This is a genomic window from Vreelandella halophila (assembly GCF_019903425.1).
Lineage (GTDB): Bacteria > Pseudomonadota > Gammaproteobacteria > Pseudomonadales > Oleiphilaceae > Halospina > Halospina halophila.
Genome location: NZ_JACHUZ010000013.1, coordinates 282,410 through 337,015, shown reverse-complemented (window position 1 = coordinate 337,015; position 54,606 = coordinate 282,410). Strand labels below are relative to the sequence as shown.

Genomic DNA, 54,606 nt, shown 5'->3' with positions numbered 1-54,606 from the left:
GAAGCTGCTGGAAAACGTAGCCGGCAGCAACACGGCCAATGACGTCAAGGCCACTGTCATGGGCCTGGCCAAGCGCATCGGCAAGGTCGGCGTGCTGGTCGGCAACTGCTACGGCTTCGTGGGCAACCGGATGCTCCACCGGCGTGGCGCGGAAGCCACGGCCCTGGTCAACGAGGGCGCTTCCCCGCAGCAGGTGGACCGGGTCCTGACGGACTTCGGCTTCCCCATGGGCCAGTTCGCCATGTCGGATCTCGCCGGCATTGATGTGGGCTACCGCATCCGCGAGGAACGCCGCAAGGCCGGCGAGGACATCCCGCCGAACTGGACGGACAAGCTGGTTGAACAGGGCCGCCTCGGCCAGAAGACCCAGGCTGGCATCTATAAGTATGAAGAGGGGAATCGTCAGCCGATCCCCGACCCGGAGGTTGACCGGCTGATCGAGCAGTTCCGCGAGGAACAGGGCATCCAGGCGCGGGAGGTTCCGGACCAGGAGATCCTCGAGCGCTGCATGTACGTGATGATCAACGAGGGGGCGAAGATTCTGGAGGAAGGCATTGCCGCCCGCTCTCTGGATGTGGACGTGACCTGGATCTACGGCTACGGCTTCCCGTCCCACAAGGGCGGGCCCATGTTCTGGGCGGACCAGGTCGGGGTCGACACGATCCGCGACACCGTCAGGCGCTTCCACGACACCCTTGGCGGCGACCAGTGGCAACCCGCCGCCCTGCTGGAACGACTGGCTGATGAAGGCAGCACCTTCGCCAGCCTCAATGCCAACACCGCTTCCTGAGGAAATTCCATGTCTGATGCAGTCATTGTCTCAACCGCGCGCACCGGCCTGGGCAAGTCCTACCGGGGCGCGCTGAACGATACCCACAGCCTGGACCTGGCCGGCCACGTGATCCGCCACGCCGTCGAGCGGGCCGGGCTTGATCCCCGGGTGGTCGAGGACGTGATCCTCGGCGCCACCTTCCACGAGGGCGCCCAGGGCAAGAACATGGCCCGCCTGGCAGCGGTCCGCGCCGGGCTGCCGGTCACCACCGCCGGGGTCTCCATCAACCGCTTCTGCAGCTCCGGGCTGCAGGCGATTGCCATGGCCTCCCAGCGGGTCGTCTCCGAGAAGGTGCCGGCCATGGTTGCCGGCGGCGTGGAGTCGATCAGCATGGTCCAGAACGAGCACATCAACCAGTTCCGCGCCACCAATGAGTGGCTGATGGCGAACAAGCCGGAACTGTACCTCTCCATGATCGAGACGGCGGACATTGTCGCCAAGCGCTACGGCATCTCCCGCGAGGCCCAGGACGAGTATGCCCTGGCCAGCCAGCAGCGCACGGCGGCGGCCCAGGAGGCCGGCTACTTCAATGATGAGATCGTGCCCTTCGAGACCACGATGAAGGTCAAGGACAAGGAGACGGGCGAGGTCAGCGAGAAGGACGTGACCCTGACCACGGACGAGTGCAACCGTCCGGGCACCACCCTTGAGGGCCTGGCCGGTCTCGATCCTGTGCGGGGCGAGGACCAGTTCGTGACCGCCGGCAATGCCAGCCAGCTCTCCGACGGCGCCTCGGTCTGCACGGTTATGAACAGCACCTACGCGGAAAAGAACAACATTGAGCCCATGGGTATTTTCCGGGGCTTCTCGGTGGCGGCCTGCGAGCCCGACGAGATGGGCATCGGTCCGGTCTATGCTATTCCGCGCCTGCTTGAGCGCACCGGCCTGAGCATGGACGACATCGATCTGTGGGAGCTCAACGAGGCCTTCGCCTCCCAGGTGATCTACTGCCGCGATCAGCTCGGCATTCCCATGGAGCGGCTCAACGTCAACGGCGGCTCGATTTCCATCGGCCACCCCTATGGCGTCACCGGTTCACGCCTGACCGGCCATGCCCTGATCGAGGGCAAGCGCCGTGGCGCCAAGTACGTGGTGGTGACCATGTGCGTCGGGGGTGGCCAGGGCGCCGCCGGTCTGTTCGAGGTCGTCTGAACCGGGGGTACCATGGACCAGCACATCATCAACCCCGAGGACCTGGCGTTCCAGCTGTTTGAGCTCCATCGCACGGAGGAGCTTCTGGCCTATGAACGCTACGCTGATCACAGTCCGGAGACTCTCCAGGCGGCCCTGGACCTGGCACTGCGCGTGGCGACGGAAGAGTTCGCTCCGCACGCCCGGCTTGTGGATGAAGAGGAGCCGACCTTCGAGGATGGCCGGGTGGTGATGCGCCCGGAAGTCGGGAAGGCCCTCGGCGTCCTCAGCGAGACCGGGCTGATGGCGGCCGGGCAGGACTATGAGCGGGGCGGCATGCAGCTGCCTGCCACCGTGTCCCAGATGTGCGTCGGGCTGCTGAAGGGCGCCAACGTGGGAACCCAGGGGTACGCCGGGCTGACCATGGCCGCCGCCAACCTGATCCTGGCCCATGGCTCGGAGGCCCAGAAGGCCCGCTACGCGGAACCCATGATCGCGGGCCGGTTCTTCGGGACCATGTGCCTGACCGAACCCCAGGCCGGTTCGTCGCTTGGTGACCTGCGTACCCGTGCCACGCCGCAGGACGATGGCAGTTACCGCCTCAAGGGGAACAAGATCTACATCTCCGGCGGCGATCACGAACTCAGTGAGAACATCGTGCACATGGTGCTGGCACGCCTGCCGGACGCACCGCCCGGTGTTAAGGGGATCTCGCTGTTCATCGTCCCGAAGTACCTGGTCAATGAGGACGGCACCACCGGCGAGCGCAACGATGTGGCCCTGGCCGGACTGATCCACAAGATGGGCTATCGTGGCACCACCTCCACCATGCTCAACTTCGGTGAGAACGAGGGTGCCGTGGGCTATCTCGTGGGTGAGCCCAACAAGGGCCTGGCGGCGATGTTCCACATGATGAACGAGGCGCGGATCGGGGTGGGTCTCGGTTCGGTCATGCTTGGCTACACTGGTTACCTGCACTCGCTGGACTACGCCCGGGAACGCCGCCAGGGCCGCCCCGTGGGCAACAAGGACCCCGAGTCGGATCAGGTGCCACTGATCCGGCACGCGGATATCCGCCGCATGCTGCTGGCCCAGAAAGCCTATGTGGAAGGCGGGCTGGCCCTGTGCCTGGAAGGGGCTCGACTGGTGGATGACCAGCGCCACTCCGGGGATGACACCCAGCGGGACGAGGCCGCGGGGCTTCTGGACCTGCTGACGCCGCTGATGAAGTCATGGCCGTCGCAGTTCTGTCTGGAGGCCAACAGCCTGGCCATCCAGGTCCTCGGGGGCTACGGCTACACCCGGGACTACCCGGTGGAACAGTTCTACCGGGACAACCGGCTGAATCCCATCCATGAGGGCACCCACGGGATCCAGGGCCTGGACCTGCTCGGGCGCAAGGTGATCATGGCCGAAGGGCGCTATTACCGGGCCCTGATGGACCGGATTGACCGCACCATCAGTGACGCGCGCGGGGAACGCGAGCTGGCGGACAACGCCGAGCGCCTGGAGGCGGCGGTCGACCGGCTCAATAGCGCCACGGACGCGATCAACAAGGTGCGGGCAGCCGGGGATACCGAAAGGGCCCTGGCGAACGCCTCGCTCTACCTGGAGGCCATGGGCCACGTCGTGGTCGGCTGGTTGTGGCTGCGCCAGGCCCGCCTGGCCCTGACCGGTATTGCCGAGGGTGGCCCGCAGACCGAGGCGTTCTATCGCGGCAAGCTCAAGGCCTGTGACTACTTCGCCCGCTACGAATTGCCACGGGTGACATCGCTGTCCGGCCTGCTGGCCGAGGTTGACGACACAGCCCTGACCATGGCGGAAGACAGTTTCTAGAGCCGGGCCGGGTAAGAATCAAAAAGGAGATCGGACAATGGTACGGGAAGCAAAAGCAGCGGTCTGCCGGGCGTGGGGAGAACCCATAACCGTGGAGACCATCCAGGTTGCACCGCCCAAGCGCAATGAGATCACGATCAAGGTGGCGGCCTGCGGGGTCTGCCACAGTGACCTGTCCGCCGCCACCGGCAAGATCCAGTACCCGCCGCCCCTGGTTCTGGGCCACGAAGCCGCCGGTGTCGTGATCGAGGTCGGGGAGGGGGTGACCGACCTCAAGGAAGGCGACCATATCGCCAGCACCTTCGTTTCAATGTGCGGCAAGTGCCGCCAGTGCGTGCGCGGCCGCCCCGTTCTCTGCGAGAAGGCACAAAAGGCCATGTTCACGCTGCCGGACGGCACGGTCCGGACGACCGACTCAGAGGGCAATGACCTGAATGTCTTCGGTGCCTGCGGCGTGATGGCGGAGTACGCCACCCTGCACGTGGACAACGCCGTCCGGATCGAGGAGGGCGTTCCGCTCCAGAATGCCGCACTGGTCGGGTGTGCCGTGATGACCGGGGTCGGGGCGGTGTTCAACACGGCCCGGCTGGAGCCGGGCTCCCGCGCCGCGGTTTTCGGCATCGGCGGCGTCGGGCTCAACGCCGTCCAGGGCTGTGATACCGCGGGCGCGGAGATGATCGTCGCGGTGGATAACAGCGAGTCGAAGCTGGAGCGGGCCAGGGCTTTTGGCGCAACCCATACCGTGAACATCAACGACGTCGAGGATGCCGGCAAGGCGGTGAAGAAGCTGACGGGCGGCGTGGACTACGCCTTCGAGTGTGTCGGCTCTGGGGCGGTGGTTTCCCAGGCGTATCGCTGCCTTGCCCGTGGCGGAACGGCGGTCGTGGTAGGCGTGGCCGACCCCAGCGACAGAACCGAGATTGGAACGCTGTCACTGCCCGCCGACGAGCGTACGCTCAAGGGCAGCTGGCTGGGGTCCGCCCGGCCGCAGTATGACTTCCCGCGGATCCTGGCGCTGTACGAAGCGGGCAAGCTCAAGCTGGACGAACTCATTACCCAGACCTACACCATTGAACAGGCACCAGAGGCGTTCGACGATATGGTCTCGGGCAAGAATGCACGCGGCGTGATTGTCTTTGAATAACGCCCAGGAGGACGCGGTCATGAAGAACCTGAACAAGCTCTACATCAACGGTGAATGGGAGGACTGGCGCGGCCAGACCCTCAAGGTTCACGAGGCCGCCACCGGCGAGGTGATGGCGGAAGTGCCGGCGGCCGGCCGGGCCGAGATGGAACGGGCCGTCGACTCGGCCCACCAGGCCTTTGAGAGCTGGTCCCGGACCAGCCGCGACGAGCGCCTGGCCATCCTGAAGCAACTGCTGGAGGGGTTGAATACCCGGGCCCCGGAGATCGCGGAAACCGTCTCCCGCGAGGTGGGCATGCCGGCGAAACTGGCCGGCCAGATCCAGGCCGGAATGCCCATTGCCACCACCCAGTCCTACGTTGAGCTGTTGCCGGAGTATGAATTCACGGAACAGGTGGGGAACTCCGAGGTCCAGTATGCGCCGGTCGGGGTAGTCGGGTGCATCACCCCCTGGAACTACCCCCTGCACCAGGTCATGCTGAAGGTGGTTCCGGCCCTGGCGGCGGGCTGCACCGTCGTGCTCAAGCCCAGTGAGATCGCCCCCGGCAGCGCCTTCATCCTGGCCGAGATCCTTGAGGGTACGGACCTGCCGAAAGGGGTCTTCAACATGGTCTGCGGCCTCGGGGAAGAGGCGGGCGATACCCTGATCCGGCACCCGCGGGTCAATATGCTGTCCTTCACCGGCTCCCCCCGCACCGGCCACCTTGTGGCCCACGCGGCCGCGGACGACTTCAAGCGCTATGCCCTGGAGATGGGCGGCAAGTCGGCCTCGGTGATCCTGCCCGATGCGGACCTGAAGGCGGCCGTTAAGGGGACCGTCAACAACTGCCTGCTCAACTCGGGCCAGACCTGCACGGCCCTGACCCGCATGCTGGTGCCATCGGAGCTGCACGACCAGGCCTGTGAGCTGGCGGCGGAGGCCGTTGGCAAGATGACCCCGGGCAATCCGCTGGACGAGGGCACGCGGCTTGGCCCACTGGCCTCCGCCGAGCAGCGCGACAAGGTGTTCGAGTACATCCGGCTGGGCATCGAGGAAAGCGCCACGCTCGTCACCGGTGGCGCCGAGGCGCCGGAAGGGCTGGAGCAGGGCTACTTCGTCCGGCCCACGGTCTTTGGCAACGTCGACCCCGAGAGCCGGATCGCCCAGGAGGAAATCTTCGGGCCCGTGCTCTGCGTGATTCCCTATTCCGACGAGCAGGAGGCGATCCGGATCGCCAACGGCACGCCCTATGGCCTGTCCGGCGCCGTCTGGTCCGGGGATGCCGACAGGGCGAAGCGGATTGCCGGGGAACTGCGCACCGGCCAGGTGTTCGTCAACGGTGGCGCCTTTAACCCCAAGGCCCCCTTCGGTGGCTTCGGCCACTCGGGCATCGGGCGTGAATTCGGCAAGTGGGGGCTCGAGGAGTTCCTTGAAGTGCGGGCCCTTCAGCTGTAGCAGAGGAGACTATCGTGGAACGCGAATCGATGGAGTTTGACGTCCTGATCGTGGGGGCGGGCCCGGCGGGCCTTTCAGCGGCCTGCCGCATCCAGCAGCTGGCCAACGAGGCGGAGCAGGAACTGACCGTTTGCGTCGTGGAAAAGGGCTCGGAGGTCGGCGCCCACATCATCGCCGGCACGGTGTTCGAGCCCACGAGCCTCAATGAGCTGTTCCCGGACTGGAAGGAGCGCGGTGCGCCGCTGAACACCCCGGTCACCCGGGACGACATCTACTTCCTGCGCGGCCCCGAAGGCGCCCGCAAGGCCCCCAACGCCTTCGTGCCGAAGAACATGCACAACCACGGCAACTACATCATCAGCCTGGCCAACCTGTGCCGCTGGCTGGGTGAGCAGGCCGAGCAGCTGGGCGTGGAGATCTACCCCGGCTTCCCGGCCGCCGAGGTGCTGTATGAGGACGGCGTGGTCAAGGGCATCCTCACCGGTGAGTTCGGCCTCGACAGCGAGGGCAACCCCAAGGACGGCTACATGCCGCCGATGGAGCTGCGTGCCCGCTACACGCTGTTCAGCGAGGGCTGCCGCGGCCACCTGGGCAAGGAGCTGCTGCAGCAGTTCAACCTGGACGAGGGCAAGGACCCGCAGCATTACGGCCTGGGCATCAAGGAGCTGTGGGACATCGACCCGGCGAAGCACGAGCCGGGGCTGGTGGTGCACACCGCCGGCTGGCCGCTGTCCGAGAGCGGCTCCACCGGGGGTGGCTTCCTCTACCACCTGGAAAACGGCCAGGTCTATGTGGGGCTGATCACCGACCTGTCCTACTCCAATCCCTATGTCTCGCCGTTCGAGGAATTCCAGCGGATGAAGACCCATCCGACGATCAAGCAGCACCTGGAAGGCGGCAAGCGCGTGGCCTACGGCGCGCGGGCCATCACCAAGGGCGGCTACAACAGCCTGCCGAAAATGAGCTTCCCGGGCGGGCTGCTACTCGGCTGCGATGCCGGCACGCTGAACTCGTCCAAGATCAAGGGCTCGCACACCGCCATGAAGTCCGGCATGCTCGGTGCCGAGACGGTGTTCGAGGCGATCCAGAAAGGCTCCGAGGGCGGGGATGACCTCACCCGCTTTACCGAAAAATTCGAGAACAGCTGGCTCTTCAAGGAGCTGTTCGCCGAGCGCAACTTCAGCCCGGCCATGCACAAGTTCGGCACCGTGATCGGTGGCGGCATCGCCTTCCTGGAGCAGAACATCCTGCGCCGGCCCCTGCCGATCACCTTCCACGACACCACGCCGGACTATGCCGCGCTCAAGCCGGCGGCCGAGTGTAAGAAGATTGATTACCCGAAACCGGACAACGGCCTGACCTTCGACCGGCTGTCCTCGGCGTTCATGTCGAACACCAACCACGAAGAGGACCAGCCCTGCCACCTCAAGCTCAAGGACCCGGCGATCCCGATCCGGGACAACCTGCCCACCTACGACGAGCCGGCGCAGCGCTACTGCCCGGTGGGCGTGTACGAGGTGGTCGATGCCGAGGACGGCAGCGGTAAGAAGTTCCAGATCAACGCGCAGAACTGCATCCACTGCAAGACCTGCGACATCAAGGACCCGGCCCAGAACATCCAGTGGGTGGTCCCGGAAGGGGGCGGTGGCCCCAACTACCCGAACATGTAGAGCTGTAAAGGACTCCCCGATGAAGACACGCATCACGACGCTGTTCGGGATCGAGCGGCCCATTATCCAGGGCGGCATGCACCATGTGGGCTTCGCGCAACTGGCCGCCGCGGTTTCCAATGCCGGCGGCCTGGGCATCATCACTGCGCTGACCCAGCCGACCCCCGAGGACCTGGCCCGGGAGATCGACAAGTGCCGGACCCTGACCGACAAGCCCTTCGGCGTGAACCTGACCTTCCTGCCGAGCTTCAAGGAACCGCCCTACGAGGAATACATCCAGGCGATCATCGACGGCGGTGTGACCGTGGTGGAAACCGCGGGGCGCAGCCCGGAGCGCTACATGGCGCGGCTTCAGGAAGCCGGCATCAAGGTCATCCACAAATGCACCTCCGTGCGCCACGCCCTGAAGGCCCAGGCGATTGGTTGTGACGCGGTCAGCGTGGATGGTTTCGAGTGCGGCGGGCATCCCGGTGAGGACGACATCCCGAACTTTATCCTGCTTCCCCGCGCCGCCGAGGAACTGACGATTCCCTTCGTGGCCTCGGGTGGCATGGCGGACGGGCGCAGCCTGGTGGCGGCCATGGCACTGGGCGCCGAGGGCATGAACATGGGCACGCGCTTTATCGCCACCACCGACGCGCCGGTCCATGAGAACGTCAAGCAGGCCCTGCTTGAGGCGGATGAGCGCCAGACCCGGTTGATCATGCGCAACCTGCGCAATACCGAGCGGGTGATGAACAATGCGGCCGTCGAATCCATCCAGGCCATCGAAGCGGACAAGGGGGCCAACATCGCCATCGATGACATCCGCCACCTGGTCACCGGCGCCCAGGGACGCAAGGTACTGCAGGAGGGCGAAATGGATGCGGCGGCCTGGAGCTGCGGCATGGTGGCCGGGCTCATCCACGACATCCCGGACTGCGCCACCCTGATGGACCGGATCATGAGTGAGGCCGAAGCGATTATTGATCAGCGGCTGAGGGGATTCATGGCCGCGTCGGGCTAGGGGACCCCACGAAAAAAAGGCCCGGACGAACCGGGCCAAGGGGTTGGGGAGCTCTTGCCGTCCCGAAGATCAGTGATGGGTGTGGTGATGGTGGCCTTCCCCGGCCATCGCCTTCTGGTAGGCTTCCTCGGCTTCTTCCGCCAGTTCGTTCAGGTGCGCGATGTGGTGGCTGTTGTTCTGCTGCCAGGGGTGGAAGCTGTACTTGAAGTATTCCAGCCATTCCGGAATCTGGCGGCGCAGTACCCCCGGCTTGCCAAGCAGGGTATTGAGCACGGTCAGGTGGCCACGCCAGCCTTCCTTTCGGCAGGCCTCGCTGTTGCTCACCATCTGGAAGTAGAAGCCCACAACCAGTGGCCAGAAGATGGCGGTGGCGGCGGTCATGCCGAAGGCGCGCTTGAGATAGGCGCTCGGGCCACGGCCGATGCACTTTTCCCAGACGTCGTAGCAAACGGCCTTGTGTTCCACTTCCTCCATGGCGTGCCACTGCCACATCCGCTGATAATCCTCCTGGGAGCCCTCCATCACCTCCGGGTGATCCAGCAGGAAGCCGCCCATGAGCGCGGTGAAGTGCTCCAGCGCGATGGTGGCGTTGAGCGGCATGCTCTTGGGGGTGCGCTCCTTGAGGAAGTCCAGCAGTGACCAGACGAAGGCGTCCAGCTTATCCGCCGGAAGCCCTTCCTCCTGCATCAGCTTGTTGTACTCAATGTGTTCACGGCTGTGCATGGCTTCCTGGCCGATGAAGGCGGTGGCGGCCTTCTTCAGGTCCGGATCCGGGATCTGGTCACGGTAGGAGCGCAGGGCGTCAATGAACAGCCGCTCGCCGGCCGGGAAGAACAGGGAGAGGGCGTTCATGAACTGCGTCATGTGCGGCCCCTGGGCATGCCAGTCGTGGATGCGTTCCTTCGGCGGCAGAAAATGCAGGTCCCGGCGCTCGGGCATTACCATGCCGTCGTCGCCCGGGCCCTGGATGCTCTCGTCGGTTGCGTGTTCTTTGGCTGCGGTTGCGGCTGTCATGGCTGCCCTCCCCTTGATGGTTGTCAGCTCATCAACATGACATTGATGAAAGTCACAATGCTCAATGTAACAGTATTCAAGAGGGCGACAAGGCTGGTGTGACGGAGCCTGGCGTCACAGGAGCCAATCGCGGGATCAACAGGGGGTGGCTCAGCCTGAGTTGTGCTGGGATTCCGGCAGGTTGAGGTGGTCCAGGATGTACGCCAGCCGGTCGCCCAGGTGGCGGTCCGCGGCCTTCTGCATGGCCCGGGCCACCTCCGGCAGCACGGCCATTTCCACCAGTGGCCGCAGGCGCCATATGAGCTGCGAGAGCTCCTCGGATTCGTCGGGCGGTGGCATATGCTGGCCGTAACGGCTGAAGATGTGGCGTTCGACCAGCTTGACCATCTCTTCCGCCGCCTGCTCGACGTTGTGGCGCAGGTAGGCCACCACATCCAGCATGTCTTCAAGCGGGATGCCGGTTTTGGCCAGTTCCGAGCCGGCATGCAGGATGCGCGGGCTGGGAATGCGGTAGCGCCGACCCTCGGGGATGATCAACTCCAGTTCCTCGGCGCGTTTGAGGGCAGGGCCCATGAAGATGCTGCCAAAGCGCTGCACGAGCTCGCGTTTGGTCAGGAACTCGGGCAGCTCATCCGACCAGGGGCTGACCACGGCCTTCTCGAGTCCCAGGATGTGCTCAATGCCATTGCCGCTTTCCCAGCTTTCCACCAGCTCGGCAATGTTGTTGAGCGTGTAGCCGCGCTCCAGCAGCCGACCGATGATGCGCAGCCGCGACAGGTGGGTCTCGCTGTAGATGCCCTTGCGGCCGCGACGTTCGGGCGGCGGGATGAGACCGCGCTCCTGGTACACCCGGATATTGCGCACCGTCATGCCGCTGGCACGCGCCAGCTGGTCGATGGAGAACTCGCCGGATTCCTGGTTGCCGCTCTGCGCCATGGGCGGTCTCTGGCCGTTTCATGAGTGAAAACGGCATTTTAGCGTGGAAGCCCGGGAATGAATAGCGCCATCTGACCATTGGGTGATGGCGCTGTGGTCACCCTCACGCTTTTCGCCGCCGTCGGAGGTAGCGGATCGAGAGCCAGGTGCCGGTGAGACAGAGGCCGGTGCCGCCACTCATCAGCGCGATAACCAGCCCATACCAGAACCAGCTGCCCGGGTTGAGTAACGGGAAGTCCAGGCTGTGCAGGCCGTTGTAAAGCCAGCGGTTGAGCTGGCTGAGTGGTGTCGAGTGCTGGAGCACACTGCCCGTGTCGGGGTCGATGTAGAGCCGGATCCCGCTGTCGTAATCCGCCCGGTAGACCGGCAGGGGCGGCCCGTCGCGGCCGATGCGCCCGGAACGGCCGGCGTAGTAGTAGCTGTCGTACGCCGTCTGTTCGCGGAAGGCGGTCAGGGTACCTGCCTCTGCGCGTTCCAGGGCCGTCCGCACTGCCTCCGCCGGCAGGGGTCCGTCCGCTGCCGGCGAGTCGTGGCCAGGGCGGGCCGCGTGGAGCCGTTCGGTCCCGTCATCGGCCATGGACCGGTAGTAGGTCCGGCCATTGAACCGGTGGAGCTGCAGCTCATGTGGCCCGTGCTCCGCCGGTGTGTCTATCGCCGACGGGGAGGACGCTTGATGGGCACCCGGGCTGTTGCGCCCGAGATGCTCGGTAAGCGCGGGCTCGCGGTCGGCGGAGTTCCAGTGGAAGGGCCCCATCGAGAGCAGGCCGCTGAACACCCAGGTGGTGGCCAGGGCCCCGAAGACCAGCCCCAGGTAATGATGCCACCGGAACCAGCCCCGGAACGGGCTCACACCGCCCCGACGTTTATTGCGACGCATCAGCATGAGCCCCAGCACTACGCCACTGAGACAGGCCAGGGTGCCGATGCCGGCAAGCCAGAGCACCACCTGACGCCAGATGCCGGTCAGTTCCCGCAACTGGGTAGGGTAGATCCAGTGGATCACGGGCCCGGCGTAGCCCCAGACCCGCTCATGGGAAGTGGTACTGTGAACGACTTCGCCGGTGGGGCGTGAGAGGTAGAGCTGGGTGCCGGCCTCATCCGCCAGTGCTACCCGCCACAGCGGGGCCGGGGCTTTGACGTGGCTGTTGACCGTCCACTGGTCCGGGCCTTCCAGCAACGTGACCGAGGCCACCTCGGTGCCGGACAGCACCTCGGCCCGCTCCGTGGCCTGGGCACGGTTCAGCGGTGGCGCGGGCTCGCCAGTATCGGCAAAGGCGCTGTGCCATTGGCCGTCACTATCCATGGCATGGAGGCGCGGGCGCTCCCCGGGCTGGTTAATCCGCAGTCCCTCGGGGTCGTCCAGATCCAGTTTTGCCAGGGCCCGCGACGGGGCGACCTCGAGTTGGCCCGAATCCAGCGGTTCCAGCCAGGCCATGCGTTCTTGGTCTGTTGTCCGCGGGTAGCCCTCGAACATCATGACGATGCCCGAGGCGAACCACAGCAGCAGGATCAGGCTCATGGTCAGCCCGAGGTAGCGGTGCACCGGGATCAGCCAGCGCAGGATCCGTTTCTTCAGACGGCTTGCCATCAGAAGCTCCGGCTGTATTCAAGCTGGGCGTTGCGGGGCGGGCCCAGAGTATCCTGACGGTACGGCTCGCCATTCGGGGGCGTCACCTGAGCGACGCCGTTGGCGTACTGCTGATCCCTCAGGTTCTCCAGGCGCAGAGTGACCCGGTTGGCGCCATCGGCCCCGAACTCACGCCAGGCACTGGCGCTCAACAGGGTGTAGTCGCCGTAGGACTGCTTGCCAATGTCTGCCGTGCTTGTGGCCACATCGCCGGTGTGGCGCGCGTTGAGCTCCCAGCCCTGATTGTCGCCCTGCCAGCTGAGTGTGGCGTTGGCGTGCCATTCGGGGATGCCGGCGATTTGCTCATCGCTGCCGCCTTCCCGGGCATCGGCCCAGGTTGCATCCAGGTCCAGCTGCCAGCCGCTGTCACCGCCCAGATTGAGAGCGGCCTCAGCACCGTGGACCCGGACCGTCTGGTTGCTGTTGGCGTACTGGCCATCATCAACTTTGATGAGGTTGTCGATCTCGCGGTAGAAGCCACCCAGTTCCCATTTCACGGGGTTGCCGATGTGACCGATCAGCGACACATTGCTGTTGATGCTCTCCTCCGGTTCCAGGTTTTCATTCCCGGCAGGGAAGTCTTCGTCAATCACGAACATCTCAAAGGCCGAGGGCAGCCGGAAGTTGGTGCCCACGCTGGCTTTCAGGTGGAGGTCTTTGGGGAGTGGCTGCTTCAGGCTGATGTTCCAGATACTGTGGTCATCGGCGAAGTTGGAGTGGTTGTAGCGGGCGCCCAGGGCCAGGTGGGTGCTGGGCGAGAAATTCAGGTGGGGCCGATACTGAACAAAGCCCGCCGTAACGGCCTCGGTCTTGCCGTCAATGCGCAGCGAGTAGTCCTCGCCCTGGTAGCGCTGGTAATCCACGCCGCCCAGAAGCTGGGAGCCGCCATCCGTGGTATGGCGACCGGTCAGATTGACGCCATAGTCATCGAACCCCCATTCGGCCCGGTCGTTAATGAGGTTGACGGTGCCGTCCTTGTCCATGCCCAGGCGGGTGTAATCGGTCCACCAGTCGTGCCAGTAGGCTTTGACGAAATAACCGTTCTGCTCATTCACCTGATGATCCCATTTCAGGGAAACAATGTTCTCATCGCGGTCGTTAACGGCCTTGAAGTTGCTGTTGCCCCGGGGAAAATCGGCTTCCACATCGTTGCGGACCACGAGGGCGTTCAACGACTTACCTTCGCCCGCATCCAGCAGGTAGCGGCCGCCGTAGGAGCTGCGGGTGAAACCACGCTTCTGGCGCCGGGCGCTTTCAAGCAGCTCACTGTCCCGGTAGGGTTGGTAGCCGTCCGAATGGTCGTGTTCGCCAAACACCAGCCACCGCCCGTACTCGTTGCGATTGCTGACATGGCCGGCAAGGCGGCGGTCGCCCAGTGATCCGAGCGCGCCGGTGATGTTGCCCCCGGAGTCCCTTCCGGGCTTACGCAGGACAATGTTCACGACTCCGGCCACTGCCTGGGTGCCGTAGAACAGGCCCTGGCCACCTTTCAGGATCTCGATGCGCTCGACCATATGGGTGCTGATGGAGTCCAGTGGCGAAGTGCTGCCGAAGAGCCGGTTGTTGATGCGCACCCCGTCCAGCAGCCAGAGCACATCCTCGCTGCGCGAGCCCTGGATGGAAATGCTGGCGTAATCACCGCGGCCGGTCTTGGGATTCAGATAGAGCCCCGGAACGTTACCCCGCAGGGCCTGGCCGATGTCGCTGATACCGGTCCTTTCGAGCTGTTCACTGTCGATCACTTCCAATTCAGCGCCGTAGTCGGCTAATTCCGAAGGCAGGGTTTCCTCAAGGGCGGACCCCTGGACTACCAGCTCATCCAGGGCCATGCGGTGATCCACTGCGGCAGCGGCAAACGGGAATAACAGGATCAGGAATAAAAGCAGTCGTTTCATACAAGGTCTCCAACACTGAGTCCATTAGTGATGGAGCCCTCACGCGGGCAGGCCGACAGGCGGGGCAGCGGTCTTAACACCGGTCCGTTAGCGGCCCGAACACCTCAATCGCGAAGGCTCGGTTTCCGGCCCATCTGTGTCACGGGCCGGGCTTCGGCAGGTCTTCGGACTCAGGGGCGGGCGCCAATGGCTGGCGCTGGCCTTGGATCACGGCTTCCCATCCGGTTCGGACAGTGCCGGGGGTAACCCCCAGTGATCCTTGTTCCCCAATACCGCTGCGCGTCAGTCCCGGACTCTCACCGGGTTCCCTCACACTCCAACCGGAGTGTTGACCGAAGCAGCGGGGAGGCTAGGGGAAGGTTTGAGGAAAGTCAAAGCTCCGGAGCGCTGGTGGCGATTTGACCAGGGGACCCCGATCCTCTAGGATTTGCTCCTCTTTCGTCCCTGGGTGGTCGGCGTCCGTTCGGATGACCGGCTGAAACGGGAACCCGGTGTGACTCCGGGACTGCCCCCGCAACGGTGAATGCTGGGCGCGGATCATCCCCGCCACTGTGATGGTGCCATCATGGGAAGGCGATCCGCCCGAACCGCTCAGGTTCCAGCATGAGTCCGGAGACCGGCCCAGGGGAACAGCACCGTCAGTGCGGGTGGCACGGCGGTGGAGCGCTCAGGGCTTGAGCCACCATGCGTCCCGAAACCCCGGAACATAACGGTCCCCTTCGTCAGGGTCTCTCAACGGGAGCCTGTGCCACGGCTGCCTCGGTGGCGGCAGCGCGCGCCCTGCTGGCGGGGGGCGAGGACCGGTGCGTGCGCATCCATCTGCCCCGGGGCCAGGAACCGGCGATGACCATCGAAGACCTCGCGGTGACCGGCACCAGCGCCACGGCGGGTGTTATCAAGGATGCCGGGGATGACCCGGACGCCACCCACGGCGCCCGGCTCTGGGTCCGCCTGGAACTGACTGGTGAGGCCGGCGTGGTATTCCGGGCCGGGGAGGGGGTTGGCACCGTGACCCGCTCTGGACTGCCCGTGCCCGTGGGCGAGCCGGCCATCAATCCGGTGCCGCGGCGGTTGATCACCGAGCATCTGGAGGCCATCGCTGCTGAAACGGGGTTTGCGGGTGGCTTCAGCGTGACCGTGGGCATCGATGACGGCGAGGCCATTGCCCGGAATACCATGAATGGGAAGCTGGGTATCCTGGGAGGCCTGTCGGTATTGGGCACCACCGGCATCGTGCGGCCTTTCTCATGCTCCGCCTTCATCGCCTCCATCCACCAGTCTGTGGATGTGGCCCGCGCCAACGGCCTGACCCATATCGCCGGCTGTACCGGCGGCACCAGCGAAGCCTTCGTCCGCTCTTGTTTCGGGCTTGAGGAAGGCGCCATCGTGGAGATGGGCGACATGTTCGGGGCGCTGCTCAAGTACCTGAAAAAGCACCCATTGCCCCGCGTAACGTTGGCCAGCGGCTTCGGCAAACTCAGCAAGTTCGCCGCTGGCGAGCCGGACACCCACAGCCGGCGCTGTGCCATTGATTTTGACTTCATTGCCGACCAGGCCCTTGCAGCCGGTGCCGACACGGGCCTGGGGGACTGGATCCGGACGGCCAACACCAGCATCGAGGCCCTCGAAGCCTGCCAGAAAGCGGGGATTCCCCTGGGCGACCGTATCGCAGGGATGGGCCTGGCCCGGATGCGCGACTACCTGCCGGGGGAGCATCACCTGAGCGTGTGCGGCGTGAGCCGCCAGGGTGAACTCATTGGCTTTGCCGAGGAGGTGGCATGACTGCGGCCATTGATCTCCGGGGACTGCGCAAGACCTACAAGGGCGGCCAGGCGGCACTGGACGGCGTGGACCTGAGCGTCGAACGTGGCGCCTTCCAGGGCCTGCTCGGCCCCAATGGCGCGGGCAAGAGTACCCTGATCGGCCTGATGACCGGCCTGGTCCGGATCGAGACCGGCTCGGTCCGCCTTTTCGGCCACGACCCGGAACGCAACCCCGTCGCCGCCCGCCGCCGCGTGGGGCTGGTCCCCCAGGAAGTGAACTTCAACAGCTTCGAGCCCATCAACGAGATCATTGCCACCCAGGGCCGGTACTACGGGCTCTCGCGGCGCGCCGCCCGACAGCGGACCCAGGCCGTGCTGGAACGGGTCGGCCTCGCCGAGCGCGCCGCGCGCAAACCCTGGGGCCTCTCCGGCGGCATGAAACGCCGGCTTATGATGGCCCGGGCCCTGGTGCACGAACCCGGACTGCTGATTCTGGACGAGCCCACCGCCGGGCTGGACGTGGAAGCCCGCCGCGACACCTGGGCCTTGCTGCGCGAACTCAACGCCGGCGGCACCACCGTGCTGATGAGCAGCCACTACCTGGAGGAAATGCGCGACCTCTGCCAGCAGGTAGCCGTGCTCAAGGACGGCCGCCTGATCGCCAACGACACCCCGGCGCAGCTCTTCGGCGCCGACGCCGGTAGTGGCACCGGCGACCAGGGCCTGGAAGCCCGCTTCCTGCGCCTGCTCGAAGGCGGGGAACCGGAAGAGGAGGGGGAGCCATGAACGCCACCATCCTCTGGAACGCCTACCAGGGCCTGGTGATCAAACAGGTGCGGCGCTTCCTGCGCTCCTGGATCCAGAACCTGCTGCCCTCCGTGGTCACAGCCACTCTCTTCATGGTCATCTTCGGGCAGTTCGTCGGCCGCGACCTCGGCCAGGTCGGCGGCGCCAGCTACGCCGACTACCTCATGCCTGGCCTGGTGCTCTTCGCGGTGGTCACCAACGCGTACAACAACACCACGCTGTCATTCTTCGGCGCCCGGCTGCAGCGCCATATCGAGGAAATGCTGGTCGCCCCCATGCCCGCCTGGCTCATCGTCGCTGGCTTCGCCACCGCCGCCGTACTGCGCGGCCTTATGGCCGGCGCCCTGGTGCTGCTGATCGCGCTGCCCATGACCAGCCTGCAAGTGGCCCACCCCGGCGCCGCCCTGCTGGTCGCGGTCCTGAGCGCGCTCCTGTTCTCCTTTGCCGGCCTGATCAACGGCATCTTCGCCCGCAGCTTCGACGACACCTCCGTCATCGCCACCTTCCTGCTGACCCCGCTGATCTACCTTGGCGGTGTCTTCTACCCCATCGACCGCCTGCCGGCCCCCTGGGACACCGCCTCCCTGGCTAACCCCATGGTCTACATCGTAGACGGCTTCCGGTACAGCCTGCTTGATGAGGGAACCACCGGCGATGGATGGACGTTGCTGGTACTGCCAGTGGTAACCGTGCTTACGGGGTTGCTGGCGTGGTGGTTGGTGGCGAAAGGAATACGGATCAAACCATGAGGTGGGTTGCGTTAGCTGGGAATCAGGAGGGAATGGGTTGGGGAGTCTTTCCCGGGAAGCTCTGGAGCCATGGATGGCGGAAGAGCAGCGTACAGGGATGTATTTACAGCGTTTCCCGGGAAAGACTCCCCAACCCATTCCCTGCGAAAGACTTGAAGTCTTGAGACAACGTTAACCGTTACTTGAAACAAAGGAATAGAACCATGGACGAACTCCATGACTACGAAAAGGACGGCGCCGCCATCTACCGCGCCTCCTTTGCCACCATCCGTGATGAGGCGGATCTATCACAGATACCTGCGGACCTCGAAAAAACCGCCGTCCGCCTGATCCACGCCTGCGGCATGGTGGACTTGATCGAGGATCTGGCGTTCTCCACGGACGCAGCCGGCGCGGCAAAGGCTGCGCTTCAGGCGGGGAAACCCATCCTCTGCGACAGCGAAATGGTGGCCCATGGCGTGACCCGCAAGCGCCTGCCTGCGGACAATGACGTCATCTGCACCCTGCGGGACGAGCGGGTCCCCGAGCACGCCGCCGCCATCGGCAACACCCGCAGCGCCGCCGCCGTGGACTTCTGGGACGAGCATCTCGAGGGGAGCGTCGTGGCCATCGGCAACGCCCCCACCGTCCTGTTCCACCTGCTTAACCGGCTGGCCAACGGCGCCCCGCGCCCGGCCGCCATACTCGGTTTCCCCGTGGGGTTCATCGGCGCCGCCGAAAGCAAGGAAGCCCTCGCGGCGACTCCGGACCTCCCCTTCATCACCGTCCACGGACGCCGCGGCGGCAGTGCCATGGCCGCCGCCGCCGTGAACGCCCTGGCCAGCGAAACGGAATAACGCCATGAACGACGCAGTAACGACAACCACAGGCACCGACGGTTACGGTCACCTCTACGGCATCAGCACGGGCCCCGGCGATCCGGAACTGATCACCCTCAAGGCCGCCCGGCTGCTGGCGGAATGCCCGGTCGTGGCCTACTTCTGCAAGCGCAGTGGCCCGGGGCGGGCGCGTACTACCTGCGAGGCCCACATCACCGCCGAGCATGAAGAACTGCCCATGGTCTATCCCGTGACCAACGAGATCCCGCACAGCAGTCCGGAATACCGGCAGCAGATCGAGGATTTCTTTGAGGAATCCGCCGATGCGGTCGCCGAACACCTGAAGGCGGGTCGCTCGGTGGCGGTGCTCAATGAAGGGGATGCCTTCTTCTACGGCTCGTTCATGCACATCTATCTGCGTCTCAAGGACCGTTTCGAGAGCACCGTGGTCCCCGGTGTCGGCGCCATGATGGCTGGCGGCGCGCTGCTGCCGCATCCGCTGATGATGCGCGATGACCAGCTCCGGGTGATCCCGGGCACCATGGACGAGAAGGCCCTGAGGGCCAGTATTGATCCGGAACGGGCCACTGTGATCATGAAGGTGGGCACCAACCTGCCACTGCTCCGCCGCATTGTGACGGACCTGGGCCTCCAGGAACGGGCCTGGTACGTGGAGAAGGCGAGCATGCCGGACGAGCGGGTCATGCCGCTGGTGGAGGCCCCGGACGGCAAGGCACCGTACTTCTCCATGGTGCTGATTCCCGGCCCCGGGGTGCGGGTATGAAACGGTTGGACGTGATCGGGGTGGGCCCGGCCGGTCCTGAGTGGGTGACCCCGGAGACCCGGGACCTGATCGATCAGGCGACGGATCTGGTGGGCTATGGCCCCTACCTGGATCGGTTGGCCTCGGAGCGCCACCGGTGCCATCCCTCGGACAACCGTGTGGAGCTGGAGCGGGCTGCGGAGGCGCTGGATCTGGCGGCACAGGGGCGCCGTGTTGCGGTGGTGTCCGGGGGCGACCCGGGGATCTTTGCCATGGCGGCGGCTCTGTGCGAGGTGCTGGATCACCAGGCGCGGCCGGAGTGGGCGGATATCGAGTTTGAGGTGCATCCGGGCGTCTCGGCGCTGCAGGCGGCGGCTGCCCGTGTGGGAGCGCCCTTGGGTCACGACTTCTGTGCCATCTCGCTTTCGGACAACCTCAAGCCCTGGTCTGTGATCGCGAACCGGCTGCAGCTGGCGGCCCGGGCGGATTTTGCCATGGCCTTCTACAACCCGCGTTCCTCGAGCCGGCCCTGGCAGCTTGGCGAGGCGCTTTCGATCCTGCGGGCGGAGCAGCTGGGGGAGACGCCGGTGGTGTTCGCGGCGGCGGTCGGGCGGCCGGATGAGTGGGTGCGGATGACGACGCTGGCGGAGGCGGATCCGACCGAGGTGGATATGCGGACGGTGGTTCTGGTTGGGAATTCCCGGGGGCGGTATGTGCGTCATGGGGATCGCTGGTTCGTTTATAGTCCCCGGGATTATTCCTGATTTGTCGAAGGTCGGGGTCAGGGGAGTCCTGCCCGGGAATCGCTGTAAATACTTTTCAGCTGCGCAATCCTGCTCTGCTGAAAAGTCCTGGGTTTACATCCGTGTAAACCCGTTTGCGCTCAATCGCGCAAACCCCTGTACGCTGCTCTTCCGCCATCCTTGGCTCCAGAGCTTCCCGGTCAGGACTCCCCTGCCCCCTCCTGATACGCCTCGACGACGCTCAGAGCCTGGCTTAGCCAATCCCGGACAGCTTCCGGGGACTGGAAAGTATGGGTGGCCGGGGGGAGCGGCGGCCGGTCGATGATGATGACCGGAATGCCGGCCTCGCGGGCGGCGTCGAGTTTCGGGCGGGCGGCCTGGCCGCCGGAGTTCTTGGTGATGAGGGCGGCGACGTTGTGGTCGGTGATGAGCCGGCGTTCGCCGTCGAGGCTGTAGGGGCCGCGGTCTTCGATCAGGGTCCAGTCCGGAAACGCGGGCTCGGGGTCCGGGGGATCGACGCAGCGTACGAGCAGGTGGCGGTCGGGGATGCCCTCGAACGCCGGGAGGCTGGTCCGGCCGGTGGTGAGCCAGAGGGTGTCGCCGGGGGCGGTCAGCTCGGTGGCTTTGTGGGCGGCTTCGTGGAGGTCCGCGACCGGGTGCCAGTTGTCGCCGGGTTGCGCTTCCCAGGGGGCACGGTCAAGGCGGCCGAGGGGGAGGTCGAGTTCGCGGCAGGCAACGGCGGCGTTGTGGGACATTTCGGCGGCGAAGGGGTGGGTGGCGTCGACCACGGCGGCGATGTCGTGGTCCGTGAGCCATTGTTTCAGGCCCTCGATGCCGCCGAAGCCGCCCCGGCGCGTTGGCAGTGCCGGAGGCAGCGGGCGGCGGGTTCGCCCTGCCAGGGAGTAGGTGGGCTCGAGGCCGGGCTGATCGAGGAGCTGTTCGGCCAGGGTCATGGCGTCGCGGGTGCCGCCGAGGATCAGGATACGAAAGGGCATGGTTTCTGCCGGAGTCGGGAATGAGTGAATACGGGGATTATACAGGCACGGACCGGACGCCGTCCTCCGGGGTGCCGCACCGCTGGCTGAGTCTTGTGGGGCTGTCCGAGGCGGGCTGGCACGGGCTGGATGAGGCGGCGCGCGCGGCGGTGACCGGGGCGGTCTTCGTGATCGGGGGGCAGCGGCACCTGGATCATCTGCCGGCGGTGCCGGGCCAGTGCCGGGAGGCCTGGCCCACGCCCTTCTCGGAGGGCGTTGAGCGCATCCGCCAGTGGCAGGGGCAGCCGGTCTGTGTGCTCGCCAGTGGCGATCCGTTCTGGTACGGCGTGGGCGCGACCCTGGCGCGCACCTTCCCGCCGGAGGTCATGGCCTGCCATCCCGGGCCGTCCGCCTTTTCGCTGGCGGCCGCGCGCCTGGGCTGGCCGCTGCAGTCGCTTCACTGCCACTCGCTGGTGGCGCGGGATCCGGACCGGTTGCGGGCGGTGCTCGCGCCCGGCCGGCGGCTGCTGGTGCTCAGCAGTGATGAACAGAGCCCGGCGGTGGTCTGCCGGCTGCTCACGGACAGCGGTTACGACGCCAGCCGGGTGACGGTACTTGAAGCCCTGGGGGGGCCGGAGGAACGGATCATCGAGACCACGGCGCGGGAAGGTCTGGCTCATGCCCCCGCGCGCCTGAACACCCTGGCCATCGAGTGCCGGCCCGCCGAAAGGGCAACGCCGGTGTCACGGGTACCGGGGCGGGCCAACGAGGCCTTCCTGCAGGACGGCCAGATCTCCCAGCCGGAGATCCGGGCGGTGGTCATGGCGCAACTGGCGCCCCGGGGCGGGGAGCACCTCTGGGACCTGGGCGCCGGTTCCGGTGCGGTGGCCGTGGAATGGCTCCTGTCGGACCCGGCCAACAGGGCGACCGCCGTTGAACGGCGCCCGGAGCGTCTGGCAAACGTTCGGGAGAATGCGCGCCTGCATGGCGTGGGCCACCTGGAGACCCGGGAGGGGGATCTTCTTGAGGTGATTCCCGCGCTGGCGCAACCGGACGCGGTCTTCATCGGCGGCGGTGCCAGTGGCGAGGGGGTGATCGACGGCGCCTGGTCCGCCCTGGCGGCCGGGGGCCGATGCGTGGCGACGGCGGTGACCCTCGAGGGCGAAGCCGCGCTGATGGCGGCCCGGGATCGGTTTGGCGGGCAACTGACACGCCTCTCGGTAGACCGCACGGAGCCGCTGGGGCGGTTCAATGGCTGGCAGTCGGACCGGCCGATCACGATCTGGTCCGCCACCAAATCATCACAGGCAGGGGAAGGAACAGCATGACGGTACACTTCATCGGCGCCGGTCCGGGCGCCCCGGACCTGATCACGCTGCGGGCGCGGGACCGTATCGCCGCCTCGCCGGTCTGCCTCTACGCGGGCTCGATTATCCCGGAGGAGGTGCTCGCCCATGCGCCGGAGCACGCGCGCCTGGTGAACACGGCCTCGATGGCCCTGGATGACATCATCGGTGAAATCCAGGCTGCCCATGAGGAGGGTCTGGATGTGGCCCGTCTCCACTCCGGGGACCTGGCCATCTACTCGGCAGTGGCGGAGCAGCTTCGGCGCCTGCGCGAGCTGGGAATACGCTATGAACTGACCCCCGGCGTACCGGCCTTTTCAGCGGCCGCCGCGGTGCTCGGCCAGGAGCTGACCCTGCCCGGTGTTGCCCAGAGCCTGGTGCTCACGCGGACCCAGGGGCGGGCGTCATCCATGCCGGAAGGTGAAACCCTGGAGGCCTACGCGGCCACCGGCACAACGCTCGCCATTCATCTCTCGCTGCATACCCTGGATTCAGTGGTGGAACGGCTGGTGCCCTATTACGGGGAAGCCTGCCCGGCGGCCGTGGTCTTCCGCGCCAGCCGTCCGGACGAGCAGGTGCTGCGGGCACCACTGGGTCGGCTGGCGGAGGATCTGGAGCGCATCCCGGAGAAACGTTCAGCGATCATCCTGGTTGGGCCCGCGCTCGGGGAAACGGATTTCTGTAACAGTGCGCTCTATGATCCAGCCCATCATCGTCTGTTCAGGGACGCCTGAGCCACGCGTTCCAGTGATTGGGCCAGTGACTCGTTATCGAAACTGTTCAGTGTGGCGCTGCTGACCAGGGCGCGCAGTGTGTCCGGTACTTCCCCGGGCAGCAGTCCGCTTGCGATCCGATGGCCTTCCTCCTCGGGCAGTGCCCGGTCATTGAGCACCAGGTCGTAGCGCCCCTGCCTGGCCACCAGCACCACGGGTGCCCTGCCGGGGTGGGCGCAGCCCTTGGGGCAGCCGGATACGTGCACGGAGGTGTTGCCGTCAAAGAGTTCCGGCACCTGTTCCGCCCAGTCCAGGGCGTCCCTTCGTGTCTCGGTGGTGCCGGAGGCACAGCCGGGCGTTCCAGGGCAGGCTATGGCCGAGAGCCGTGGGTCGCCCGGGGCGTGGATCAGTTCCGGTGCTTCCGGCAGGCCGGGCTCAGGGGCCGAGGCATGGGGCATGATCAGGCGCCGCTGGGGCGTGATCCTCAGCGTTCCATCATGCGCCTCCAGCCCTTCCGCGATCAGCCGGGCACCGCTGGTCCCCAGGCATCCCAAGGCAACGCCCAGGACCGTGCCGACAGGGGTCTGGCCGGGCTCCGGAGCCGCCGTGTACTCCGCCAGCCTGCCAACGGGCCGGCCAAGGTCGCGCAGCCCCGCGAAGGGAGCCGCGCCCGATGCGTCGATCAGCTGTCGCATGCGCCTGGCCGGCGTGATCAGCCGCTGGCGTTCTTCGAGGAAGATCAGCGCCAGTTCCACCAGGACATCCACGACCCGGGACGGCGTACAGTCGCCCAGGCTGTGGGCGGTGGTGGATGTGCCGGCCAGGCCGATGCGGTAGCGGATGCCTGCCTGAGTTGAAACCGCATCGGCGCGGATGTCCCCGTCCGCGTCAGCCAGGTGGGTCAGTCCTCCGCCGTTGAACACAAAACGGAACTTGGGCGGCAGGGCCCAGAAACGCTCGTCGCCGATGAGTCGCTCGTCGAGGGCACGCGCTTCCGGGGCGGGGTCGATCAGGGCCTGGGGGTCCAGGTCCGCGGCCGCACTGCACTGGATGTTGCGGGCCGCCTCGGCCGCCGCGGTTTCAACCGCCAAGCCGGCATTCACCAGCGTTGCCGTCACTTCTGCCTCGGCTTCCCCGGCAAGACCCCGAAGCTGCAGGTTGCCCCTTCCGGTGATCTCGATCAGGCCTGACCCGTTCTGGTCTGCCAGATCCGCCACGCGCCTCAGGCCTTTAGGTGTCAGGCGGCCATCGATCAGCCGGATCCTCGAGAGCAGCCCGTCGCCGCTGAGCATCGGGTTACCGGCAGAGGGGCAGGCGCCACGGCGATAGTGATCCGGGATTGGCATGGGTATGGAGCCGGGTTGTTTACGGACTGTCAGGATAGGCGGGAAGGGCGGTGAAAATAAAGACCGCCGCGATGGCGGCGGTCTCCGGATTACCGGTTGCGGCGGCGGCCCATACCCAGCCCCAGAAGCCCCAGGCCCATGAGGCCCAGTGTGGCGGGTTCCGGAACCTGCGCAACCCGGCGGGCGTACAGGCTCAGGTTGGAAAGGGCGGAGCCGCCTTCCTCTGCGGCGCTGAGATCAGGGCCATTGTTGCCGCCCTCGTTCCCCCAGGGGATGAAGAAGGTGCCGTCGAGTGTGCTGAGCCCCTGGGTATCATCGAAGTAATAGGCCGCCCAGCCTGGATTGTTCGAGGCCTTGGTGATCACGAAGAAGCTGGCCCAGTCACTGACATCACCGGAATAGGACCAGTTCCCCTGGTTCTGGCCAATGTCCGCGCTGAGGGCACCGGAAGTGCCTTCCTCCATCTTGGCGATGAAATCCCAGCTGTCGCCGTTCCAGGTCAGTGGTGCGCTGTTCGGGAGCAGCTGGCCGGGGTTCCCTTGGTAGGCGCCAAAACAGTTTGTGGCATCATTATTATCGGTGGTCACGTTGCTGGTACTGATGATGTAGGCTTCATTACTGCCGCAGCTGTGAGCCTCATTGAGGCCAGTACCGCTGTCAAAGGTGTGCGGTCCCGCCATGGCCGCTGCGGGCAGACACAGGAGGCCCATCACGAGGGCGCGCGGCAAACGGAAAGAAGTGGGCTGTTGCATGACTCTGACTCCCTGAATCCCTGCCGGGATGGCAGCTCGAACAGGGAATGGAATGCAGGAACCGTGCATGGGTGGCCCTTCATCCATGGAATCAGGGGGATGGTCATACGGTCGCCCGTTACCGCGCCCTCGATGTGTAAAAATATCTGACAGAAACAGGTCGCTGTGGGCGCCCTAGAGCTTCTGGGCTGGCTCGGGAACCTCGCGGATGCGCCCGTGTTCATCGATGGCCACGCTGACGAACTGGGCTTCGGTGACCTTGCGCATGTGCTGTTCCGTCTGGTCCCGTGTCCAGACTTCCACCCGGATTTTCATGGAGCTCCGGCCAATGTCCTCAAGGTGGGTGTAGAAGGCCACCTCGGCGCCGAGTCGCACCGGAGACAGGAACTCCATGCCCTCCATGGCGACGGTGGCGGTCCGCCCGCGGGCCAGGCGGCCGGCGGCGGTGGCGCTGGCCAGGTCCATCTTGTTGACCAGCCAGCCGGCGTAGATGTCGCCGTTGTTGTTGGTGTCTGAGGCCATGGTGACCAGCTGCAGCGTCAGGTCACCCCGGGGTTGCGGCTTGTCGGGTTGTGTTGTCATGGGTATCTGTCCGATGCTTCAGTCAGGATGCGTTGCGGGCCAGTATAGCCCCCTCAGTGGCATTTGCGATGTGGCACCAGGCATGGCCTGATATCATAGAATTGTTACCCATTTTTCTTATCCTTTCTTTGGGTGACCATCGTCAGAGGCACAATAATGGTAAGTGATCGAGAGAACTATTCCCGCCATATTTCCCAGCGGTTCAATGAGGAACTGAGTGAGCTCAAAAACCAGCTGCTGGAAATGGGCGGACTGGTTGAGAAACAGATTGGCGAGGCGGTTGAGGCGCTCGTCAGCAATGATGCGGACAAAGCGAAGGCCGTGCGCGACCGTGACCGCGAGGTGGACGATATGGAGCGTCGCCTTGATGAGGAGGCCATCCAGGTGATCGCGCTGCGCCAGCCGGCCGCCAGTGACCTGCGCCTGGTGATGTCCGTGGTCAAAATGGTGGCGGATCTGGAGCGTATTGGCGACGAGGCCAAGAAAATCGCACGCTTGGCGCTGGAGATGGCGGATGAGATGGAAGACAGCATGAGTCAGCGCCGGTTTGTGGAGGTTCGCAACATCAGCGGTCATGTCCGGGCTATGGTTCGTGATGCCCTGGATGCCTTTGCGCGCTTTGATACCGAAAGTGCTCTGGGCGTCATGCGCGAGGACGAGTCCGTGGACGAGGAATACAAGAGTTCCGCGCGTGCACTGGTCACCCACATGATGGAGGACCCGCGCGGGATTGGGCTCTGCCTCAACCAGATGTGGACACTGCGGGCTCTGGAACGGGTTGGTGACCACGCGGACAACCTGGCCGAACAGGTGATCTACCTGGTGCGTGGCATGGACGTGCGCCATCGGCCGCTTTCCGAGACGGAGCGTGAGCTTGACGCCGACAGCAGTGAGTCAGGCAGCGCGGGCTGATCACCCGCGCCTGCCTCAGCCGTTGGGGAAGGGGGGCCAGCCCAGTGCCTTGCCACCAATCAGGTGCAGGTGGATGTGGTACACGGACTGGCCGCCGTGCTCGTTGCAATTCATCACCGTGCGGAAACCGTCCTCCGCAATACCCTCTGCCTTTGCGAGGCGTGCGGCCACGGTATAGAGGTGGCCCACGGTCTGCTCGTCCTCTTCAGTGAGATCATTGACCGTTGGGATGACCTTTTTCGGAATGATCAGGATGTGCACCGGCGCCTGGGGATTGATGTCCCGGAAGGCGAGGCACTGGTCGTCCTCGTGCACGATATCGGCGGGGATCTCACGGTTGATGATGCGGCTGAAAATGGTTTCGGACATGGGTTCCTCGCTTGGTTGTCAGGCCAGTCGTTTCAGCAGTGATTCAAGGGGCGCGGGCAGCTGCTCGTCAATCCCCATGGCGTAGCGCGTGACCCGCTCACGTGCGAACGGTACCCGGCCCGCGAGCCCCAGGCCCAGGGTGCGCGCCAGGTGCAGTGGTGGGGTGGTGTTGCTGAACAGGTGATAGAACAGGTCCATGGCTTCCATCATCAGGCGGTTGCGGGGGCGGCGCTCCGTTTCATAGGCGGCCAGCACCCGCGCATTCCCGGGGTCTGCCTGTACAGAGGCGGCGCCCAGGCTGCGCGCCAGCGCGGCCGCATCCTGAAAGCCGAGATTGACGCCCTGTCCGGCCAGCGGGTTGATGGTATGGGCTGCATCCCCGACCAGCACCACGCGCCCATGGGCGTACTGGTGGGCATGTTCGCGCGCGATGGGGAAGCGCCCGCGAGCCGGAGCTGCGTCGGGATCCGGCAGCTCAAGTGGAAAGGCTCTGCGTATGGCGGCCAGGAGCCGGTTTTCGTCCATGGCCATCAGTTCGTCCAGATTTTCCGGCTGGTCGTACCAGACCAGAGAGCCCCAGGCACTGCCATCCGCTTCCGGCAGGGGCAGGTAGGCCTTGGGACCCTGCGGGGTGAACATCTGCCAGGTGATGGTCTGTGCCGGCGGGGCATGGCGGATGTTGATAACCATGGCCTGCTGGCGGTACTGGGTGCGGCTCGTCCCGATTCCCGCCAGGCGCCGGGTTACGGAATTCGCTCCGTCCGCGCCCACGACCAGGGCCACATGCAGGGTCTCATCGTTTTCCAGTGTGAGCGTGACGCCGTTCTCTGTCTGGTCCAGCGCCTTGAGCGACGCCGGGCAGAACCGGGTGACGCCGGTCTGCTGGCCCATCCGCTCCCACAGGGCCCAGCGGGTTACCCGGTTCTCGACGATATGGCCCAGGTGGTCGCGTCCGAGCCGCGCGGCGTCGAACTTGGTCCGTGCCCGCTGGGCCAGCAGCCGGCCGCCGGGCATGCTGGCAAGCGGGCCCGAGGCGGCCTCCCAGACCGCCAGTCGCTGGAAGGGGGCCATGCGCATTGCTTCCATGGCGGGCCAGACGCCCAGCCCGCGCAGCCAGGCTTCGCTGCCGGCGCTCAGGGCGGAAACGCGCAGGTCGGGTTCGCTGTCGCTGGAGGGCTGTTCCGGAGCACTGGGTTCGATGACGGCCACGCGCCAGCCGCTGGCCGCACAGGCCAGTGCCAGCGCGGCGCCGACCATGCCGGCACCGATTACGGCGATGTCGTGCTCGCGTTCACTCATGGGCGCAGTCTACGCCAGAGTGAACGACGGCAACAGGGGGCTCAGCCGGCCTTGCGTGGACGTCCGGGCTTTCCGGCGAGCCAGGCGGGACGGCGGGCACCGGGGCGGATGAATCCCTGGCTGATGACCACCGGCTGCGCCAGCGCCAGATAGTCCCTGGTGCGGATCTGCATGGCTTCGGTATGGCTGCCCGCCGCGAAGGTGATTTCCGGCTGTTCGGCCAGGGTCTCGCTGCAGTAGGCCGTCATTCCAAAGAGGTTGCCGAAGGGAGGCATGGCGCCGACCTCGCAGTCCGGGAAGCGGTCCGTGAAGTCCGCTTCATCCGCCAGTTCCACGAAGTCCGTGTTGAGCACGTCCATCATCCGGTCCCAGCGGATCCGGAAGCTGGCGGGCATCACCAGCATGGCCATGCGTCCGTCCAGTTCGATGATGACCGTCTTGGCCACCTGGTCACCGGGCACGTTGCAGTGGTGGGCAAGGGAATGGGCAGTGAATCCGGGAGGGTGGCTCAGGCACCGGTACTCGGCACCATGGGACTTCAGGTGTTCAATCAGGGTCTGTACGGGCATGGCAACACCTCCTGGCACAGGGCTGTGACCCATGGATCCGGGGATCCTGAACTCAGGCTAGCCCAACCGCGCCGGAGGTGTCCTGTAAAAAGGTTACATTTTGTACATTCAGCCCGCGGCCTGGAAGTGGTGCACATCCCGCTGGGGATAGGGAATGGTGATGCCGTTCTGGTCGAAGGCCACCTTGATCTGTTCAAGCATGTGCCAGTAGCAGAACCAGAGGTCATCCCCATTGGCCCAGATGCGGACCTTGAGATCCACGGAGCTGTCACCGAGATCGCCCACCACGATCATTGGTTCCGGATCACGCAGGATGCGCTCATCCGTTGCCAGGGTCTTCTGGATGACCTCGCGGGCCTTCTGGATGTCATCGGTGTAGCTGATACCGATGGTCATATCCACACGGCGATTCGGGTAGGCGCTGTAGTTGGTCAGGCTGGCGTTGGAGAGCGACGCATTGGGCATCACAACCTGGCGGTTGTCGAAGGTGTCCACCACCGTGTAGAGGATCTGGATCTCCTTCACCGTGCCGAGAAAACCCTGGGCCTCGATGACATCGCCCACCTTGAACGGTTTGAATATGAGGATCAGAACGCCGCCCGCGAAGTTCGCGAGACTGCCCTGCAGCGCCAGGCCGACGGCCAGGCCGGCGGCACCAAGAACCGCGATGAAGGAGGTCGTCGCGATGCCGACCATGGAGGCCACGGAGATCAAAAGGATGATCTTGAGCAGGATGGAAGCCAGACCGGTGACAAAACGTCCGAGGGTCGGATCCTTTGCGGTCAGCTTTTTGTCGAGGGCGGTCACAAAGCGGTTGATCAACCAGAGGCCCACGACCAGCGTAACGATGGCCAGCAGCAGCTGTGGCAGGTAGTTCATGGCCATGCCCGCGGCCATGGATGTCAGCTCCTGGAGCTGCTCCGTATCCGGGATCATGCTTTGCATTCAGGCGCTCCTTATGGATGCTTGTTCTGTCGGGGGTTGTGCGTTGGCTTCCACGGCCCACTCAATCAGTTCGTCGAATCCGCCCTGTTTCAGGACGCGGCCATCACGCTGGTTGAGCTGGTAATCGTACATCGGGTCGTAATAGTCCGTCAGCAGCGTCCGGATCCAGTCACGATGGCGGTCCAGGTCGCCGGACTGCCACTGGTGCGACAGGGCTTCCTGCATCACCGCTTCCAGTTGCTGGTGGCGTAATCCGCCCAGGCGCTTGCGGATACGGGCCAGGGCGTCCAGCAGAAAACTCCGGAAAGCCTCAAAGCCGGCTTCAGTCCCGTCGCGCTCAACGAAGGCCCGGCTCATATCGATGACGTAGTCCTCCAGGATGTTCTCAACACGGGTTTCCAGCGGCTGTTCGAGGACCATCCGGGGGGATTCGCCCAGACGCTTCTGCAGAGGTACGGGCAGTACCCGCCGGCCGATCAGTCGCCCTTCATCCTCTACATGGATGGGGCCGCCCCGGGCGTGGGCCTGGCAGAGGGCCGTGGCGACACCGTTCTCGAAGCTGGCCTGGGTGGGCTGGGGCCTGAGCGTGCGTCCGAAGCTGGAGCCACGGTGCGCGGCCAGACCTTCGAGGTCCACGGGGTTGGGGAGCTGGTGCAGCAGTCTCGTCTTGCCGGTACCGGTGCGCCCGGCGACCACCAGCAGGGGCAGTTCGGGAATCCGGTTTTCGATCAGTTCATCCAGAACAAAGCGTCGCAGGGACTTGTAACCTCCCTCGACCCGGGGGATGGTGACGCCGGCCTCATAAAGCCACTGCTGCACGATCCGGGAGCGCAGGCCACCCCTGGAGCAGTACAGGCGGGCCTGGGGGTGGCGCTTCACGAAATCCACCCAGTGGGCAATCCTGGACTCACGCACCTGGCCTCCGACCAGTTCGTGGCCGAGCTCGATGGCGGCGCTCTGGCCGGCCTCCTTATAGCGGATGCCCACCTGTTCGCGCTCGGAGTCGGTCATCAGGGGCAGGTTGTGCGCGTTGGGCAGTGTGCTTTCGGCGAACTCCACGGGGGCGCGCACATCCAGAAGCGGGCGCCCCTCGCGCAGCAGTTCGGCATAGTCGTCTGTAAGCGGCAGTTCGGAGGCCACAGTGATGATTCCGTTGTTGCAGTGAGTGCACAGTCTAACCCAGCTCCCGGCGCTTTACGCTACCCGGCGGCCCGGCTACTATGCGCCGCCATGGACAATGCCCCTCTCGATGCCCTGCTACAGAGCAGCCTGCCCCGCGCCCGGACCTGTTGGAGCCGGCCCGCCGGCTGCCCGGCGATTGAACTCTGCCTGTTTGATCCCGCCTGCCTGGAGGGCCCGCTCAGCCACGAGGAGGCGCAGCTGGTTGTGGCCGAGCCCGCCTACTGGTCGTTCTGCTGGGCGAGTGGCCAGGTGATGGCGCAGTGGCTGCTGGACAATCCGGAGCGTGTTGCCGGGCGGCGGGTACTGGATTTCGGATGCGGCTCCGGTGTTGTGGCCATTGCCGCTGCCATGGCGGGTGCCCGTGAGGTGATCGCGGCGGATATTGACCCGGACGCACTTGCGGCCACCGAAATCAATGCCCGTCGCAATGGTGTAACGGTGACGTTGGCCGGGGACTGGTACGAGGTGGCACGCCCCGAGGTGCTTCTGGCCGCGGATGTGCTCTATGATCCGGAGAATCGTCCCATGCTGTGGGATTTCCAGGCCGGTGCGGATGCGGTTCTGATGGCGGACTCACGCCTTCGGTACCTGGGCAATGATGATTACCGGCTGATCACTACGGTGGAAGGGCGGACCTGGCCGGATCTCAACGAATTCGAGGAGTTCAACCGGGTAAGGCTGTACTGGGCTCCAGGCATCGGGCTGGACGGCACTGCATAAAAAAGGGATGGCCGTGGCCATCCCTCAAACTGGCGAAACGCTTTCCGACGAAAGCGGTGGGCATCCTGCCCGGTTACCACCCCCTGTGACTCTGTCCACGGCCTTCCATGGCCAGCCGGCATCCGAGCCGGCCTTCTGGTTCAGCGTCCCTCAAGCATTACATCCCTTTATTCCATGCTTCCCCTCAGGTCCTCTGAGGAAACCGTCCCTGTAGCGTCCTTTCCCTGTCGTCCGCTGACAGTTGAAACAATACCAACTCAGGGGCGGCTGCTGGGTGGGTCAATACCGCCCGCCTGCCCGCTTCCAGCCGCCCTGGGTTATTGAACCTTTTTATAATCAGCATCATAAGAAGCTATTCCAGGTGAAATAGGCTGTTTCCGACGTAACAGAACAAGCATTTCCTACATCAGTGTAGGAAATCTCTTACAAGTATTATGGAAAAACGCTGACATCTGCGGTGTACGGGCAGTAGCGGGTATTCAGGTCTATAGTGAGGGTATTCCCGGAAACCGATGTCGGATTACCCGCAATGAGCAAACTCAAGGCCCTGGTGGTGGATGACGCCAGCTTCGTAAGGGATCTGGTCAGGCGTACGATGCGCTCTCAGTTCCCCTCCATTGAACTCCATGAGGCGGCAGATGGGCGCAGGGCCCAGACCCTGATGGGGCGTGAACGCTTTGACCTGATCCTGTGCGACTGGGAGATGCCGGAGGTCTCGGGGCTGGAGCTGCTGCAGTGGGCACGCGGCCACAGCCAGTACAGTGAGACGCCGTTCGTGATGGTGACCAGCCGTGGTGACAAGGAGCACGTGATTGAGGCTATCCGCGAGGGGGTCTCTGATTACCTCGGCAAACCCTTCAGCCCGGAATCCCTGGGCAAGAAGGTACGCAAGGTGCTGGGCAGTCAGCTCGGCGATGAGGGTCAGGGAGCACCGGCCCCCAGTGATGCCTTCCGTCAGTCTGCGGATCTTCTGACAGGAGGCAGCGGTTCACAGAAGAAGGAAACGCCTTCGTCGACCGGGGAGGCATCCACTGAAAGCGGTGGTGCAAAGAGGGCACAGGCCACGGGCACAGCCAGCGCGTCGCGGGGCAGGGAAGCCACCATGGTTGATCTGCGCTTCTCTGAGGCGACGCTGAGGGGGGTTTTGCGGGCGGTTACCCTGAACGAGGTGCGGGTCAGCGCCAGGCGTGATGACCCAATGCCGCAGATCCTCGAGCAGGCTGTGGTGGATGTGGATCTGGGAGGCCGGATGGCGCGGCTGAACGGTTATGTCTACCAGCTCCAGGCTCAGGAGAAACACCCGGATACGAAGTTCGTTCAGGTCGTCGTGCGGTTCGTGGATGATGATCCCCAGAAGCTGGAGGATCTGAGTCACTTCATTGCCCGCTTCCAGGGATGATGCGGTTGGCGGGGAGGTGGCAGCGGAAGGTGCTGCCGCTGTCGGGCGTGCTGTCGATGCTCAGGTACCCGTCGTGGTTGTAGAGGATGTGCTTGACGATGGCGAGGCCCAGCCCTGTTCCGCCGGTTTCCTTGCTGCGGCTGGGGTCGGCACGGTAGAAGCGCTCCGTGAGCCTGGGAATGTGTTCCGGATCGATGCCCGGACCATCATCCGTGACGCTCAGTGATATACCTTCGGCACCGGTGCTGTAGTCAATACGGATATGGCCGCCGCCGGGGGTGTATTTCACCGCGTTGAAGATGATGTTCGAGAAAGCGCTGCGCAGCTGTTCCGCATCACCACGGATGCTGCGGTTGTCGCCGATGCGCAGTTCGATCTCATGTTCCTGCTCGCCGCTAAGGGCCATGGCGTCCTGCTGGATCTGGCGCAGCAGATCCGTCGGCCTACATTCCGTGTCGCCGGTGTTGCGGTCGCTGGTCTCCAGCCGTGACAGCAGCAGAAGATCCGTGATCAGCGCCTCCATGCGGTTGGCCTGGTGCCGCATGGCATTCATCGGTCGCTGCCAGCCGGCGGGCATGCGGTCGGTCTGCTCCGCGAGCGTTTCCAGATAGCCGTTCAGCACCGTGAGGGGCGTCCGCATCTCGTGGGAAACGTTGCTCACGAAATCCCGCCGCATTCTCTCCAGCTGGTAAAGCCGGGTCACATCCTTGATGGTGATGAGCCGGTCGTCCTCGCCGAACAGGTTGATCTCGATCTGAAGCCGTGTACGCGGACGCGCCGGAGATTCAATCTCCAGTGGTTCCGCGTAGGCCTTGGCCTCGAAGTAATTGCGGAACTCCGGGGTACGGAGCAGGTTGTGGATGTATTCGCCCTGGTCATGGCTGCTGTTGAAGCCACACAGGTTTTCCGCTGCCTGGTTCCACCATTCCATGGCGCCGGCGGCGTCGGTCATCACAACGCCGTCACGCAGGGCATTGGTGGATTCCCGGATTCGGTTGATCATGCTCTGGAGTCGGTCGCGGGCCCGCAGGTTACGTTTCTGGAGGCGGTAGATGTCGTCCAGAACCTCGCCCCAGAGCCCCGGCGCTTCGGGCGGTTCGGCGTCCTGGTTGCTGCCTTCGAGCCAACGGTGGAGGCGGATCAGCTGATAAAGCATCCCGCCGGCGTAGACGGCCAATGCCAGGGCGAGCATCGGGATGGGGTGACCGAGCAGCCAACCCACCAGTAGGGACGCGGTCAGCAGCAGGGCCAGCTTACGCAGGTGCTTGTTAAGGCCTCTACTCATCGGATTCCCGGCGATTCACTGCTGGCGTGCGGAGAATCGGTACCCGGCACCCCGGACCGTCTGCACGAGTTTTCCATGCGCCTCGCCCAGAACCTTGCGCAGCCGACGTATGTGCACGTCCACCGTGCGCTCTTCCACGTAGATGCCCGCGCCCCAGACCTGGTCGAGAAGCTGCTCGCGGGTGTAGACCCGGTCCGGGTGGGTCATGAAGAACTGCAGCAGGCGGTATTCAGTGGGGCCAATATTGACAGATTCGCCATCAATGGTCACCCAGTGACCGACCGGGTCCAGGTGGATGCCGCCGATTTCGACCGGCGTGTCCATGCCGGGCGGTGTGGAGCGCCGCAGAACCGCCTTGAGTCGGGCCACCATTTCCCGGGGCGAAAAGGGTTTGGTGATGTAGTCATCCGCGCCCACCTCCAGTCCCTGCACCCGATTGTCCTCCTCGGTTCGGGCTGTGAGCATGATGATGGGGATCTCGGCGGTACCTTCATCGCGTTTCAGGCGCCGGGCCAGGTCAATGCCGGAGGTACCGGGCAGCATCCAGTCGAGGATGATCAGATCCGGCCGCTCGTCCACGATCAGGCTGTGTGCATGGCGGGCATCGCCGGCCTCGATATAGTGATAGCCCGCCATCTCCAATGCCACCGCGATCATCTCGCGGATGGAGGGTTCATCATCAACAATCAGGACGGTTTTTTCGGCCATGGATGCCATATCTCTGTCGGCTCAGTTACTGTGCCATTACACAGTCTTATTATGACAGAATCATGACAGGGCCAGATCCAGAGCCAGTCCCAGGAACACGGCGAACCCGGCCCAGTTGTTGTTCAGGAAGGCGTGGAAGCAGCTGCCCCGCGCCCGGCCCTGGATGAGCCACTGCTGGTAGCCGAAAAGTCCGCCCATGGCGAGCACCCCCAGCACAAAGAGTGCACCCAGTTCGGTCTGGAACCCGACCAGCAGCAGTGTGAGCAGGGTCGTGGCCTGGAGGATGCCCACTGCCGCGCGGTCCATGTCTCCGAAGAGCACGGCCGTGGACTTGATGCCGATCTTCAGGTCGTCATCCCGGTCCACCATGGCGTACAGGGTATCGTAGGCCACGGTCCAGACCAGGTTGGCGATGTAGAGCAGCCAGACAATGCGGGTGACCTCCCCAGCCTCGGCTGCCCAGGCCATGGGTATGGCCCAGGAGAAAGCTGCCCCGAGTACGATCTGGGGAAGGTGGGTGTAGCGCTTCATGAACGGATAGATGAAGGCCAGTGCCACGCCACCGAAGGACAGCCAGAGGGTAAGCCGGTTAGTGAAAAACACCACCATCAGGAAAGACACCAGGCAGAGGCCCAGGAACAGGGTGATGGCCTCGCCGGGGCGTACCCGACCGGTGGCGAGGGGGCGTTCGCGGGTGCGTTTGACGTGACCGTCCAGGTTGCGGTCGGCGTAATCGTTGATGACGCAGCCGGCGGCGCGCATGAAGAAGACCCCGAGGGTGAAGGTCACCAGATTGGCCAGGCTCGGGATGCCGTCGGCGGCCAGCCACAGGGCCCACCAGGTGGGCCAGAGCAGCAGCAGGCTGCCGATGGGCCGGTTGATCCGCATCAGCTGTATGAAATCCGGCAGGCGCTGACGCACCCGGTTCAGTGCGGGCTGAAGGCGTGTCGTCGTCATGGTTCCCTGTCCGTTGTAGCCCGTGACTAGAGTGGTCGGAGGCTGTCCCTGTGGGTCGGGTGGCGGCGCACGGCCTGGTCCCTGATGTCGTCCCACAATGGGGGTAGGAAGCACTCCGTGACCAGCAGGGTACCTTGGCCGCGGCGGAAACGCGAGCGTCGCGCCGGGCACGGCGCGCCATGCCCGGGTGGCTGCCACTGACCACAGGTGAATGCCTCGCGGCACCAGGGGTGGCGGCCGAAAAGCGCGGAGCCCAGCGGGCGGTTTCCCAGGTGGCGCAGGCGACGGTTCGGGCCTGTCAGGCAGTGGAGGGGGATGACCGTGCGTGCCTGCACCCAGGCGGTGCCATCTCCGATCAGCTGTACGTCCCGTATCCAGGCCCTCTGACGCGTTGGCAGCTCGAGTTCCCTGGCTTCGTCCGGTTTCGGCAGGCGGTAACCCTCCCGCAGGACCCGGACATGGAAATGGTCGCGGGTGAAGCCGCGCAGCAATCGTGTCAGGGAACCACGGTGCCGGACCACCCGGCGCTGGTAGCGGGGCAGCCAGTGCCAGGGGCGTGGCCGGAAACCCATGGCGGTGCCCTCCATGGGGTTACAGGCCCCGGACCGCGTAGATGCCCGGAGCGTTGCGCCAGTAGCCCTGGTAGTCCATGCCGTAGCCGAACAGGTAACGGTCCGGAGTCTGCAGGCCGATGAAATCCGCCTCGAAGCCCGGCTGGCTCTTGCGGTCGTGGTGTTTCTCCACCAGTGCCAGTGTCCAGACCCGTTCCGCTCCCTCGGTCCGGCAGGCCTCGGCGAGCGCGGCCATGGTGTCGCCCTCGTCGAGGATGTCGTCAACGATCAGCACCGTGCGCCCGCTCAGCCGGGCCTGTGGGTGAACCTTCCACTCCAGGTCCCCGCCGGTGGTATTGCCCCGGTAACGGGAAAGCTGGGCGTAGTCCAGTTGCAGAGGGAAGCCCAGCCGGGGCAGGAGCTGGCCCGCAACAACCAGGCCGCCGTTCATGATGCAGAGGATGAGTGGGTCTTGGTCGCCGATGGTAGTGGTTACCTCACTGGCCAGTCGATCCATGGCCTCACTCACCTGACCTTCCGTATAGATGCAGTCGGCTTCGTCGAAAACCTGTTGCATTTCAGCTGTGTTCCGGGACATGGCTGGACGTGCTCTCCGCGGGCATGGGTGGATTTGAAAGGCGCGAGTATAACGCCGCGGTACCCGATTGTCCCGATTCTGACACTGTCGGGTGTAATCCGGGGGTAGTGTTTGGTTAGAATGCGCTCCATATTTGTCATTCGTTAAGGAGTAGGCCATGAAAAAGTGGCAGTGCGTAGTCTGTGGATTCATCTACGACGAAGCGGAAGGCTGGCCCGAGGATGGCATTGAGCCGGGCACCCGCTGGGAGGACGTGCCCGAGGACTGGACCTGCCCTGACTGCGGCGTAGGCAAGGAAGACTTTGAAATGGTCGAGATCGACTGAGCCCGCCCATGAGCCAGAATCAGAACCTGCCCGTTGTCATCATTGGGACCGGACTGTCCGGTTACACCCTGGCCCGGGAGCTGCGCAAGCTCGACACCGAGACGCCGCTTGTGCTGGTGACGGCCGACGACGGCCGGAGCTACTCCAAGCCGATGCTTTCCAACGGTTTTGCCAAGGGTAAGACCGCCGATGAGCTGGCGCAGGCGGATGCGGATGCCCAGGCTGAGGCGCTCAATGCGCGTATCCTGACCCATACACGGGTTGAGGCCATTGATCCGGAGGCCGGCCGGATTACGACGGACGCCGGAACGCTTGATTATGGCCGCCTGGTGCTGGCCTGGGGCGCGAACCCCATCCGTATCCCACTCGAAGGTGATGGCCTGGAGGCCCTGTATCAGGTGAATGACCTCACGGACTATGGCCAGTTCCGTGAGGGGGTGGCCGGGGCGCGTCGTGTGGTGATCCTGGGCGCTGGTCTGATCGGCTGTGAGTTCGCCAATGACCTGATCAAGGGTGGCTTTGAGGTGGAAATCGTGGCGCCGGACGCCAGAGTGCTTCCGGCGCTGCTGCCGGAACCCGCCTCCGAAGCGGTGCGGGCCGGGCTGGAAGAGGCCGGCGTCCGGTTTCATCTTGAACGCAGCGCCACGGCGGTACACCGCACCAGTAGTGGTGTCAGCGTTACTCTGGACGACGGCCGTGTGATCGAGGCGGATCTCGGGGTTGCGGCCGTCGGCCTGCAGCCACGTACGGATCTGGCCAGTGCCGCCGGACTTGAGTGCGGCCGCGGTATCCGGGTGAACCAGTATCTGGAGACCAGCGCTCCGGGTGTCTATGCCCTGGGGGACTGCGCCGAGGTCTGTGGGCATGTGTTGCCCTACGTCATGCCTCTGATGGCAGCGGCGCGAGCGCTGGCAAAAAGCCTTACCGGCGAGCACACACCGGTGCACTACGGCAGCATGCCGGTGACGGTGAAGACGCCTGCCTGCCCCGTGGCCGTGTGCCCGCCCCCGGCGGATGCGGCTGGCGAATGGCATGTGGAGGGCGAGGGCTGCAGCCTGCGTGTCCTGTTTCGCTCGGAAAATGGTGATCTTCTCGGCTTTGCGGTTACCGGTGACTGTGCGGGCGAGAAACAGTCGCTGTCGAAGGAAGTGCCGGCTATTCTGCCGGCCTGAGAACCAGGTTGATAACGGGAGCCGGTGGTATGGAAGAGGTAACACGCAAGCTTGTAGGGCTGCTGGATGTCGCGCCGCTCGGGGACGACCATTTCAGCGGCGAAAGCGATGATCTCGGCTTTCCCAATGTGTTCGGGGGTCAGGTGCTCGGTCAGGGTTTGATGGCCACCAGCCGTACCGTTGAGGGGCGGCTGGCGCACTCCATGCACGCCTATTTCCTGCGCCCGGGCAACCCGCACCGTGGGATCGATTATGAGGTTCAGCGTGTGCGTGATGGTGGCACCTTCAGCGTCCGCCGGGTGATTGCCCGTCAGGATGAGCGCGAGATCCTGACGGCCATGGTGTCGTTCCAGGTTCCAGAGGAGGGCTTTGAGCACCAGTTTGATGTCCCCGCTGCGCCGGACCCGGAGGGGCTTGAATCCGAAGAGGCACTGAACGAGCAGGTGCGCCACCTGATCCCGGAGGAACGTCGGGAGCAGATGATGAAGGAGCGCGCGATCGACATCCGCCCTGTCGATCCAACGGATCCGCTCAGGCCGGAACCCGGAGAGCCCTGCCGCCAGAGTTGGTTCCGGGCGCGGGGCCCGCTTCCGGATGATCCCGTTCTGCACCGGGCGATCCTGGCCTATGCCTCAGACTTCGGACTGCTTGCCACGTCCATGCGCCCCCATGGCGCCGGGTTCTCAACGCCGGGCCTGCAGGTGGCAAGCCTGGATCATGCCATCTGGTTCCATCGCGCCCTGCGGCTGGATGACTGGCTGCTCTATGACATGGACAGCCCCAGCGCTTCTTCCGGACGGGGCATGAACCGGGGTACGCTCTTCAATCGCAACGGGGAGCTTGTGGCTTCCGTGGCGCAGGAGGCACTGATCCGCCAGCGCACCTGAACCCGCCTTTCAAAAAACTGTTGTCAAAACATCACCGTCCTGTCAGCGGCTTTTAACCTTCCAGCCCCAGTATCTGCCCTGCACCTCCCGGCGATCCCGCCGGAGCGTGCTCAAGGAGCGAATCACGCAGTATCGCCCATCCCTATTTCCTGAACCCCGGGAGGGCATCATGTACAAGGATTTCCATCAACTGATCGACCATGTCTCACAAGAGATCGCCGTTACGCGGCGTGACTTCGTCAAGAGTGGTACAGCGGCCACGGCTGCGTTCGCTGCCCTTGGCGGCCAATCCGTGGCGGCCGCCGAGACCTTCAGCAGCGACTACGGCCCCCTGCAGCCGGTGGCCGACAAAGTGACCGGTCTCGAGCTTCTGGAACTGCCGGAAGGCTTTGAATACATCACTTATGGCTGGCACGGGCAGGTCATGTCCGACGATACACCCACCTCGGGTGCTCACGATGGCATGAGTGTGGTCGCGGCACGTGGCAACGAGATTGCAATTGTCCGCAACCACGAGAACTCAGCTGGTGACCGCCCGGCCGTGATGGCACCGAACTGGTTCGACGATAACGAGGCCGGCGGCACCAGCAACCTGATCTTCGATACGGTGAATCGCAAGTTCGTGGCTTCCTGGTCCTCACTCGGAGGCACCATCCGTAATTGCGCTGGTGGTCGCACGCCTTGGGGCACCTGGATCTCCTGCGAGGAGACAACCGCGGAGGGGCACGGCTGGGTGTTCGAGGTGCCCGGCTTTGGTGTGAGCGATGCCAGGCCCATCCGGGCCGCGGGCCGCTTCAGCCACGAGGCGGTTGCCATCGACCCTGCCACCGGCATCATGTACGAGACCGAGGATGCGCGTCCGGCCGGGTTCTACCGGTTCCGCCCCGAGGGCAAGTGGGGTGACCTGCACTCCGGCGGTACCCTGGAAGCCCTGGCGGTGAAGGATCAGCCGGGTTTTGTGTTCGGTGACAATGGTCGGTTCCCGAGCTTCGCTGACGGCACCAGTTGGGACGTGGAATGGGTGCCGGTCAACGACCCCATGGCTGAAGAGGGCAGCGCGCTCGAGTCGGCCCCGGGAGCCGCGACCTTCACCCGTCTGGAAGGTTGCTGGGAGGATTCAGGCCGGATTTTCTTCAGCGCTACCGATGGGGGCAGCAACCGTACCGGTCAGCTCTATGAATACGACCCCCGCCGCCAGAAACTGACCATGATCTATGAGAGCCGCAGCGCCTCGGATCTGGACAGCCCGGACAACATCGCCGTGAGTCCGCGTGGTGGTCTGCTTGTCTGCGAGGATGGCGGTCAGGCCCAGCAGCGGCTGATCGCGGTGAACCGGGACGCCACTGTTTTCCCCTTCGCGCGCAATCGCATCAGTCTGAACAACGGCGATGTCGCCACCATCGATTCCCATTTTCCAGGGGCCGCCAACCACATCGGTGCGGGTGACTATCGGGGCCGCGAGTGGGCTGGAGCGACCTTCTACAATCGCTGGCTGTTCGTGAACATCCAGGACCCGGGGGTGACCTTTGCCATCACCGGTCCCTGGGAAAAGGGCAGCCTCTGAGGCGCCGTTATTCAACATCACGCAATGGAAAGCAAGGAGGAACAGCCATGAGGTTCAAGCGCTTCTTTTTCACCGCACTGCTGGCCACCCTGGCGGTGTCGGCATCCGTTCATGCCATGCCGGTCACCGGCGATGTTACCGGTGGCGGCACCTTTTCCGGGGATGTCGACGCCAACGACGCCTGGCTGACCGAGTCCGCCACCGGCAACGGCGTGGATTTCTGGACGCTGACCGGGAGCCCCGGTGAGACGTTGAGTGTCAGTGTCTCCGGCGACACCACCATGGGGGTCAGCCTCTATCGGGGCGAGGTGGCGTCATTCAGCGATGCGCTGGCGTTCAGTAACAACGGGGATTTCGCTGACCTCGCCTATGTGGACGGGAATAACCCGTTCTACGGGCCCTTTGAGTTCCTGAAAACAGACCTGGCCGATGGGGCGGTCTATACCCTGGCACTGGGCGGTGTTGGTGACGGGTTCCAGACCGGCGGCAGCTTCAGCTACGAGATGTCGGTTTCCCAGGTTCCGGAGACATCCGCGCTCTTCCTGATGGCGGGAGGGCTCAGCCTGCTGGTGGCCTGCGGTGTTGTGCGCCCCGGGCGCAAGCCGGAACTGGCCTGACAAGCCGGGAGTGGCTCCGGATGGGGCCACTTTTCGCCCGATCAAGGGAGAACCGTTATGAGTCTGGGATTCTGGCAGATTGCCCTGATTGTGCTGCTGTTCCTGCTGCTGTTCGGCCGTGGCCGTATTCCGCAATTGATGGGGGATCTGGCTGAAGGCATCAAGAGTTTTCGCAGTGGCGTCGGGGATGGTGATACTGGCGGCAGCGGCCGTGGTGAGGGCGCTGCGAGCGCAGCACTGCCCGACAGTACCGCAGCCCCGGAGGAGGAGGCCGGAGCGGATGCCCCCGGCAAGGAAGCCAATGCGAGCCGCCGGGGCGCCGCGACGGAGGAGTGAGCTGGCGTGTTTGACCTGAGCTGGAGCGAGTTGCTGTTTGTGGCGGTGCTTGCACTGCTGGTGGTCGGGCCCCGGGAGCTGCCCGGACTGGCCCGCACCATCGGTGGCGCGGTGCAGAAGGGGCGGCGGCTCTACCGTGATGCGATGAACGGTGTTACCCGGTTGGAGCAGGAGATTGATGCCGCGAGCCATCCGGAGAAGGCGCAGGGTGAACGCCATGAGCTCTTACCGGAGGAAGTCCGGGAAGCCATGCGCATGACCGCCCCGCATGGGGACGCGCAGCCGCACCATGATGCGGAAGCTGCCTGGTCGAGAGCAATCGAGGAGCGCTCAGGCCAGGGCGAACGGGAGACAGAGCAATGAGTGAGGTTGGGGACGAGGTGCTGGACCTCTCAAGGGCCCCGCTGCTGACCCACCTGATGGAGCTGCGCCGGCGCCTGCTGCGCGTGGTTGTCTTCTGTCTGGGGGCTTTCGGGGTGGCGTACGCGTTCTCGGAACATATTTACGCGTTCCTGACCCAGCCCTTGGTCGAGGCCTTTGGTGACAACCAGGATCGGCGGATGATCTACACGGGGTTGCAGGAAGCCTTCGTGACGCACCTGAAACTGTCACTCTTCGTGGCGGTTTTCGTGGCCATGCCGCTAATCCTGAACCAGGTCTGGAAGTTCCTGGTGCCGGGGCTGTACCAGCATGAGCGCCGAGCCATGCGCCCCTTTCTGTGGTGCACGCCCGTACTGTTCACGGTAGGCGCGGCCGTCGCCTTCTATGGGGTATTTCCGCTGGCGTGGGAATTCTTCGTGGGGTTCGAGAGCAGCGGGAATACCGTCGGCGGGATGCCCGTGGAACTGGAGGCGCGCGTGAGTGAGTACCTGTCGCTGGTGCTCCAGCTGATCATGGTGTTCGGGCTGAGTTTCGAGCTGCCGTTGGTGGTCCTGCTGCTCGCGCGAGCCGGTATGGTGGATCTGGAAGGGCTCAGGGCCTTCCGGAAGCACATGGTGGTCCTCGTGTTTGGCGCGGCGGCACTGGTAACGCCACCGGACCTGGTTTCGCAGTTGGCGCTTGGGATTCCGGTGCTGGGCCTCTATGAAATCTCAATTCTTGTTGTGCGTTGGCGAGGCAGCGGGTGAGAGCTGGCGTGGCGGATGATGGTGCTGCACAACCCTCTGGCATCAAAGGAATTAATGGCTGAGGGGATATGCGGCAAGCGAACGCGACAATAAACCACGTTTCATTTTTGTGACAGTGTCCATTATAGTGCGGCTGCAATCATCGGTCCGACCTTGAAGATGGTGACTCATGACTCAGCCAGCCGTACCTGACGCCACTGCCGATTACCTTGCCTCCGATGCCTCCGCCGCCCGTCTTTTCCGTCTGGGTGTGGGGAGCCTGTTCCTGCTCCTGATCTGGGCCTTCATGCATTTCGGAGGGCTGAGCGTTCCAGGTTCCCCGCTGCTGCTGGTAGCCGCGCTTTTCGGCGGCTACATGGCCATGAATATCGGGGCCAACGATGTGGCCAACAACGTCGGGCCCTCGGTTGGGTCCGGGGCCCTGACCATGACTGGGGCGGTCATCATCGCCGCCATCTTCGAGGCGGCGGGTGCGTTGATCGCCGGCGGCGAGGTGATCAGCACCATCAAGGGCGGCATCATCAATCCGGAGATGGTGGGTGACCCCCGCAACTTCATATGGCTGATGACTGGCGCGGTGCTGGCCGGCGCCATGTGGCTCAATCTGGCAACGATACTGGGTGCGCCGGTCTCCACCACGCACTCGATCGTGGGTGGCGTGCTCGGGGCCGGGCTGGCTGCCGGTGGGCTGGCCATTGCGAACTGGGGCGTGATGGCCAGCATCGTCGCGTCATGGGTCATCTCGCCGATGCTGGGTGGCCTGATTTCCGCCGCCTTCCTCTATCTGATCAAGCTGACCGTGCTGTACAAACAGGACCGGGTAATGGCGGCGCGCCGGGTGGTGCCCTGGCTGATTGCGGTCATGGCCTGGGCCTTTGCCACCTATCTGGTCATCAAGGCGCTGCCCGAGATCTGGGATGCCAGCTTCCTCGAGGCCGCCGGCGTGGGCCTGCTGGTGGCGGCCGCCGCCTTCCTGATAGTGCGCGCCAGTATCGTGCGCCAGGCCGCGACCATGGCCAACAGCACCGAGGGCGTGAACGGTCTGTTCACCATCCCGCTGATCTTCGCGGCGGCACTGCTTTCATTTGCCCATGGCGCCAATGACGTGGCCAATGCCATTGGCCCGGTTGCGGCCATCAACGAGGCCATCACCAGCGGTGACATCGCCGGCCAGGCACCGATTCCGCTGTGGGTCATGCTGTTGGGCGCCGTGGGTCTGGCAGTGGGGCTCGCTCTCTACGGGCCTCGTCTGATCAAAACTGTGGGCAGCGAGATCACGGAGCTGGACAAGACGCGCGCCTACTGCATTGCTCTGGCGGCGGCCATTACCGTGATCATCGCCTCTCAGCTGGGGCTGCCGGTGAGCTCCACACACATTGCGCTGGGTGCCGTCTTCGGGGTCGGCTTTCTGCGAGAATTCCTCAAGACCAACTACGCCAGTCGCCTGCACGGCATCCTGGAGCATCACCAGGGGAACGACCGGGAGCAGCTGCAGGCGTTTCTGGATGATTTCCGCCGGGCGTCCATCGAAGAGATGGAGGCCATGATCCGCCAGACAAAGGAAAAGCAGACGGAAGTACGCCTGAAGAAGAAGGAACGCAAGCGCCTGAAGAAGATCTACCAGGAGGAGATGGTCAAGCGCCATCTGATGCTCAAGATCGTGGCCGCCTGGGTGATCACGGTGCCGGCTTCCGGGTTGCTGGCCGCCATGTTCTATTTCACGCTGCGCGGCATTTTCGTCTGATGCATTGCTATACTGGGGCGAACTGATCATCCAGCAACCGCCCCCAGTCAGGAGAGATTGATGACAACGCCCACTGAAAGCCGCCAGCAGAAGATCATTGATGAGCTCCGGGGCTTCATTCGCAAGGTCCTGAGCGAACCCACCGTGGCTGCGCGCTGTATGGAGATTGCCCGTGAGCACCGCCAGGAGCGCGACGCCCGGGAACAGATTGCCCGGGAGATCAGCGCCCAGACCATTGTGCGGATTCCGGAGGCCCACAGTGAGGCGGATGAGATCTTCCTGGACGTGATCGAGGATGTTCTGGAGGAGGAGCAGGCGCTCTACTGAGCCGCCTTTTCCGTCCCTTCCAGCACTGACGCGACGGCCGACTCCAGGGCCCGGCGCTCTCCCGCAATACGCTCTTCGCGCGCGATGCCCGACTGCTCTTCCAGTATGTCACTGAGAATCTCGTGGGTGGTCAGCGGGTTGGCCAGAACGACCCGGAATACCACGCAGGGGTAGTGGTTGTGCTGGGCCGGTTCCAGCTGTGTCCGTGAAACAAAGGACTTGCCGCGCTCCCGCTGCGTTTTCTGGATGAACCGGGTGATGCGGTTGAGGCTGGCGTTGATGCGTTCAGCCGCCACTTCGTCCGCCTGCGCCAGGGCCTCCTGGGCCCGGGCTGGTGAGTAGCGGTAGGTCAGGATGTTGAGCTCGGGCTCGGTGATCAGCTCGAAGTCATCGTGCCCGCGGATCATGGCCGCAAAGGACTGGGCCTTCTCAATACCCTGATCGATCAGGATCTCGTACCCTTCCCGCCCGATAATGCGCAGCCCGGAGTGGATCAGCATGGCCATGCCGGGGCGTGAGCCTTCCAGCGTGGTGCTGCCCAGATCCTTGGACCCCTTGCGGATGATGTACTGCGCGTGGTGTTCGATCACGCTTACCGAGGCCGGATTCCGGAACAGCACCATGCCCGCGCCCTGGGGCGTGTAGAGCTGCTTGTGGGCATCAATGGTGACCGAGTCCGCCTTCTCGACGCCATTGAGCCGGTACCGGTGCTGGCGGGAGAACAGGGTGGGTCCACCCCAGGCCGCATCCACATGGAAGTGGGCGCGGAATTCCTGCGCGATATCCGCCAGGGTCTCCAGTGGGTCCACATGCCCTGTTTCCGTGGTGCCGGCAATACCCACAATCGACAGAACCTTGATCTTCTGGCGCTGGAGCTCCAGGCAGCGGTCACGCAGGGCGTCCGGGTCGATGCGGTTGTCGGCATCCGTGGCAATGGGGATCAGGCTGTCACGCCCAATCCCGAGAACATCAGCCGCCTTGGTGAGCGAGTAGTGGCCCCGTTCGGATACCAGTACCGCGGCCCCTTCATGACCGTAGAAACGCAGCGCGCGGAAGAGTCCTTCACGGTGTACCCCCCTGAATCCGCCCTCAGGGGGGAAGGCATGGTTACGGGCTACCCACAGTGCCGTGAGGTTGGCGATGGTACCCCCGGAGCACATGGCCCCGAGCGCGTGATGCGGGTCATGCATCCATTGCCGGTACCAGGCGTCCTCACAGCCGTAGACCAGATGGTGAAGCATGCCCAGTACCTGGCGCTCCAGCGGGGTGAAGGCCTTGGAAGTCTCGGTCTTAACCAGGTTCTGGTTCAGGGCGATCATGATCTTGGAAAGCGGCAGCATGAAGTACGGCAGGGCCGAGGTCATGTGCCCCACAAAACTGGGTGAGGCCGTGTGGACGGATTGGGAGACCAGCTTGTCCAGAAGAAACTGGGCCTGCTCGGAAACGAAGATGGGCTTTTCCGGAACGCGAGGCTCTTGAAAGTCTTTCTCCATCTCGCCCATCTCGCGCTCCAGGGCCACGATGTGGTCCTGCAGGAAGCCAGTCAGGTTCCGGGATATGTCCTGATCCAAACGGCTGAGCGTCGAATCCGGGGCCTCTGGGATCGTGAAGATCCGGTACATCGCCTCCAGACTGGCTTGTGCGGTTTTTCTCTGGCCGCTCATGACTGCTCGGGCTCCGGTGAGTTGCAGGGCGTTCATCGTCAGGTGCCCAAACCAGAAAGTATAAGGACTGAGCTTACGCCAGACCAGCATCCGCCGCTTCTGGTGCTGCGTGCTGGTATGTGTCGAATTGCAACCGGAGGATTGCGAAATGCGTGGGGGAAGCTATCTTGATAGAGGGTGAAAATCCAGTAATGTACCATCTATTCAGCGCGGCACAGAGACGGGTATCAGGTCATGAGCGAGTCGAATACGACCGGGGAAGAGCAGACGGAGCAGGCGGCCGAAGAGACCACCGCCAAACAGAAGAGTGGCCGTGCCAGTCAGGCGAAATCCAGCGGTAAAGGCAAGTCGGGCGGAACGCGCCGCCGCACGGGCTCTGGTGGTCAGAGCAGCACGTCACCGGAGCCCTATATGTACTTCACTGAGAAGGATCTTGACCAGATTCTTTCGAATCTGGACGAGCTCCGGGCCAATGTGTTCCCCAACACCATTACCGGTGCGGCGCCGGACAAGACCGGGCGTAATGATCAGGTCTTCCCGTCCGTATGCCTGATTGGGCTGGGCCGGTGCGGTTCCAATATCGCGCTGGATGTCGCCGCACTGGTGCACAGTGCCCGGACCTATTACCTGCAGGAGCTGAACAGCGAGGAGCGGCGCAGCCGCGAGAAGGAAGTGGGCCCGATGCGCTGGATCCGCAACAGCCTCAACCTGCCCACGCCGAATTCGGTGAAACCGGTGTTCCTGATCGAGCCCATGGTGATGCTGGGGGATCTGGACAAGGACATCGAGGGCCGCATCCAGCTGACCCATAACAAGGAGGACGACAACTACCTCCTGGACGACTACAACAAGCTCAAGATCATGGACCTTTCCGAGGTTCACGCCGGTGGTGCGGGTAACGCGCCCATCCTCGGCCAGTACCTGGCAAAGATCATCCTCAACAAGGATACCCAGCAGTTCAGCAACGAGGACTGGAAGTTCATCCACTCCTACCTGATCGACTCCTGCGGTATCAAGGCGAACCAGTCACGCCTTTACTTCTACATCTTCTCCGCTGGTGGCGGCACTGGTTCAGGCATGGCCTCGGAGTTCGGGCTGGCGCAGCAATACGCCTACATGCGCAAGACCTTTGACCCCAAGCTGGAGGACACTGGCCTCCAGAATCAGGATCATGCCTTCATCTTCGAGCCCATTTTCACCAGCGGCATCTGTATCCTGCCCAATATCCAAGACAACCAAGTGGAGATGTCCGAGGCGCTGCATATTAACGCCGGGCGCCTGCTGTGCAAGTACCTCTCTGAAGAGTGGGACTTCTCCTACAACTTCGACACGGAGGAGACCAGCGACGAGAACATGATGAACCGCATCCGGCCCTGGAACGCCATGATGCTGATCTCCAACGACATCATGCGCTACGCCGAGCAGACGGATGACGGCAACATCCAGTACGTGGATGTGAACGCCATGGAGAAGTACGCCAACCAGTACATCTCCCAGCAGATCTTCAACATCCTCACGGCCCAGGCGGTGACCACCGATTACGACGAGGACTACTTCCGCCGTGCCGGTGTGGACATTGGCGAGACCATTCGCCTGGACGCCAACGACCTGTTCATGAGCCTGGCCGGACCGGTGGCGGTGGCCTATGCGGAATCCGTGGTGCCGACCACGCCCCAGGATGTGGGAGACCGGCGGCGCTTCGATGAGGAGTCGCGGCTGGACATTGATGACCTCTTCTATCGGTCCATCGACCTGCCGCACTTCAACAAGGTCACCCAGGCCATCGAGGGCGTGAGCCTGCTGCCGATCGAGTCCGAGCGTTACCGCGAGCGGCTCAAGCGCTTCCGGGACTCAGGCTACAACGCCGAGACCCTGAGCGACTTGCACTTCTTCCAGAACTGCTCGTCCATTGTCTCGATCGTGTCGCTGCCCAAGGACTACAAACTCTCCTATGTGGACCTGAATCGGCTCAAGACACACCTGAACGCGCTCTTCCCGAACACCACTCTGAAGCGCTACGCCCTGGTGATCGGGGCCTCGGCGAACCTCTCGCTGACCACCCTGGTGGTCAAGAGCCCGTGCCTGAGTGATGACTTCCTCACCCTGATTACGGCCTACATCAAGCGCTGCTTCGCGAATGAGAGTGCCCGTTTTGATGACACCCTGGATCGCAGCATGCTCCAATTCATCAAGAACGATGAGTTCGATGAGCAGCTGGTGGATGAGATGCTCAACGAGTTTGAGAATCCGGCCAAGATCCTCGACACCAACTGGTACGCCATCAAGCCGATGTATGAGAAGAAGTACCGGGAGATGTGCCATGACCGGAGCAACTTCGTCTCGATCAATGACATCCGGCTGAACCGGGACAACATCAAGAAGGCGATCAAGTACCTGCGCGAGATCTACAGGCACCGCATCAGCAAGACCCAGATGATCTCGCTGAACGATGACCTGTAGCCCGGCAGTGGCCCGGAGACCGTCCAGGCATTACGGCTAAGGTTCTGATCAGACTGAATTAATGGTAATCAGCCTGTTATTGCCCGACGCGTAAAAGAATGTGAAAGTTCGCGGCACATTCCAGATGAGAAGGAAGGTGTCGCTATGAAACGTGAATGGATAATCGGTCTTGCACTTGTTGCAGCTCTGGGCCTTGCAGGCTGCGGTGATGACTCCTCCATGGAGGAAGCAGGCGAGGACATGGAAGAAATGGCCGAGGATACCGCCGACAGCGCCGAGGAAACCACCGAGGATCTGACCGGTACCCAGGAGGATTCCATGGAGCAGGCTGAGGAGACCGCCGGGGAAGTTGCCGACGAGATGGAAGAAAGCGCTGAAGAAGCCGGGGATAGTATCGAGGAGAGCACTGACTAGTTAGTGGTGTCAGCATTCTGTTCCAGAAAAGCCGGGCCCTGTGCCCGGCTTTTTATTGGGTAAGTGCGGGTATCAGCGTTGGTCTGGACCTGGTGCGAGTGCTGCTGGGTACAGGGTTCCGACTTCATGATGATCCATGCTCATAGGGGCCTCTCGGGGCTGGAAGGGAAAGGGCACTGTCAGCCGGGTGGCCTGAGACTGGTCGCGGTCATCAGTCCCCAGAGCCAGCTGATCCGGTAGCGGTCATTATGCCTCTTCAGGCAACCAGATGAGATCCGTCACGCCAGGGTCAATCCCTTGCTGGGTGATCAGCGTGGTGAGCTGGCCACGGTGATGGGTCTGGTGGTTGAAGAAGTGGGTCAGGGCCAGCCGGAACGGGAGGCGCCTGGGCTCGGGGCTGACGGCACTGGTGTAGACCAGGTCTCCCTCGATCGTTTCATGATCCAGTGACGCCACCCATTCGAGGATCCTGTTGTCCTCGTACTCACGTTCGGCCCGGAGCGTCTCGAAGTCGGCGTACAGCTCCTGGTCGAGGGACTGGATCGTATACCCTTCCCCGGTGAATCGGCCCATCCAGAGCCGATCAGTCAGCAGCAGGTGATTGAGCGTGCCGTGGATGGAACGGAAAAACGCGCCCATGTCCTGCTTCCTGGCTTCGTCGGAAAGACGTCCGCAGACGTCATAAAGGCGCCGGTTCATCCAGCGGTTGTAGCGGGCCATGGTGTGTGCGTAGGTCAGCATGACGCCTCCTTGTCCGGCGGGTTATCAGGTCCTGGTTGGATGATAACCGGCGCGGACATGTTTTAAACCGTTTCAGGGGGCTGTTTCCAAAAGTCGCAGATCCTGTCTTTGAACTAACCGAGTCCAGCCTCTTTCAAAGAAGGCTCGGGTATGAGCTTCCGCCAGATGCTCATCAAAGGCGGCCTGATCGACAAAGTGTTCCCACAGGCTGAAGCGACTGCTGTTATCACTGTGTTCGTGAATCTCGAAGAGAATGCAGCCCGGTTCCGCACGGGTATGCCTGACCAGTTCCGCCAGTGCTTTCCTTGTTGCTGCCGGATCACCAACGGCTTCCAGTTCCACCTGTTTGATGACTGCTGTTGTCCGCATTATTTCCTCAATGAGTTGTCAGTCCGCCATCCACCGGTACAACGGCCCCTGTCATCCAACCCGCTTCGGCGGAAGCCAGGAAACATGCGAGGGCTGCCACGTCTCCCGGTTGCCCAAGTCGTCCCAGCGGGTACAGTCGGGGTACAGCCTGTCTGAATGCCTCACGCGACTGCTCGGGTAATGCAGCGAGGTTTTGGCGAAACAGAGGCGTATCCACTGTGCCTGGCGCAATGCCATTGACTCGTACCCCTTCGGGACCCAGTTCAAAGGCCAGCGCCCCCGTAAGGGCATCCAGTCCCCCTTTCGTCATGGAGTAGGCGGAGGAAGGGCGATCAGGCAGCATGCGGCGGGCAAAGTAGGACGATATGTTGATTACGCAGCCTCTGCGCTCCCGCAATTGCGGCAGGAGGTCGCGGACCATACGGTAGGGAGCAAGCAGGTTCACGGCCATTTGTTCCTCAAGCAGTCCATCCTCTGTTGCTTCCAGCATGGTGAACCGGGCTACTCCGGCGTTATTGACCAGTACATCCAACCCTTCCTCCGCCTCCCGGAAATATCGGGTCACCTCCTGACACCCATCCTGGGTGGTAAGGTCTGCTTGAATATGATGGGTCGGAGTTGGATCCTCTGTGGGGTGACGTCCAACCGTTATGACCCGGCTACCCCGTTTCGAAAAGGCTTGGCTGATAGCCAATCCAATACCTTGGGTGCCGCCGGTGACAAGTACGGTATGCTCACTGGTTTCATGCATTGCGGTTGCTCCCGTGTCAGATGGAACAACTGCATCTTCCGCCCTACGCGGTTCCGGTGCATTAACACAGGCTAAACACCGTGTCGCTTGATCCGTGACAGAGTGACGTTGCTCATGCCCAGATAAGACGCCAGATGATAGTCGGGAACCCGCGCTGCCAGTTCCGGATACTGGTTCTGGAAGTGCTGGTAACGCTCCAAGGCTGGATAGAGCAACAGCTCGTATTCACGCAGGAATTTCTCCTCCGCGAGCCATTCCGTGAAAGGCAAGGCGAACCTGGACCATAGTCCGGCACTCTCAAGCTGCCTCCGGAACCAGTCAAAATCAGCAACCCGGATTGAGCAGTGTTCAAGGCACAGGATACTGAAAAGGCTTGGTTCCTGGCGGGCGCTGGGCGCTACAGGCCAGATTAGCTGACCCTCCTGAAAGAACCCTTTGTTGAATTCTCGTCCTTCTTCGTCGCTGTAATACAGACGCAGCATACCCTGCTCAATGAAGAGTACCTGCTGCCATTGTTCTCCGGCCAACAGAACAGCCTCCGCCTTCCTGAAGCGCCGCTCCACGAAGGCATCAGCCAGTCGGGTGACAAGGGATGACGCCGTATCGCCTCCCAGGGCTAACGCAAGTGCCTCCCGCACTTTTGCGTTTCCTGGCCGGGTATCGTCAGTGTCGAAACCGGCGTGATTGAGTGGTTGAATCGACATCCTGCTCCTGCTTGATCAGGTCAGGTCCATGAAAGGATTGAAGGCGACCTCCCAGTAATGCCCTTCCGGATCCTGGAAATAACCGGAATAGCCACCCCAGAAAACCTCCTTGGCCGGTTTGATGAGGGTGGCGCCGGCGGCGACCGCCTGGGCAAGGACCGTGTCGACATCTTCGCGGCTGGGGGCGTTATGGGCCAGGGTCACGCTGGCATGGGCGGGCCCTTCCGCAACGGTGATCCCGATGTCGCGGGCAAGTTCCGCCCTTGGATACAGCGCCAGCCAGGTGCCCTCCAGGCTGAAAAAGGCGACGCCTTCCCCTTCAAAGTCATACTGCGGCAGGCCCAATCCTTCGCCGTAGAAACGGGTGGCCCTGTCGAGGTCGTCAACACCCAGGGTGATCAGGCTGATCTTTGGTTTCATCGGATGCCTCCCTGTCCGATCAGGACGATGAATCCCCGGCGAACTGAGCGAATACCTGCTCTCCCGTCAGGGTCTCGGTGTCATTGGCAAGCGCATAGTAGTCCGGCTTTTCATCAATGAAGATCTGGCCGGCGATGCGGAACGTCTCCGACTCCTGGAAGAGACCGGCTGCCAGTACATAATCATCCTCCGGGAGGTAATGGAAGTACAGATGCGTTCCGCAGTTGGGGCAGAAGCCGCGTTCCGCCCATTCCGAGGACCGGTAGGTGGCAGGGGTAGAGCTGCCGCTGAACTGCACCCCGGGTCCGCAGTGCACGGCAAACATCGGGCTTCCGCCCCATCGCCGGCACATGGTGCAGTGGCAGACGCTGATGTCGGTATGGTCGGGCGCCGTAACCTGGATCGCCCCACAGAGACAGGTGCCTTTCATGAGCCAGTCCTCCCTTTGGGTTCAGCTGAGGTTCCTCAGGTGAGTCTATCCGGGATGGTGGTTGGCGTCAGTCGATCTCGATCTGTGTGTCGAGAATCGGGGCATCAATGCGGGCGAGGATGGCCTTTTCCACTTCCTGCAGGCGGTGCTGGAGGAGCTGCGGGTCCGGGCCGGTGGTGACGATGCTCCAGGTGGCGAGGCCGGGGTCGTCCTGGTCGGCAATCTCGGCCACGGCCAGATCCGGTTCCCTGCCCCAGACCCCGCGCATGGCCGAGAAGACGCGTTTCTTGTCCCGCACCGTCTCGCAGCCGTAGACCTGGAAATGCAGGGTCATGACGCCGACGTGCGGATGCTCCATCAGTCCTCCACGCTCGGGGTGGCGCGCTCGATGATGGCGGCGCAGTCGACATCATCGGGCAGGTTGCCGAACTGGAAGTGATCGCGCTGGCGCAGGCGCCCGGCGCAGAAACCTCCGGCAACGGTCTGGTTGTCCCCGCGCAGCAGCAGTGACGCCTGGATGGCAAGCGCCATGCGGTCGGTCAGGTTGCGGGCACGGTACTCCAGATTGTCACTGTGGCGGAACTCGTTTTCCAGTTCACTGGTGAACGCATCGAAGTCCGCGTTCATGCCCCGGGCCCGGTTCACTTCGGCGAAGAAACTGTCGAGCACGCCCGGTTCCCGGTTCATGGCCCGCAGCACGTCCAGGCACTGGACGTTGCCGCTGCCTTCCCAGATGGCGTTGACCGGCGATTCACGCAGAAGCCGAGGCATGATGCAGTCCTCCATCAGGCCGCTGCCGCCGATGCATTCCATGGCCTCGTAGGCGTGCTGGGGCGTGCGCTTACAGATCCAGTACTTGCCCACGGCCGTGACCAACCGCACCAGGTTGCGCTCTTCCGGGTCGTCCTGCTGGTCCATGGCGCGTGCCATGCGCATGGTCAGGGCTACGGAGCCCTCGCTCTCCAGGGCCAGGTCCGCCAGTACGTTCTGCATCAGTGGCTGCTGGTTGAGGCGGCCACCGAAGGCATCCCGATAGGCGCAGTGGTGCAGCGCCTGGGCCGCCGCCTGGCGCTGGCCGGCGGCGGAGCCGATCATGCAGTCATAGCGGGTCATGGCGACCATCTCGATGATGGTGGCCACGCCACGGCCTTCTTCGCCCACCATCCAGGCATGGGCAC

General features: G+C 63.8%; 57 protein-coding genes and 2 riboswitches (2 of these 59 only partly in view). Of the genes, 30 read left to right on the top strand and 27 right to left on the bottom strand.

All coding sequences use genetic code 11. From position 1 onward, the window contains the following. The 7 genes in view from H4I92_RS05800 to H4I92_RS05770 are tightly spaced (at most 37 nt apart) and all read left to right on the top strand, a layout consistent with a single transcriptional unit that may run on beyond the window. Positions 1-790 carry the 3' end of a 3-hydroxyacyl-CoA dehydrogenase NAD-binding domain-containing protein gene (locus tag H4I92_RS05800; RefSeq protein WP_077529709.1) on the top strand. It extends 1,322 nt beyond the left edge of the window, so the window shows 790 of its 2,112 coding nt (coding positions 1,323-2,112); its start codon lies beyond the left edge, outside the window; the stop codon is at positions 788-790. A 9-nt stretch (positions 791-799) separates the two neighbouring features. Continuing rightward, the gene (locus H4I92_RS05795; RefSeq protein WP_077529708.1) at positions 800-1,984 is read left to right on the top strand and encodes an acetyl-CoA C-acyltransferase; all 1,185 of its coding nucleotides are present in this window, start codon (positions 800-802) and stop codon (positions 1,982-1,984) included. Between the two features lie 12 nt (positions 1,985-1,996). Continuing rightward, complete coding sequence (locus H4I92_RS05790) at positions 1,997-3,799, top strand: acyl-CoA dehydrogenase (protein WP_077529707.1); 1,803 nt, start codon at positions 1,997-1,999, stop codon at positions 3,797-3,799. Between the two features lie 37 nt (positions 3,800-3,836). Beyond that, positions 3,837-4,943, top strand: coding sequence for a zinc-binding dehydrogenase (locus H4I92_RS05785; RefSeq protein ID WP_077529706.1), 1,107 nt, complete (start codon positions 3,837-3,839; stop codon positions 4,941-4,943). A 19-nt stretch (positions 4,944-4,962) separates the two neighbouring features. After that, positions 4,963-6,378, top strand: coding sequence for an aldehyde dehydrogenase family protein (locus H4I92_RS05780; protein WP_077529705.1), 1,416 nt, complete (start codon positions 4,963-4,965; stop codon positions 6,376-6,378). A 14-nt stretch (positions 6,379-6,392) separates the two neighbouring features. After that, on the top strand, positions 6,393-8,048 hold the full coding sequence (locus H4I92_RS05775; protein WP_077529704.1) for an electron transfer flavoprotein-ubiquinone oxidoreductase: 1,656 nt from the start codon (positions 6,393-6,395) through the stop codon (positions 8,046-8,048). Positions 8,049-8,067: 19 nt separating this feature from the next. Then, entirely contained in the window at positions 8,068-9,054 is a 987-nt protein-coding gene (locus tag H4I92_RS05770; RefSeq protein ID WP_077529703.1) for an NAD(P)H-dependent flavin oxidoreductase, read from the top strand. 69 nt (positions 9,055-9,123) lie between these two features. On the opposite strand, the gene H4I92_RS05765 is transcribed toward H4I92_RS05770, so the two are convergent. From H4I92_RS05765 to H4I92_RS05750, 4 genes are all read right to left on the bottom strand, one after another. Further along, complete coding sequence (locus H4I92_RS05765; RefSeq protein ID WP_077529702.1) at positions 9,124-10,068, bottom strand: metal-dependent hydrolase; 945 nt, start codon at positions 10,066-10,068, stop codon at positions 9,124-9,126. Positions 10,069-10,218: 150 nt separating this feature from the next. Then, positions 10,219-11,004: a MerR family transcriptional regulator gene (locus tag H4I92_RS05760; RefSeq protein WP_077529701.1), complete on the bottom strand. Its 786-nt coding sequence runs from the start codon at positions 11,002-11,004 to the stop codon at positions 10,219-10,221. A 103-nt stretch (positions 11,005-11,107) separates the two neighbouring features. Beyond that, positions 11,108-12,592, bottom strand: coding sequence for a PepSY domain-containing protein (locus H4I92_RS05755; RefSeq protein ID WP_077529700.1), 1,485 nt, complete (start codon positions 12,590-12,592; stop codon positions 11,108-11,110). Then, complete coding sequence (locus H4I92_RS05750; RefSeq protein ID WP_077529699.1) at positions 12,592-14,526, bottom strand: TonB-dependent receptor plug domain-containing protein; 1,935 nt, start codon at positions 14,524-14,526, stop codon at positions 12,592-12,594. Before H4I92_RS05750 ends, H4I92_RS05755 begins: the two co-directional genes overlap by 1 nt. A gap of 138 nt (positions 14,527-14,664) precedes the next feature. Further along, a riboswitch (cobalamin riboswitch) is annotated at positions 14,665-14,878 on the bottom strand. 77 nt (positions 14,879-14,955) lie between these two features. Beyond that, positions 14,956-15,165: riboswitch (cobalamin riboswitch) on the top strand. 45 nt (positions 15,166-15,210) lie between these two features. Between H4I92_RS05750 and H4I92_RS05745 the strand changes: the two genes are divergently transcribed. The 6 genes from H4I92_RS05745 (at position 15,211) to cobJ (ending at position 20,190) form a co-directional block, all read left to right on the top strand. Further along, on the top strand, positions 15,211-16,308 hold the full coding sequence (locus H4I92_RS05745; RefSeq protein ID WP_077529698.1) for a cobalt-precorrin-5B (C(1))-methyltransferase: 1,098 nt from the start codon (positions 15,211-15,213) through the stop codon (positions 16,306-16,308). Beyond that, positions 16,305-17,075: an ABC transporter ATP-binding protein gene (locus H4I92_RS05740; RefSeq protein WP_077529697.1), complete on the top strand. Its 771-nt coding sequence runs from the start codon at positions 16,305-16,307 to the stop codon at positions 17,073-17,075. The genes H4I92_RS05745 and H4I92_RS05740 overlap by 4 nt, the downstream gene beginning before the upstream one ends. After that, positions 17,072-17,845, top strand: a complete 774-nt coding sequence (locus tag H4I92_RS05735; protein ID WP_077529696.1) for an ABC transporter permease — start codon at positions 17,072-17,074, stop codon at positions 17,843-17,845. Before H4I92_RS05740 ends, H4I92_RS05735 begins: the two co-directional genes overlap by 4 nt. A 203-nt stretch (positions 17,846-18,048) precedes the next feature. Next, positions 18,049-18,681 (top strand): precorrin-8X methylmutase, encoded by a 633-nt coding sequence (locus tag H4I92_RS05730; RefSeq protein WP_077529695.1) that lies wholly within the window; start codon positions 18,049-18,051, stop codon positions 18,679-18,681. Positions 18,682-18,685: 4 nt separating this feature from the next. Then, complete coding sequence (locus H4I92_RS05725; RefSeq protein ID WP_077529694.1) at positions 18,686-19,447, top strand: precorrin-2 C(20)-methyltransferase; 762 nt, start codon at positions 18,686-18,688, stop codon at positions 19,445-19,447. Continuing rightward, entirely contained in the window at positions 19,444-20,190 is a 747-nt protein-coding gene (cobJ, locus tag H4I92_RS05720) for a precorrin-3B C(17)-methyltransferase (RefSeq protein ID WP_077529693.1), read from the top strand. The genes H4I92_RS05725 and cobJ overlap by 4 nt, the downstream gene beginning before the upstream one ends. Positions 20,191-20,369: 179 nt before the next feature. On the opposite strand, the gene H4I92_RS05715 is transcribed toward cobJ, so the two are convergent. Beyond that, a complete protein-coding gene (locus H4I92_RS05715; protein WP_077529692.1) occupies positions 20,370-21,164 on the bottom strand; it encodes a cobalt-precorrin-6A reductase in 795 nt (264 codons plus the stop codon). Between the two features lie 20 nt (positions 21,165-21,184). Between H4I92_RS05715 and H4I92_RS05710 the strand changes: the two genes are divergently transcribed. Further along, complete coding sequence (locus tag H4I92_RS05710; RefSeq protein WP_077529691.1) at positions 21,185-22,471, top strand: bifunctional cobalt-precorrin-7 (C(5))-methyltransferase/cobalt-precorrin-6B (C(15))-methyltransferase; 1,287 nt, start codon at positions 21,185-21,187, stop codon at positions 22,469-22,471. Next, positions 22,468-23,223, top strand: a complete 756-nt coding sequence (gene cobM / locus H4I92_RS05705) for a precorrin-4 C(11)-methyltransferase (protein WP_077529690.1) — start codon at positions 22,468-22,470, stop codon at positions 23,221-23,223. Before H4I92_RS05710 ends, cobM begins: the two co-directional genes overlap by 4 nt. Here the strand turns inward: cobM and cobG are convergent. From cobG to H4I92_RS05690, 3 genes are all read right to left on the bottom strand, one after another. Next, positions 23,199-24,548 (bottom strand): precorrin-3B synthase, encoded by a 1,350-nt coding sequence (gene cobG, locus H4I92_RS05700; protein WP_077529689.1) that lies wholly within the window; start codon positions 24,546-24,548, stop codon positions 23,199-23,201. The two genes, cobM and cobG, sit on opposite strands and share 25 nt — an antisense overlap. 89 nt (positions 24,549-24,637) lie before the next feature. Then, complete coding sequence (locus H4I92_RS05695; RefSeq protein WP_179105631.1) at positions 24,638-25,300, bottom strand: PEP-CTERM sorting domain-containing protein; 663 nt, start codon at positions 25,298-25,300, stop codon at positions 24,638-24,640. Between the two features lie 174 nt (positions 25,301-25,474). Further along, on the bottom strand, positions 25,475-25,882 hold the full coding sequence (locus H4I92_RS05690; protein ID WP_077529687.1) for an acyl-CoA thioesterase: 408 nt from the start codon (positions 25,880-25,882) through the stop codon (positions 25,475-25,477). Positions 25,883-26,038: 156 nt separating this feature from the next. Between H4I92_RS05690 and phoU the strand changes: the two genes are divergently transcribed. Continuing rightward, positions 26,039-26,794, top strand: coding sequence for a phosphate signaling complex protein PhoU (phoU, locus tag H4I92_RS05685; RefSeq protein WP_077529686.1), 756 nt, complete (start codon positions 26,039-26,041; stop codon positions 26,792-26,794). A 15-nt stretch (positions 26,795-26,809) separates the two neighbouring features. Here the strand turns inward: phoU and H4I92_RS05680 are convergent, their stop codons facing one another. The 5 genes from H4I92_RS05680 to mnmH form a co-directional block, all read right to left on the bottom strand. Continuing rightward, complete coding sequence (locus H4I92_RS05680) at positions 26,810-27,163, bottom strand: histidine triad nucleotide-binding protein (RefSeq protein ID WP_077529685.1); 354 nt, start codon at positions 27,161-27,163, stop codon at positions 26,810-26,812. An 18-nt stretch (positions 27,164-27,181) separates the two neighbouring features. Further along, positions 27,182-28,462, bottom strand: a complete 1,281-nt coding sequence (locus tag H4I92_RS05675) for an FAD-dependent oxidoreductase (protein ID WP_077529684.1) — start codon at positions 28,460-28,462, stop codon at positions 27,182-27,184. A gap of 41 nt (positions 28,463-28,503) precedes the next feature. Continuing rightward, positions 28,504-29,031, bottom strand: coding sequence for an aminoacyl-tRNA deacylase (locus H4I92_RS05670; RefSeq protein ID WP_077529683.1), 528 nt, complete (start codon positions 29,029-29,031; stop codon positions 28,504-28,506). A gap of 108 nt (positions 29,032-29,139) precedes the next feature. Then, a complete protein-coding gene (locus H4I92_RS05665; RefSeq protein WP_077529682.1) occupies positions 29,140-29,976 on the bottom strand; it encodes a mechanosensitive ion channel family protein in 837 nt (278 codons plus the stop codon). Next, positions 29,977-31,116, bottom strand: a complete 1,140-nt coding sequence (gene mnmH, locus H4I92_RS05660) for a tRNA 2-selenouridine(34) synthase MnmH (protein ID WP_245800855.1) — start codon at positions 31,114-31,116, stop codon at positions 29,977-29,979. A 90-nt stretch (positions 31,117-31,206) separates the two neighbouring features. Between mnmH and H4I92_RS05655 the strand changes: the two genes are divergently transcribed. Together H4I92_RS05655 and H4I92_RS05650 are read left to right on the top strand one after the other, a co-directional pair. Next, a complete protein-coding gene (locus tag H4I92_RS05655) occupies positions 31,207-31,878 on the top strand; it encodes a class I SAM-dependent methyltransferase (RefSeq protein WP_077529681.1) in 672 nt (223 codons plus the stop codon). Between the two features lie 529 nt (positions 31,879-32,407). After that, the gene (locus H4I92_RS05650) at positions 32,408-33,277 is read left to right on the top strand and encodes a response regulator (RefSeq protein WP_077529680.1); all 870 of its coding nucleotides are present in this window, start codon (positions 32,408-32,410) and stop codon (positions 33,275-33,277) included. Here the strand turns inward: H4I92_RS05650 and phoR are convergent. The 5 genes from phoR to H4I92_RS05625 are packed head-to-tail and all read right to left on the bottom strand — an operon-like array spanning position 33,255 to position 37,376. Next, positions 33,255-34,562 carry a phosphate regulon sensor histidine kinase PhoR gene (phoR, locus tag H4I92_RS05645; RefSeq protein ID WP_077529679.1) on the bottom strand — a complete coding sequence of 436 codons (1,308 nt, stop codon included), beginning with the start codon at positions 34,560-34,562 and terminating at the stop codon, positions 33,255-33,257. The two genes, H4I92_RS05650 and phoR, sit on opposite strands and share 23 nt — an antisense overlap. A gap of 15 nt (positions 34,563-34,577) precedes the next feature. Next, positions 34,578-35,270 carry a phosphate regulon transcriptional regulator PhoB gene (gene phoB, locus H4I92_RS05640; protein WP_077531673.1) on the bottom strand — a complete coding sequence of 231 codons (693 nt, stop codon included), beginning with the start codon at positions 35,268-35,270 and terminating at the stop codon, positions 34,578-34,580. A 60-nt stretch (positions 35,271-35,330) separates the two neighbouring features. Beyond that, a complete protein-coding gene (gene ubiA / locus H4I92_RS05635; RefSeq protein ID WP_077529678.1) occupies positions 35,331-36,227 on the bottom strand; it encodes a 4-hydroxybenzoate octaprenyltransferase in 897 nt (298 codons plus the stop codon). A 26-nt stretch (positions 36,228-36,253) separates the two neighbouring features. Beyond that, the gene (locus H4I92_RS05630) at positions 36,254-36,814 is read right to left on the bottom strand and encodes a chorismate--pyruvate lyase family protein (RefSeq protein WP_077529677.1); all 561 of its coding nucleotides are present in this window, start codon (positions 36,812-36,814) and stop codon (positions 36,254-36,256) included. Between the two features lie 4 nt (positions 36,815-36,818). Further along, complete coding sequence (locus tag H4I92_RS05625) at positions 36,819-37,376, bottom strand: hypoxanthine-guanine phosphoribosyltransferase (RefSeq protein ID WP_077529676.1); 558 nt, start codon at positions 37,374-37,376, stop codon at positions 36,819-36,821. 157 nt (positions 37,377-37,533) lie between these two features. Here H4I92_RS05625 and H4I92_RS05620 point away from each other — a divergent pair, with 157 nt between their 5' ends. From H4I92_RS05620 to H4I92_RS05575, 10 genes are all read left to right on the top strand, one after another. Further along, a complete protein-coding gene (locus H4I92_RS05620) occupies positions 37,534-37,701 on the top strand; it encodes a rubredoxin (protein ID WP_077529675.1) in 168 nt (55 codons plus the stop codon). A gap of 8 nt (positions 37,702-37,709) precedes the next feature. After that, positions 37,710-38,873 carry an NAD(P)/FAD-dependent oxidoreductase gene (locus tag H4I92_RS05615; protein WP_077529674.1) on the top strand — a complete coding sequence of 388 codons (1,164 nt, stop codon included), beginning with the start codon at positions 37,710-37,712 and terminating at the stop codon, positions 38,871-38,873. Positions 38,874-38,902: 29 nt separating this feature from the next. After that, positions 38,903-39,760, top strand: coding sequence for an acyl-CoA thioesterase (locus tag H4I92_RS05610; protein ID WP_077529673.1), 858 nt, complete (start codon positions 38,903-38,905; stop codon positions 39,758-39,760). 169 nt (positions 39,761-39,929) lie between these two features. Next, the gene (locus tag H4I92_RS05605) at positions 39,930-41,324 is read left to right on the top strand and encodes an alkaline phosphatase PhoX (protein ID WP_077529672.1); all 1,395 of its coding nucleotides are present in this window, start codon (positions 39,930-39,932) and stop codon (positions 41,322-41,324) included. A gap of 47 nt (positions 41,325-41,371) precedes the next feature. Beyond that, positions 41,372-41,941 carry a hypothetical protein gene (locus H4I92_RS05600; RefSeq protein ID WP_077529671.1) on the top strand — a complete coding sequence of 190 codons (570 nt, stop codon included), beginning with the start codon at positions 41,372-41,374 and terminating at the stop codon, positions 41,939-41,941. A 57-nt stretch (positions 41,942-41,998) separates the two neighbouring features. Continuing rightward, positions 41,999-42,277: a twin-arginine translocase TatA/TatE family subunit gene (locus H4I92_RS05595; protein WP_077529670.1), complete on the top strand. Its 279-nt coding sequence runs from the start codon at positions 41,999-42,001 to the stop codon at positions 42,275-42,277. A gap of 6 nt (positions 42,278-42,283) precedes the next feature. Further along, positions 42,284-42,640, top strand: a complete 357-nt coding sequence (locus H4I92_RS05590; protein ID WP_077529669.1) for a twin-arginine translocase TatA/TatE family subunit — start codon at positions 42,284-42,286, stop codon at positions 42,638-42,640. Then, positions 42,637-43,404: a twin-arginine translocase subunit TatC gene (gene tatC, locus H4I92_RS05585; protein ID WP_077529668.1), complete on the top strand. Its 768-nt coding sequence runs from the start codon at positions 42,637-42,639 to the stop codon at positions 43,402-43,404. Before H4I92_RS05590 ends, tatC begins: the two co-directional genes overlap by 4 nt. A 169-nt stretch (positions 43,405-43,573) precedes the next feature. Continuing rightward, complete coding sequence (locus H4I92_RS05580; protein ID WP_077529667.1) at positions 43,574-45,148, top strand: inorganic phosphate transporter; 1,575 nt, start codon at positions 43,574-43,576, stop codon at positions 45,146-45,148. A gap of 60 nt (positions 45,149-45,208) precedes the next feature. Further along, on the top strand, positions 45,209-45,475 hold the full coding sequence (locus tag H4I92_RS05575) for a hypothetical protein (protein ID WP_077529666.1): 267 nt from the start codon (positions 45,209-45,211) through the stop codon (positions 45,473-45,475). Here H4I92_RS05575 and panP read toward each other — a convergent pair. Continuing rightward, positions 45,469-47,139: a pyridoxal-dependent aspartate 1-decarboxylase PanP gene (gene panP / locus H4I92_RS05570; protein ID WP_077529665.1), complete on the bottom strand. Its 1,671-nt coding sequence runs from the start codon at positions 47,137-47,139 to the stop codon at positions 45,469-45,471. The genes H4I92_RS05575 and panP overlap by 7 nt on opposite strands. 234 nt (positions 47,140-47,373) lie before the next feature. Between panP and H4I92_RS05565 the strand changes: the two genes are divergently transcribed. Then, entirely contained in the window at positions 47,374-49,599 is a 2,226-nt protein-coding gene (locus H4I92_RS05565; RefSeq protein WP_245800854.1) for a hypothetical protein, read from the top strand. Between the two features lie 144 nt (positions 49,600-49,743). Then, positions 49,744-50,013, top strand: coding sequence for a hypothetical protein (locus H4I92_RS05560; RefSeq protein WP_077529664.1), 270 nt, complete (start codon positions 49,744-49,746; stop codon positions 50,011-50,013). A gap of 246 nt (positions 50,014-50,259) precedes the next feature. Here H4I92_RS05560 and H4I92_RS05555 read toward each other — a convergent pair whose 3' ends face one another. The 8 genes from H4I92_RS05555 to H4I92_RS05520 form a co-directional block, all read right to left on the bottom strand. Next, positions 50,260-50,754 carry a DinB family protein gene (locus tag H4I92_RS05555; RefSeq protein WP_077529663.1) on the bottom strand — a complete coding sequence of 165 codons (495 nt, stop codon included), beginning with the start codon at positions 50,752-50,754 and terminating at the stop codon, positions 50,260-50,262. Positions 50,755-50,826: 72 nt separating this feature from the next. Then, positions 50,827-51,096 carry a putative quinol monooxygenase gene (locus H4I92_RS05550; RefSeq protein ID WP_179105630.1) on the bottom strand — a complete coding sequence of 90 codons (270 nt, stop codon included), beginning with the start codon at positions 51,094-51,096 and terminating at the stop codon, positions 50,827-50,829. A gap of 34 nt (positions 51,097-51,130) precedes the next feature. Further along, complete coding sequence (locus H4I92_RS05545) at positions 51,131-51,874, bottom strand: SDR family NAD(P)-dependent oxidoreductase (RefSeq protein ID WP_077529661.1); 744 nt, start codon at positions 51,872-51,874, stop codon at positions 51,131-51,133. Between the two features lie 71 nt (positions 51,875-51,945). Then, positions 51,946-52,578 carry a Crp/Fnr family transcriptional regulator gene (locus H4I92_RS05540; RefSeq protein WP_077529660.1) on the bottom strand — a complete coding sequence of 211 codons (633 nt, stop codon included), beginning with the start codon at positions 52,576-52,578 and terminating at the stop codon, positions 51,946-51,948. A 15-nt stretch (positions 52,579-52,593) separates the two neighbouring features. Next, positions 52,594-52,998, bottom strand: a complete 405-nt coding sequence (locus H4I92_RS05535; RefSeq protein WP_077529659.1) for a VOC family protein — start codon at positions 52,996-52,998, stop codon at positions 52,594-52,596. A gap of 19 nt (positions 52,999-53,017) precedes the next feature. Then, complete coding sequence (locus tag H4I92_RS05530) at positions 53,018-53,428, bottom strand: GFA family protein (protein ID WP_077529658.1); 411 nt, start codon at positions 53,426-53,428, stop codon at positions 53,018-53,020. Between the two features lie 67 nt (positions 53,429-53,495). Continuing rightward, positions 53,496-53,786, bottom strand: a complete 291-nt coding sequence (locus tag H4I92_RS05525; RefSeq protein WP_077529657.1) for a DUF503 domain-containing protein — start codon at positions 53,784-53,786, stop codon at positions 53,496-53,498. Next, positions 53,786-54,606, bottom strand: partial view of an isovaleryl-CoA dehydrogenase gene (locus tag H4I92_RS05520; protein WP_077529656.1) — the end only. It continues 865 nt past the right edge of the window; the window shows 821 of its 1,686 coding nt (coding positions 866-1,686); the start codon falls outside the window, past its right edge; its stop codon occupies positions 53,786-53,788. Before H4I92_RS05520 ends, H4I92_RS05525 begins: the two co-directional genes overlap by 1 nt.

What these genes read in the sequence shown, in the direction of transcription:
- H4I92_RS05765 (WP_077529702.1), bottom strand. Translation starts at nt 10,068, where the DNA reads ATGACAGCCGCAACCGCAGCCAAAGAACACGCAACCGACGAGAGCATC.
- H4I92_RS05630 (WP_077529677.1), bottom strand. Translation starts at nt 36,814, where the DNA reads ATGGAGGGCACCGCCATGGGTTTCCGGCCACGCCCCTGGCACTGGCTG.
- H4I92_RS05575 (WP_077529666.1), top strand. Translation starts at nt 45,209, where the DNA reads ATGACAACGCCCACTGAAAGCCGCCAGCAGAAGATCATTGATGAGCTC.
- H4I92_RS05655 (WP_077529681.1), top strand. Translation starts at nt 31,207, where the DNA reads ATGGACAATGCCCCTCTCGATGCCCTGCTACAGAGCAGCCTGCCCCGC.
- H4I92_RS05780 (WP_077529705.1), top strand. Translation starts at nt 4,963, where the DNA reads ATGAAGAACCTGAACAAGCTCTACATCAACGGTGAATGGGAGGACTGG.
- H4I92_RS05625 (WP_077529676.1), bottom strand. Translation starts at nt 37,376, where the DNA reads ATGTCCCGGAACACAGCTGAAATGCAACAGGTTTTCGACGAAGCCGAC.
- H4I92_RS05555 (WP_077529663.1), bottom strand. Translation starts at nt 50,754, where the DNA reads ATGCTGACCTACGCACACACCATGGCCCGCTACAACCGCTGGATGAAC.
- H4I92_RS05715 (WP_077529692.1), bottom strand. Translation starts at nt 21,164, where the DNA reads ATGCCCTTTCGTATCCTGATCCTCGGCGGCACCCGCGACGCCATGACC.
- H4I92_RS05600 (WP_077529671.1), top strand. Translation starts at nt 41,372, where the DNA reads ATGAGGTTCAAGCGCTTCTTTTTCACCGCACTGCTGGCCACCCTGGCG.
- H4I92_RS05710 (WP_077529691.1), top strand. Translation starts at nt 21,185, where the DNA reads ATGAGTGAATACGGGGATTATACAGGCACGGACCGGACGCCGTCCTCC.
- H4I92_RS05790 (WP_077529707.1), top strand. Translation starts at nt 1,997, where the DNA reads ATGGACCAGCACATCATCAACCCCGAGGACCTGGCGTTCCAGCTGTTT.
- H4I92_RS05610 (WP_077529673.1), top strand. Translation starts at nt 38,903, where the DNA reads ATGGAAGAGGTAACACGCAAGCTTGTAGGGCTGCTGGATGTCGCGCCG.
- H4I92_RS05605 (WP_077529672.1), top strand. Translation starts at nt 39,930, where the DNA reads ATGTACAAGGATTTCCATCAACTGATCGACCATGTCTCACAAGAGATC.
- phoB (WP_077531673.1), bottom strand. Translation starts at nt 35,270, where the DNA reads ATGGCCGAAAAAACCGTCCTGATTGTTGATGATGAACCCTCCATCCGC.
- H4I92_RS05560 (WP_077529664.1), top strand. Translation starts at nt 49,744, where the DNA reads ATGAAACGTGAATGGATAATCGGTCTTGCACTTGTTGCAGCTCTGGGC.
- H4I92_RS05665 (WP_077529682.1), bottom strand. Translation starts at nt 29,976, where the DNA reads ATGCAAAGCATGATCCCGGATACGGAGCAGCTCCAGGAGCTGACATCC.
- cobJ (WP_077529693.1), top strand. Translation starts at nt 19,444, where the DNA reads ATGAAACGGTTGGACGTGATCGGGGTGGGCCCGGCCGGTCCTGAGTGG.
- ubiA (WP_077529678.1), bottom strand. Translation starts at nt 36,227, where the DNA reads ATGACGACGACACGCCTTCAGCCCGCACTGAACCGGGTGCGTCAGCGC.
- H4I92_RS05615 (WP_077529674.1), top strand. Translation starts at nt 37,710, where the DNA reads ATGAGCCAGAATCAGAACCTGCCCGTTGTCATCATTGGGACCGGACTG.
- H4I92_RS05745 (WP_077529698.1), top strand. Translation starts at nt 15,211, where the DNA reads ATGCGTCCCGAAACCCCGGAACATAACGGTCCCCTTCGTCAGGGTCTC.
- H4I92_RS05540 (WP_077529660.1), bottom strand. Translation starts at nt 52,578, where the DNA reads ATGTCGATTCAACCACTCAATCACGCCGGTTTCGACACTGACGATACC.
- H4I92_RS05695 (WP_179105631.1), bottom strand. Translation starts at nt 25,300, where the DNA reads ATGCAACAGCCCACTTCTTTCCGTTTGCCGCGCGCCCTCGTGATGGGC.
- H4I92_RS05740 (WP_077529697.1), top strand. Translation starts at nt 16,305, where the DNA reads ATGACTGCGGCCATTGATCTCCGGGGACTGCGCAAGACCTACAAGGGC.
- H4I92_RS05525 (WP_077529657.1), bottom strand. Translation starts at nt 53,786, where the DNA reads ATGGAGCATCCGCACGTCGGCGTCATGACCCTGCATTTCCAGGTCTAC.
- cobG (WP_077529689.1), bottom strand. Translation starts at nt 24,548, where the DNA reads ATGCCAATCCCGGATCACTATCGCCGTGGCGCCTGCCCCTCTGCCGGT.
- phoU (WP_077529686.1), top strand. Translation starts at nt 26,039, where the DNA reads ATGGTAAGTGATCGAGAGAACTATTCCCGCCATATTTCCCAGCGGTTC.
- tatC (WP_077529668.1), top strand. Translation starts at nt 42,637, where the DNA reads ATGAGTGAGGTTGGGGACGAGGTGCTGGACCTCTCAAGGGCCCCGCTG.
- H4I92_RS05565 (WP_245800854.1), top strand. Translation starts at nt 47,374, where the DNA reads ATGAGCGAGTCGAATACGACCGGGGAAGAGCAGACGGAGCAGGCGGCC.
- H4I92_RS05760 (WP_077529701.1), bottom strand. Translation starts at nt 11,004, where the DNA reads ATGGCGCAGAGCGGCAACCAGGAATCCGGCGAGTTCTCCATCGACCAG.
- H4I92_RS05750 (WP_077529699.1), bottom strand. Translation starts at nt 14,526, where the DNA reads ATGAAACGACTGCTTTTATTCCTGATCCTGTTATTCCCGTTTGCCGCT.
- cobM (WP_077529690.1), top strand. Translation starts at nt 22,468, where the DNA reads ATGACGGTACACTTCATCGGCGCCGGTCCGGGCGCCCCGGACCTGATC.
- H4I92_RS05690 (WP_077529687.1), bottom strand. Translation starts at nt 25,882, where the DNA reads ATGACAACACAACCCGACAAGCCGCAACCCCGGGGTGACCTGACGCTG.
- H4I92_RS05755 (WP_077529700.1), bottom strand. Translation starts at nt 12,592, where the DNA reads ATGGCAAGCCGTCTGAAGAAACGGATCCTGCGCTGGCTGATCCCGGTG.
- H4I92_RS05725 (WP_077529694.1), top strand. Translation starts at nt 18,686, where the DNA reads ATGAACGACGCAGTAACGACAACCACAGGCACCGACGGTTACGGTCAC.
- H4I92_RS05670 (WP_077529683.1), bottom strand. Translation starts at nt 29,031, where the DNA reads ATGCCCGTACAGACCCTGATTGAACACCTGAAGTCCCATGGTGCCGAG.
- H4I92_RS05785 (WP_077529706.1), top strand. Translation starts at nt 3,837, where the DNA reads ATGGTACGGGAAGCAAAAGCAGCGGTCTGCCGGGCGTGGGGAGAACCC.
- panP (WP_077529665.1), bottom strand. Translation starts at nt 47,139, where the DNA reads ATGAGCGGCCAGAGAAAAACCGCACAAGCCAGTCTGGAGGCGATGTAC.
- H4I92_RS05795 (WP_077529708.1), top strand. Translation starts at nt 800, where the DNA reads ATGTCTGATGCAGTCATTGTCTCAACCGCGCGCACCGGCCTGGGCAAG.
- H4I92_RS05650 (WP_077529680.1), top strand. Translation starts at nt 32,408, where the DNA reads ATGAGCAAACTCAAGGCCCTGGTGGTGGATGACGCCAGCTTCGTAAGG.
- H4I92_RS05530 (WP_077529658.1), bottom strand. Translation starts at nt 53,428, where the DNA reads ATGAAAGGCACCTGTCTCTGTGGGGCGATCCAGGTTACGGCGCCCGAC.
- H4I92_RS05680 (WP_077529685.1), bottom strand. Translation starts at nt 27,163, where the DNA reads ATGTCCGAAACCATTTTCAGCCGCATCATCAACCGTGAGATCCCCGCC.
- H4I92_RS05675 (WP_077529684.1), bottom strand. Translation starts at nt 28,462, where the DNA reads ATGAGTGAACGCGAGCACGACATCGCCGTAATCGGTGCCGGCATGGTC.
- H4I92_RS05535 (WP_077529659.1), bottom strand. Translation starts at nt 52,998, where the DNA reads ATGAAACCAAAGATCAGCCTGATCACCCTGGGTGTTGACGACCTCGAC.
- H4I92_RS05580 (WP_077529667.1), top strand. Translation starts at nt 43,574, where the DNA reads ATGACTCAGCCAGCCGTACCTGACGCCACTGCCGATTACCTTGCCTCC.
- H4I92_RS05595 (WP_077529670.1), top strand. Translation starts at nt 41,999, where the DNA reads ATGAGTCTGGGATTCTGGCAGATTGCCCTGATTGTGCTGCTGTTCCTG.
- H4I92_RS05770 (WP_077529703.1), top strand. Translation starts at nt 8,068, where the DNA reads ATGAAGACACGCATCACGACGCTGTTCGGGATCGAGCGGCCCATTATC.
- H4I92_RS05545 (WP_077529661.1), bottom strand. Translation starts at nt 51,874, where the DNA reads ATGCATGAAACCAGTGAGCATACCGTACTTGTCACCGGCGGCACCCAA.
- H4I92_RS05620 (WP_077529675.1), top strand. Translation starts at nt 37,534, where the DNA reads ATGAAAAAGTGGCAGTGCGTAGTCTGTGGATTCATCTACGACGAAGCG.
- phoR (WP_077529679.1), bottom strand. Translation starts at nt 34,562, where the DNA reads ATGAGTAGAGGCCTTAACAAGCACCTGCGTAAGCTGGCCCTGCTGCTG.
- H4I92_RS05730 (WP_077529695.1), top strand. Translation starts at nt 18,049, where the DNA reads ATGGACGAACTCCATGACTACGAAAAGGACGGCGCCGCCATCTACCGC.
- H4I92_RS05735 (WP_077529696.1), top strand. Translation starts at nt 17,072, where the DNA reads ATGAACGCCACCATCCTCTGGAACGCCTACCAGGGCCTGGTGATCAAA.